Source organism: Domibacillus mangrovi (genome assembly GCF_001906925.1).
Classification (GTDB): domain Bacteria; phylum Bacillota; class Bacilli; order Bacillales; family Domibacillaceae; genus Domibacillus; species Domibacillus mangrovi.
The window spans coordinates 57,672-115,342 of sequence record NZ_MRWQ01000008.1 but is presented as its reverse complement, the minus strand read 5'-3'; the positions used below and the strand labels follow the sequence as shown (position 1 = coordinate 115,342).

47 protein-coding genes and 1 pseudogene (2 of these 48 cut by a window edge) are annotated in these 57,671 nt (G+C 43.4%); 45 read left to right on the top strand and 3 right to left on the bottom strand.

Going from position 1 to position 57,671, the window contains the following annotated elements; genetic code table 11:
- The 6 genes from BLL40_RS10545 to BLL40_RS10520 all read left to right on the top strand — a co-directional run.
- A protein-coding gene (locus BLL40_RS10545) for a PepSY-associated TM helix domain-containing protein (protein ID WP_073711863.1) crosses the window boundary here: on the top strand, nucleotides 1–557 show its end. 829 nt of this gene lie to the left of the window's left edge; only the last 557 of its 1,386 coding nucleotides appear in the window; its start codon lies off the left edge, out of view; its stop codon occupies nucleotides 555–557.
- Nucleotides 558–575: 18 nt separating this feature from the next.
- Nucleotides 576–1,055, top strand: a complete 480-nt coding sequence (locus tag BLL40_RS10540; protein WP_083566489.1) for a FixH family protein — start codon at nucleotides 576–578, stop codon at nucleotides 1,053–1,055.
- Between the two features lie 322 nt (nucleotides 1,056–1,377).
- Entirely contained in the window at nucleotides 1,378–3,471 is a 2,094-nt protein-coding gene (locus BLL40_RS10535) for a methyl-accepting chemotaxis protein (RefSeq protein WP_073711862.1), read from the top strand.
- 550 nt (nucleotides 3,472–4,021) lie between these two features.
- Complete coding sequence (locus BLL40_RS10530; protein WP_073711861.1) at nucleotides 4,022–6,115, top strand: methyl-accepting chemotaxis protein; 2,094 nt, start codon at nucleotides 4,022–4,024, stop codon at nucleotides 6,113–6,115.
- A gap of 517 nt (nucleotides 6,116–6,632) precedes the next feature.
- On the top strand, nucleotides 6,633–8,723 hold the full coding sequence (locus BLL40_RS10525) for a methyl-accepting chemotaxis protein (protein WP_073711860.1): 2,091 nt from the start codon (nucleotides 6,633–6,635) through the stop codon (nucleotides 8,721–8,723).
- A 166-nt stretch (nucleotides 8,724–8,889) separates the two neighbouring features.
- On the top strand, nucleotides 8,890–10,980 hold the full coding sequence (locus BLL40_RS10520; RefSeq protein WP_073711859.1) for a methyl-accepting chemotaxis protein: 2,091 nt from the start codon (nucleotides 8,890–8,892) through the stop codon (nucleotides 10,978–10,980).
- A gap of 131 nt (nucleotides 10,981–11,111) precedes the next feature.
- Here BLL40_RS10520 and BLL40_RS10515 read toward each other — a convergent pair whose 3' ends face one another.
- On the bottom strand, nucleotides 11,112–11,582 hold the full coding sequence (locus BLL40_RS10515) for a low molecular weight protein-tyrosine-phosphatase (RefSeq protein ID WP_073711858.1): 471 nt from the start codon (nucleotides 11,580–11,582) through the stop codon (nucleotides 11,112–11,114).
- 152 nt (nucleotides 11,583–11,734) lie between these two features.
- On the opposite strand from BLL40_RS10515, the gene fdhF reads away from it, so the two are divergent.
- From fdhF to BLL40_RS10490, 5 genes and pseudogenes are all read left to right on the top strand, one after another.
- On the top strand, nucleotides 11,735–14,692 hold the full coding sequence (gene fdhF / locus BLL40_RS10510; protein WP_073711857.1) for a formate dehydrogenase subunit alpha: 2,958 nt from the start codon (nucleotides 11,735–11,737) through the stop codon (nucleotides 14,690–14,692).
- Nucleotides 14,685–15,191 (top strand): annotated as a pseudogene (locus BLL40_RS10505) (helical membrane plugin domain-containing protein); the annotation flags it as partial. The gene fdhF and the pseudogene BLL40_RS10505, both read left to right, overlap by 8 nt.
- 237 nt (nucleotides 15,192–15,428) lie before the next feature.
- Nucleotides 15,429–17,561: a DNA helicase RecQ gene (recQ, locus tag BLL40_RS10500; protein WP_073711855.1), complete on the top strand. Its 2,133-nt coding sequence runs from the start codon at nucleotides 15,429–15,431 to the stop codon at nucleotides 17,559–17,561.
- 20 nt (nucleotides 17,562–17,581) lie between these two features.
- Nucleotides 17,582–18,520, top strand: coding sequence for a PD-(D/E)XK nuclease family protein (locus tag BLL40_RS10495; RefSeq protein WP_073711854.1), 939 nt, complete (start codon nucleotides 17,582–17,584; stop codon nucleotides 18,518–18,520).
- Between the two features lie 76 nt (nucleotides 18,521–18,596).
- Nucleotides 18,597–19,097 carry a TspO/MBR family protein gene (locus BLL40_RS10490; RefSeq protein WP_073711853.1) on the top strand — a complete coding sequence of 167 codons (501 nt, stop codon included), beginning with the start codon at nucleotides 18,597–18,599 and terminating at the stop codon, nucleotides 19,095–19,097.
- A 55-nt stretch (nucleotides 19,098–19,152) separates the two neighbouring features.
- Here the strand turns inward: BLL40_RS10490 and BLL40_RS10485 are convergent, their stop codons facing one another.
- Nucleotides 19,153–21,255 (bottom strand): choice-of-anchor I family protein, encoded by a 2,103-nt coding sequence (locus BLL40_RS10485; protein WP_245797941.1) that lies wholly within the window; start codon nucleotides 21,253–21,255, stop codon nucleotides 19,153–19,155.
- A 175-nt stretch (nucleotides 21,256–21,430) separates the two neighbouring features.
- On the opposite strand from BLL40_RS10485, the gene flaG reads away from it, so the two are divergent.
- The 28 genes from flaG to BLL40_RS10345 all read left to right on the top strand — a co-directional run bounded on the left by flaG (nucleotide 21,431) and on the right by BLL40_RS10345 (nucleotide 52,170).
- Complete coding sequence (gene flaG, locus BLL40_RS10480; protein WP_245797934.1) at nucleotides 21,431–21,787, top strand: flagellar protein FlaG; 357 nt, start codon at nucleotides 21,431–21,433, stop codon at nucleotides 21,785–21,787.
- A gap of 14 nt (nucleotides 21,788–21,801) precedes the next feature.
- Nucleotides 21,802–23,619 (top strand): flagellar filament capping protein FliD, encoded by a 1,818-nt coding sequence (gene fliD, locus BLL40_RS10475; protein WP_073711850.1) that lies wholly within the window; start codon nucleotides 21,802–21,804, stop codon nucleotides 23,617–23,619.
- Nucleotides 23,620–23,651: 32 nt separating this feature from the next.
- Nucleotides 23,652–24,047, top strand: a complete 396-nt coding sequence (gene fliS, locus BLL40_RS10470; RefSeq protein WP_073711979.1) for a flagellar export chaperone FliS — start codon at nucleotides 23,652–23,654, stop codon at nucleotides 24,045–24,047.
- A complete protein-coding gene (gene fliT, locus BLL40_RS10465) occupies nucleotides 24,047–24,391 on the top strand; it encodes a flagellar protein FliT (protein WP_073711849.1) in 345 nt (114 codons plus the stop codon). Before fliS ends, fliT begins: the two co-directional genes overlap by 1 nt.
- Before the next feature lie 36 nt (nucleotides 24,392–24,427).
- Nucleotides 24,428–24,688 carry a flagellar protein FliS gene (locus BLL40_RS10460; protein WP_143180118.1) on the top strand — a complete coding sequence of 87 codons (261 nt, stop codon included), beginning with the start codon at nucleotides 24,428–24,430 and terminating at the stop codon, nucleotides 24,686–24,688.
- A 124-nt stretch (nucleotides 24,689–24,812) separates the two neighbouring features.
- Complete coding sequence (gene hpf, locus BLL40_RS10455) at nucleotides 24,813–25,361, top strand: ribosome hibernation-promoting factor, HPF/YfiA family (protein ID WP_073711847.1); 549 nt, start codon at nucleotides 24,813–24,815, stop codon at nucleotides 25,359–25,361.
- Between the two features lie 100 nt (nucleotides 25,362–25,461).
- Entirely contained in the window at nucleotides 25,462–26,523 is a 1,062-nt protein-coding gene (locus BLL40_RS10450) for an SEC-C metal-binding domain-containing protein (protein WP_073711846.1), read from the top strand.
- A 243-nt stretch (nucleotides 26,524–26,766) separates the two neighbouring features.
- Nucleotides 26,767–29,277, top strand: a complete 2,511-nt coding sequence (secA, locus tag BLL40_RS10445) for a preprotein translocase subunit SecA (protein ID WP_073711845.1) — start codon at nucleotides 26,767–26,769, stop codon at nucleotides 29,275–29,277.
- Nucleotides 29,278–29,373: 96 nt separating this feature from the next.
- Nucleotides 29,374–30,472, top strand: a protein-coding gene (gene prfB / locus BLL40_RS10440) for a peptide chain release factor 2 (RefSeq protein WP_143180117.1) whose coding sequence is annotated in 2 segments (ribosomal slippage) — nucleotides 29,374–29,445 and nucleotides 29,447–30,472 — 1,098 coding nt in all. Because the reading frame shifts where the segments join, the coding sequence is not laid out codon by codon here.
- A gap of 168 nt (nucleotides 30,473–30,640) precedes the next feature.
- Nucleotides 30,641–31,039, top strand: a complete 399-nt coding sequence (gene cccB, locus BLL40_RS10435) for a cytochrome c551 (RefSeq protein ID WP_073711978.1) — start codon at nucleotides 30,641–30,643, stop codon at nucleotides 31,037–31,039.
- A gap of 107 nt (nucleotides 31,040–31,146) precedes the next feature.
- Nucleotides 31,147–32,679 (top strand): spore germination protein, encoded by a 1,533-nt coding sequence (locus tag BLL40_RS10430; protein WP_073711844.1) that lies wholly within the window; start codon nucleotides 31,147–31,149, stop codon nucleotides 32,677–32,679.
- Complete coding sequence (locus tag BLL40_RS10425; protein WP_073711977.1) at nucleotides 32,676–33,764, top strand: GerAB/ArcD/ProY family transporter; 1,089 nt, start codon at nucleotides 32,676–32,678, stop codon at nucleotides 33,762–33,764. The genes BLL40_RS10430 and BLL40_RS10425 overlap by 4 nt, the downstream gene beginning before the upstream one ends.
- Nucleotides 33,761–34,858 carry a Ger(x)C family spore germination protein gene (locus BLL40_RS10420; protein WP_073711843.1) on the top strand — a complete coding sequence of 366 codons (1,098 nt, stop codon included), beginning with the start codon at nucleotides 33,761–33,763 and terminating at the stop codon, nucleotides 34,856–34,858. The genes BLL40_RS10425 and BLL40_RS10420 overlap by 4 nt, the downstream gene beginning before the upstream one ends.
- A 236-nt stretch (nucleotides 34,859–35,094) precedes the next feature.
- Nucleotides 35,095–35,781 (top strand): cell division ATP-binding protein FtsE, encoded by a 687-nt coding sequence (gene ftsE, locus BLL40_RS10415; protein ID WP_073711842.1) that lies wholly within the window; start codon nucleotides 35,095–35,097, stop codon nucleotides 35,779–35,781.
- Nucleotides 35,771–36,655 carry a permease-like cell division protein FtsX gene (gene ftsX / locus BLL40_RS10410; RefSeq protein WP_073711841.1) on the top strand — a complete coding sequence of 295 codons (885 nt, stop codon included), beginning with the start codon at nucleotides 35,771–35,773 and terminating at the stop codon, nucleotides 36,653–36,655. The genes ftsE and ftsX overlap by 11 nt, the downstream gene beginning before the upstream one ends.
- A gap of 35 nt (nucleotides 36,656–36,690) precedes the next feature.
- Nucleotides 36,691–38,025, top strand: a complete 1,335-nt coding sequence (locus BLL40_RS10405) for a murein hydrolase activator EnvC family protein (RefSeq protein WP_073711840.1) — start codon at nucleotides 36,691–36,693, stop codon at nucleotides 38,023–38,025.
- Nucleotides 38,026–38,378: 353 nt separating this feature from the next.
- On the top strand, nucleotides 38,379–39,818 hold the full coding sequence (locus tag BLL40_RS10400; protein ID WP_073711976.1) for an FMN-binding glutamate synthase family protein: 1,440 nt from the start codon (nucleotides 38,379–38,381) through the stop codon (nucleotides 39,816–39,818).
- Nucleotides 39,819–39,899: 81 nt separating this feature from the next.
- The gene (locus BLL40_RS10395) at nucleotides 39,900–40,007 is read left to right on the top strand and encodes a YjcZ family sporulation protein (protein WP_073711839.1); all 108 of its coding nucleotides are present in this window, start codon (nucleotides 39,900–39,902) and stop codon (nucleotides 40,005–40,007) included.
- A gap of 110 nt (nucleotides 40,008–40,117) precedes the next feature.
- Nucleotides 40,118–40,687, top strand: coding sequence for a hypothetical protein (locus BLL40_RS10390; RefSeq protein WP_143180116.1), 570 nt, complete (start codon nucleotides 40,118–40,120; stop codon nucleotides 40,685–40,687).
- A complete protein-coding gene (locus tag BLL40_RS10385) occupies nucleotides 40,684–41,226 on the top strand; it encodes a redoxin domain-containing protein (RefSeq protein ID WP_073711837.1) in 543 nt (180 codons plus the stop codon). Before BLL40_RS10390 ends, BLL40_RS10385 begins: the two co-directional genes overlap by 4 nt.
- A 348-nt stretch (nucleotides 41,227–41,574) precedes the next feature.
- Nucleotides 41,575–42,705: a trans-sulfuration enzyme family protein gene (locus BLL40_RS10380; RefSeq protein ID WP_073711836.1), complete on the top strand. Its 1,131-nt coding sequence runs from the start codon at nucleotides 41,575–41,577 to the stop codon at nucleotides 42,703–42,705.
- Nucleotides 42,706–42,793: 88 nt separating this feature from the next.
- Nucleotides 42,794–43,987 carry a PDZ domain-containing protein gene (locus tag BLL40_RS10375; protein ID WP_073711835.1) on the top strand — a complete coding sequence of 398 codons (1,194 nt, stop codon included), beginning with the start codon at nucleotides 42,794–42,796 and terminating at the stop codon, nucleotides 43,985–43,987.
- A gap of 136 nt (nucleotides 43,988–44,123) precedes the next feature.
- On the top strand, nucleotides 44,124–44,762 hold the full coding sequence (locus tag BLL40_RS10370; protein ID WP_073711834.1) for a YfbR-like 5'-deoxynucleotidase: 639 nt from the start codon (nucleotides 44,124–44,126) through the stop codon (nucleotides 44,760–44,762).
- Nucleotides 44,763–44,826: 64 nt separating this feature from the next.
- The gene (locus BLL40_RS10365; RefSeq protein WP_073711833.1) at nucleotides 44,827–45,063 is read left to right on the top strand and encodes a CsbA family protein; all 237 of its coding nucleotides are present in this window, start codon (nucleotides 44,827–44,829) and stop codon (nucleotides 45,061–45,063) included.
- Nucleotides 45,064–45,425: 362 nt separating this feature from the next.
- Nucleotides 45,426–47,402 (top strand): excinuclease ABC subunit UvrB, encoded by a 1,977-nt coding sequence (gene uvrB / locus BLL40_RS10360; RefSeq protein ID WP_073711832.1) that lies wholly within the window; start codon nucleotides 45,426–45,428, stop codon nucleotides 47,400–47,402.
- 12 nt (nucleotides 47,403–47,414) lie between these two features.
- Nucleotides 47,415–50,267, top strand: coding sequence for an excinuclease ABC subunit UvrA (gene uvrA, locus BLL40_RS10355; protein WP_073711831.1), 2,853 nt, complete (start codon nucleotides 47,415–47,417; stop codon nucleotides 50,265–50,267).
- Between the two features lie 350 nt (nucleotides 50,268–50,617).
- Complete coding sequence (locus tag BLL40_RS10350; RefSeq protein ID WP_073711830.1) at nucleotides 50,618–51,796, top strand: DUF4097 family beta strand repeat-containing protein; 1,179 nt, start codon at nucleotides 50,618–50,620, stop codon at nucleotides 51,794–51,796.
- A gap of 26 nt (nucleotides 51,797–51,822) precedes the next feature.
- A complete protein-coding gene (locus BLL40_RS10345) occupies nucleotides 51,823–52,170 on the top strand; it encodes a phage holin family protein (protein ID WP_073711829.1) in 348 nt (115 codons plus the stop codon).
- 45 nt (nucleotides 52,171–52,215) lie between these two features.
- On the opposite strand, the gene BLL40_RS10340 is transcribed toward BLL40_RS10345, so the two are convergent.
- On the bottom strand, nucleotides 52,216–52,773 hold the full coding sequence (locus BLL40_RS10340) for an N-acetylmuramoyl-L-alanine amidase family protein (RefSeq protein WP_073711828.1): 558 nt from the start codon (nucleotides 52,771–52,773) through the stop codon (nucleotides 52,216–52,218).
- Between the two features lie 130 nt (nucleotides 52,774–52,903).
- Between BLL40_RS10340 and hprK the strand changes: the two genes are divergently transcribed.
- The 6 genes from hprK to BLL40_RS10310 form a co-directional block, all read left to right on the top strand.
- Nucleotides 52,904–53,842 carry an HPr(Ser) kinase/phosphatase gene (gene hprK, locus BLL40_RS10335; protein WP_073711827.1) on the top strand — a complete coding sequence of 313 codons (939 nt, stop codon included), beginning with the start codon at nucleotides 52,904–52,906 and terminating at the stop codon, nucleotides 53,840–53,842.
- An 11-nt stretch (nucleotides 53,843–53,853) separates the two neighbouring features.
- Entirely contained in the window at nucleotides 53,854–54,681 is an 828-nt protein-coding gene (gene lgt / locus BLL40_RS10330) for a prolipoprotein diacylglyceryl transferase (RefSeq protein WP_073711826.1), read from the top strand.
- 23 nt (nucleotides 54,682–54,704) lie between these two features.
- The gene (locus BLL40_RS10325) at nucleotides 54,705–55,619 is read left to right on the top strand and encodes a nucleoside recognition domain-containing protein (RefSeq protein ID WP_073711975.1); all 915 of its coding nucleotides are present in this window, start codon (nucleotides 54,705–54,707) and stop codon (nucleotides 55,617–55,619) included.
- A complete protein-coding gene (gene ppaX / locus BLL40_RS10320; protein WP_073711825.1) occupies nucleotides 55,616–56,272 on the top strand; it encodes a pyrophosphatase PpaX in 657 nt (218 codons plus the stop codon). Before BLL40_RS10325 ends, ppaX begins: the two co-directional genes overlap by 4 nt.
- On the top strand, nucleotides 56,269–56,763 hold the full coding sequence (locus BLL40_RS10315) for an acyltransferase (RefSeq protein WP_073711824.1): 495 nt from the start codon (nucleotides 56,269–56,271) through the stop codon (nucleotides 56,761–56,763). The genes ppaX and BLL40_RS10315 overlap by 4 nt, the downstream gene beginning before the upstream one ends.
- 84 nt (nucleotides 56,764–56,847) lie before the next feature.
- Nucleotides 56,848–57,671, top strand: partial view of a DUF4003 family protein gene (locus BLL40_RS10310; RefSeq protein WP_073711823.1) — the 5' portion only. 91 nt of this gene lie beyond the right edge of the window; 824 of the gene's 915 nt are visible here — the first part of the coding sequence; the start codon lies at nucleotides 56,848–56,850; the stop codon falls past the right edge of the window.

Genomic DNA, 57,671 nt, shown 5'->3' with positions numbered 1-57,671 from the left:
TACCGGTTCCTTCTTCAACGGTAGGTGAATATGTTCCTTTAACGCTGGAAGAAGTGACTCACATAGCAAGTAATGAAAACATTCAAAAGCCGTATACGATATCGATGCCAGAAGGGGAAAAAGGAGTCTACACGATTTCACATTCCGCAACGCCTCAAAACTTAGCCACGATACATGCGGATCAATACAGTGGAGCTATTTTGAGCGATGTTCGCTTTAATGATTTTGGTTTTGGTGCAAAAATGGTTGAGGGTGGAATCGCTCTTCATGAGGGCCGGCTGTTCGGTTTAGCCAATCAAATTATCGGTCTTATCGTTTGTTTAGGCCTCATTGGTGTCGTGATTAGTTCATTCATCATGTGGCGTAAACGAAAACCAGAAGGGAAATTAGGAGCACCTGCCAAATCAAAAGATAAAAAGATTACTAGAACAGTATTCTTTATTATGTTAGCGATGGGCATCATTATGCCACTGGTAGGAATTTCGATTATTGTTGTCTTTTTATTAGATCGTTTCGTTCTACCGAAAATAAAACCATTAAAAGCGTGGATCAATTAAGATAGCGGGGGACATACGTTGAATAAAATCATTTCAAGCATGGCACTGATCTGCGTATTGCTCTTTCTTTCAGCATGTACGGCAAGTAGCGATCAATCCAGTCAGACGACTTCTGCTCCTAAAGCAGTAGAAGTCGAGATTGTTTTGCCAGAAGAGATCGCTTTAAATGAAGAAAGTACACTAAAGGTTCGATTAACGCAAGATCAAGAAAACATAGAAGATGCAGAAGATGTTCAATTTGAAATATGGAAAGCAAGCAGCCGAGAAGAAAATGAGCTGATTGAAGCGAAGCACGAAAAAGAGGGCATCTACAGTGTCAAAAAAATGTTTCAAGAAGATGGGATCTATTATGTTCAAACCCACGTGACAGCGCGTAACATGCATGTCATGCCGAAGAAACAATTTATTGTAGGGACTGTTTCGGAAGAGGAACTAAACGCGATTAAGGAAGAACCTCAACCTCAAGGGGAAAGCCAGGGTCATAGTCATCACCATTAAATGATGAAGGGGACTATGATTAGGATCCATACAAAGACACAATGAAAAACGTGCGTTTTAAAAGTGTGTAATCGTGGCTTAAACTAAAAAGGCGTCCTGTCGTTCGAAATTGAACGACAGGACGCCTTTTTTTCTATGATTTATTTTCGTCAAAAGATCTCTTTTCGGAAAATCGTCATCCATAACTAACTAGAAAGAAGCATGATCAAATAAGTATATTAAAATATTTTTAAGAAAAATCAGAAAAAAATGTTGATTTTGAATTGTTGTTAAATTCCAATAGTGGTAGTATAAAAGTCTGTGTATAAAGGGGTGGGTGTAGATGAAAAAGACGAGAAGTATTGCATCGAAATTATCGATGCTTATGATTAGTTTGTTTTTAATTTTGTTTACCGTGTACGCGCTGGTGACGAATGTCATGCTGTACAACAAAAGTGTGGATGATGCTGAAGCTTTTGCCGTAAAAAACACGGAGTTGTCAGCTGCAAAAATAGGGGACCATTTTGATGAGACGACCGAATTGTTGCAGACGATGAAAACGACGATGGAGTCCATGCAGACAGATGGGAAATTAACAGCGGCATCTGCACTTCGTATTTTGCAAGCGAATTTTGCGGAAAATGATTATTTATTCAGTATGGGACTCATTCTTGAAAACGGAACGGTGCCGATTGAGCCAGATGTGGATAAAGCGCTTATTGATCAGGAAAAGCGTTTTATGCCCTATGTATATAAAGGGGAAAGTGACGTTGAGATTGAAAGGGTAACCGGGTATGACGACGGAAGTGACTGGAGCTCGATTCCGAAAAATGAACATCGGGCTGTATTAACTGAGGCGTATGAGTATGAGGTGAACGGTGAAATGGTGAATTTGTCGACTATATCCATGCCGTTACTTTCTCGAGATGGAACCCTTTTAGGTGTAATCGCAGCAGACTTTTCGCTTGATTTTATGGAAGATCTTGTTGAAAGTGGTGCGCCGAAAGATGGGTATGCCCGGATTATTTCAGATCAAGGCGCGATTGTGGTGGACAGTATGGACAAGATTCAGATTGGGAAAAATATTGATGAATCAAAGGACTGGAGCCGAATTAAACGGGTCATTGACGAGGGAAAAGAAGTGACATTATATGAAGATTCTCGAATTTTAGGAGAAAGCTCGTTTAATGTGTTCGCACCGGTGTGGGTAAATGGTATTGAGGAGGAATGGACTGTACAGACGGCGGTCCCAAAATCAAGCATTCTCGCCGCATTTAAACAGACGATTGTCGTGACGGTTATTGCGGCGATCGTGATGATTGTGATGATGGCTGTGGCAACGCTCTGGTTTATTCATCGCCAGCTGAAGCCGCTTCAGTTTTTACGGTCATCGATTGAAACAGCCGCAACGGGTGACTTAACTCAAAACGTGAAAGCTCGCCATATTCAAAATGATGAAATTGGTGCAGTGGCAATTGCGTTTAACGACATGTTGAATAAAGTGAGCGGTGTCATTCAAACGGTACGTGATTCAACGTTGAATTTGAATCGGTCTTCAAATGATGTGCATCTTGTTTTTGAAGAAGTCGTCGCGTCCAACCAGGAAGTGACGGCGGCGGTGGAGGAAATTGCACAGGGGGCGTCGACTCAGTCAGAGGACACGGAGGACACGAGCAATCAGATTGCCGGGTTGTCGGAGCGGATTGATGTGTTGTCTGTGTTATCAGATGATATGAATGAGTTGTCCCATCAAGCAAGTGAATCTACGCAGCAAGGCATGTCCGAAGTGTCGTTGCTTCGCGAGCGTAACGCGGCGGCGAATGAGATGAACATACGTGTAAAAGATCAGATGCAAGGGCTATCTGCGAAGATTTCTGACATTGAAACGGTCATCGAATCGATTCACGGGATTACAGCGCAGACGAATTTACTCGCTTTGAATGCGTCAATTGAAGCAGCACGTGCAGGTGAGCATGGCCGAGGGTTTGCAGTTGTAGCGGCAGAAGTTCGGAAGCTGGCCGAGCAGTCGCGCGAGGAGACGGATGTGATCCAAAAGACCGTGCAGGATATTTTGACGGCATCGAAGCAAACGTCTACGGTCATTGACGAGAATCTGGTGCTGATGGATGGACAAAATGAGTCGGTGTCGAATACGGAGTCGGCGTTTGTGAAACAGGCTGAAATTGCGGAACGTATTGGACATTCAGTCGATGAGCTTACATCAAAGCTACAGGAAATGGTTGGACAGAAAGAGCGGGCGATGCTGTCGATTCAAAATGTATCGGCGATATCGGAAGAAACAGCTGCATCGGCCGAGGAGGTAAGCGCATCCGCTATCGGACAGCAAGTCGAACTGGAGCGTGTCGCAAAGGCAACAGAGGAAATGAATGAAATTGCGAGAAAGCTAAAAGAAGGGGTTGACCAGTTTACAGTGTAAGCTAAACCATCTTGGCTAAAATAGAGTACCTTCTTTATACAAAAGACGAGCGATGATCCGAAAGCTTAAGATCATTACTCGTCTTTTTCATTATCTAAACGAGCTAGATATCCTTATACAGCGTCAAGGCTAACAATCGAAGCTTCGATGAGTTGAATGTTTTATCCCGTATTAACGGGCAGTAAGACCCCCGCTTCAAGCCGTTGAAAAGAAAAGGAGGATAAGCGGGGGATCAACTGCCCGTAAAAGCCCGATTGGTTCGGGCCGGCCGAAGCCGGTCACTCAGGTATTGCCGCAGGACGCGGCGCTCTTTACCTGAGTTCCTTTTTATTCAGTGGGGCTAAGAGGAAGGCAGACTAAGAACGTCACGTCCTGTGACAACGTCTGCATGATTCACATCGTGTGAACCTAACCCCCACTGAATGAAGTTTCACTTTATGCACTATAAAAAATAATATTTATAATATACAGAAAATAATGTAAATTTAGAATTGTTGTTAAACAGTGATAATGGTAGTATAAGAGAATAGGTACGAAGGGGTGGATTTAGATGGGAAAGACAAAAAGTATTGCAAAAAAGTTATCAATCCTTATAATTGGTCTATTTTTACTATTGTTTGCGGTGTATGCAGCTGTGACAAATATAATGCTATATAACAAAAGCATTGACGATGCGGAATCGTATGCGATAAAAAATACACAGCTGTCGGCCGCAAAGATTAGTGACCGTTTTGATGAAACGGCAGAAATGCTGCGAACGATGAAGATGATGGTGGAGTCGATGCAAGCGGATGAACAATTAACAGCGGCATCAGCACTCCATACGTTGCAGACGGCTTTTGCGGGAAATGAGTATTTATTTGGTCTAGGGATCGTTCTTGAAAGCGGAACAGTACCGATTGAGCCGAATGTGGATAAGACACTTGTTGATTCAAGAAAGCGTTTTCTTCCTTATCTGTACAAAGGGGAAAGTGAAGTTGAGATTGAAGGATTGAAAGGGTACGGCAAAGAAGGGGATTGGAACTTGATTCCTATAAACGAACAGCGAGCTGTATTGACCGAAGCGTATGAATATGAGTTAGACGGTAAAATGATCAATCTGGTGTCTACTTCAATGCCGCTGACTACTTCAGATGGATCGTTTTTAGGAGTCATTGTAGCAGATTTTTCAATTGAGTTTATGGAAAAACTTGTTGAGAGCGGGGCACCGGAAAGAGGTTTTAGCCGCATTATTTCAGATCAAGGCTTTATTATGGCAGACAGTATTGATAAGAATCAGGTGGGGACGAGTATTGATGAAACAATAGACTGGGACCGCATTAAACCGATCATTGATGAAGGGAAAGAGTCGACGCTTTATATCGATTCACAGACTATAGGTGAAAGTTCGTATAGTGTATTTGCGCCTGTGCTGGTGAATGGTATTGAGGAGAAATGGTCCGTGCAAACATCGGTCCCGAAATCCAGCATTCTCGCCGCGTTTAAAAAGACGATTGTCGTAACGGTTATTGCGGCGATTGTGATGATTGTGATGATGGCTGTGGCAACACTCTGGTTTATTCATCGCCAGTTGAAGCCGCTTCAGTTTTTACGATCATCGATTGAAACAGCGGCAACGGGTGACTTAACAGAAAAAGTAGATACGAAGCATCTTCAGAACGATGAAATTGGGGCAGTCGCCTATGCTTTTAACGACATGCTTGGAAAAGTGAGCGGTGTCATTCAAACAGTGCGTGATTCGACGTTGAATTTGAATCGGTCTTCAAATGATGTGCATCACGTATTTGAAGAAGTCGTCGCGTCGAACCAGGAAGTGGCGGCGGCAGTGGAGGAAATTGCACAGGGAGCTTCGAAACAGTCAGAAGATACGGAGGACACGGGGAATCAGATCGCCGGGTTGTCGGAGCGGATTGATGTATTGTCCGTGTTATCAGGTGATATGAATGAGTTGTCGCAGCAAGCAAGTGAGTCTACGCAGCAAGGTATGTCACAGGTGTCATTGCTTCGCGAGCGTAATGTGGCGGCGAATGATATGAACATACGTGTAAAAGATCAGATGCAAGGGCTGTCTGCAAAGATTTCCGACATTGAAACGGTGATCGAAGCGATTCACGGGATTACAGCACAGACGAATTTATTAGCTTTGAATGCATCGATTGAAGCGGCGCGTGCAGGTGAGCATGGCCGAGGGTTTGCGGTTGTAGCGGCAGAAGTCCGGAAGCTGGCCGAGCAGTCGCGTATGGAGACCGATGTCATTCAAAAGACCGTACAGGATATTTTACACGCATCGAAGCAAACGTCTACGGTCATTGACGAGAACATGGTGCTGATGGATGGACAAAATGAGTCGGTATCCAATACGGAGTCGGCGTTTGTGAAACAGGCTGAAATTGCGGAACGTATTGGACATTCAGTCGATGAGCTTACATCAAAGCTACAGGAAATGGTTGGACAGAAAGAGCAGGCGATGCTGTCGATTCAAAATGTATCGGCGATATCTGAAGAAACAGCTGCATCGGCTGAGGAGGTAAGCGCATCTGCAACTGGACAGCATGTCGAACTGGAGCGTGTCGCAAAAGCGACAGAGGAAATGAATGAAATTGCGAGAGAGCTAAAAGAAATAGTTGACCGATTTAAAGTATAAGTTTAATAATTTTATCCCGCATTAACGGGCAGTAAGACCCCCGCTTCAAGACTTCGAAAAGACAATAAGGATAAGCAGGGGATCAACTGCCCGTAAAAGCCCGATTGGTTCGGGCCGGCTGAAGCCGGTCACTCACGTATTGCCGCAGGACGCGTCGCTCTTTACCTGAGTTCCTGTTTATTCAGTGGGGCTAAGAGGAAGGTAGACTAAGAACGTCACGTCCTGTGACAACGTCTGCATGATTCCCATCCTGTGAACCTAACCCCCACTGAATGAAGTTTCACTTTATTGTCAAAAAATAAATTAAGTTGCAAAACAGGGCTATTTTATTCAGGTATTTACTGATTAAAATAACTCTGTTTGACGTCTATAAGAAAAATGTAAAGTAATGTGAAATGATGAAGAAAAGAAAATAGGGTGATATCAAAATTATTTTTAGAAGAATATTTAAAATATTCACTTTAATTATAGTGGATAATGGTAGTATAAAAGGATGGGTACGAAGGGGTGGATTAAGATGAGAAAGACAAAAAGTATTGCAAGGAAGTTATCAATTCTTATTATCGGTCTATTTTTACTATTGTTTGCGGTGTATGCGGCTGTGACAAATGTCATGCTGTACAATAAAAGTATGGATGACGCAGAATCATATGCGATTAAAAATACGCAATTATCGGCTGCAAAGATTGGTGACCGTTTTGATGAAACGGCAGAAATGCTTCGAACAATGAAAATGATGATGGAGTCGATGCAAGGAGATGGGAAGTTAACAGCGGCATCTGTACTCCATACGTTGCAGACGACATTTGCAGGAAATGAGCAATTATTCGGTATAGGGATCGTTCTTGAAAGTGGAACAGTGCCGATTGAAACGAATTTGGATAAAGCACTTATTGACCGAGAAAAGAGGTTTATTCCTTATGTGTATAAAGGAGAAAGTGGTATTGAGGTCGAAGGGCTGAAAGGTTATGACAAAGCTGATTGGCACCTGATTCCAATAAACGAACAGCGGGCTGTACTGACTGAAGCGTATGAGTATGAGTTGGACGGTAAAATGATCAACATGTCATCCATTGCTATGCCGCTAACCGCTTCAAATGGCACGTTTTTAGGTGTTATTGTAGCGGACTTTTCAATTGAATTTATGGGAGAAATGGCAAAAGGCGGTGCACCGGATAAAGGATTTATGCGGATTATCTCGGATGAAGGTGTTATTGCGGCTGACAGTATAGATGAGAAATGGGTTGGGACGAATATTGATGGAACAATCGATTGGGGCCGCATTAAACCAGTTATTGGTGGAGGAAAAGAGTCGACGCTTTATGTAGATTCACAGGTTTTAGGTGAAAGTTCGTTCAATGTCTTGGCACCGGTGCTAGTAGACGGTATTGAGGAGAAATGGTCCGTGCAAACATCGATCCCGAAATCAAGCATTCTGGCCGCGTTTAAAAAGACGATTGTCGTAACGGTTATTGCGGCGATTGTGATGATTGTGATGATGGCTGCAGCAACACTCTGGTTTATTCATCGCCAGTTGAAGCCGCTCCAGTTTTTACGGTCGTCGATTGAAACAGCCGCAACGGGTGACTTAACAGAAAAAGTAGACACGAAGCATCTTCAAAACGATGAAATTGGGGCAGTCGCCTATGCCTTTAACGACATGTTAGATAAAGTAAGCAGTGTCATTCGAACGGTGCGTGATTCGACATTGAATTTGAATCGGTCTTCAAATGATGTGCATCACGTATTTGAAGAAGTCGTCGCATCAAACCAGGAAGTGACGGCGGCGGTGGAGGAAATTGCACAGGGGGCGTCGACTCAGTCAGAGGACACGGAGGACACGAGCAATCAGATTGCCGGGTTGTCGGAGCGGATTGATGTGTTGTCTGTATTATCGGGTGAGATGAATGAGTTGTCCCATCAAGCAAGTGAATCTACGGAGCAAGGCATGTCCGAAGTGTCATTGCTTCGTGAGCGTAACGCGGCGGCGAATGAGATGAACATACGTGTAAAAGATCAGATGCAAGGGCTATCTGGGAAGATTTCTGACATTGAAACGGTCATCGAATCGATTCATGGGATTACAGCGCAGACGAATTTACTCGCTTTGAATGCGTCAATTGAAGCAGCACGTGCAGGTGAGCATGGCCGAGGGTTTGCAGTTGTAGCGGCCGAAGTGCAGAAGCTGGCCGAGCAGTCGCGTATGGAGACCGATGTGATCCAAAAGACCGTGCAGGATATTTTGACGGCATCGAAGCAAACGTCTACGGTCATTGACGAGAATCTGGTGCTGATGGATGGACAAAATGAGTCGGTGTCGAATACGGAGTCGGCGTTTGTAAAGCAGGCTGAAATTGCGGAACAAATTGGCGAATCAGTCAATGAGCTGATATTGAAGCTACAGGAAATGGTCGGGCAGAAAGAGCAGGCGATGCTGTCGATTCAAAACGTATCGGCAATATCGGAAGAGACAGCCGCATCAGCCGAGGAGGTAAGCGCATCCGCCATCGGACAGCAAGTCGAACTGGAGCGTGTCGCAAAAGCAACAGAGGAAATGAATGAAATTGCGAGAAAGCTAAAAGAAGTAGTTGATCGATTTAAAATATAAGTTGAATGATTCCATGTGATTGTCGTTGCAAAACGAGGCTATTTTATTCAGGTATTCACTGAGTGAAATAGCCTTGCTTTTTTATTTTTTACAATATTTAAAATAAACACTTAGTTATGATGAGAAATGATAGTATAAAAGTATGTGTATGAAAGGGTGAATTTAAATGGAAAAGAAGAAAAGTATTGCAAAGAAGCTATCATTCCTTATTATCGGTCTATTTTTACTATTGTTTGTGGTGTATGCGGCTGTAACAAATGTAATGCTTTATAACAAAAGTATGGACGATGCAGAATCATATGCGGTTAAAAATACGCAATTATCGGCCGCAAAAATTGGTGACCGTTTTGATGAAACGGCAGAGATGATACGGGCGATGAAAGTAATGATGGAATCGATGCAGGCAGACGGAAAGTTAACAGCGGCATCTGCGCTCCACGTTTTGCAGGCAAACTTTGCAGAAAATGAATATTTATATGGCCTTGGGATCGCTTTTGAAAACGGCACAGTACCTATTGAGCCGAATGTGGATAAGACACTTATCGACCGGGAAAAGCGATTTATTCCTTATGTGTATAATGGGAAAGATGATATTGAGGCCGAAAGCTTGAAAGGATATGACGAAGCAGACTGGAGTATGATTCCAAAAAAGGAAAAGCGGGCAGTATTGACCGAAGTATATAAGTATGAGGCGGGTGATAAAACGATCAACATGTCGTCCGTAGGCATACCGCTTATTGCTTCAGACGGAACGTTTTTAGGTGTCATTGTAGCGGACCTTTCGCTTGATTTTATGGATGAACTTGTTGAAAGTGGTGCGCCGAAAGATGGATATGCCCGGATTATTTCAGATCAAGGCACGATTGTGGCGGACAGTCTGGATAAGAATCAGGTAGGAAGAAATATTGATGAAACAAGGGATTGGGCCCCCATTAAATCGCTCATTGATGAAGGAAAAGAATCGACATTGTATGAAGATTCACAGGTTTTAGGTGGAAGCTCGTTTAATGTGTTCGCACCGGTGTGGATAAATGGTATTGAGGAGGAATGGACTGTACAGACGGCGGTTCCTAAATCAAGTATTCTGGCCGCGTTTAAACAGACGATTGTCGTGACGGTTATTGCGGCGATTGTGATGATTGTGATGATGGCTGCAGCAACGTTCTGGTTTATTCATCGCCAGCTGAAGCCGCTTCAATTTTTACGGTCATCGATTGAAACAGCGGCAATGGGTGACTTAACAGAAAAAGTAGACACGAAGCACCTTCAGAACGATGAAATTGGGGCAGTCGCCTATGCCTTTAACGATATGCTGGATAAAGTGAGCGGTGTCATTCAAATGGTACGTGATTCGACGTTGAATTTAACTCGGTCTTCGAATGATGTGCAGCACGTTTTTGAAGAAGTCGTTGCGTCCAACCAAGAAGTGACGGCGGCGGTGGATGAAATTGCACAGGGTGCGTCGACTCAGTCGGAGGATACAGAAGATACGGGGAATCAAATGGCTGGCTTGTCAGACCGGATTGATTCGTTGTCTGTATTGTCTAGTGAGATGAATGAACTGTCGAAGCAGGCAGGAGATTCGACGACTCAAGGCTTGTCGCAAGTTGCATTGCTTCGTGAGCATAATGTGGCCGCGAATGCGATGAATGTGCGTGTGAAAGATCAAATGCAAGGCTTGTCGTCGAATATTAGTGCAATTGAGACGGTCATTGAGTCCATTAATGGCATTACGGCGCAGACGAATTTACTGGCATTGAATGCGTCGATTGAAGCGGCGCGTGCAGGTGAGCATGGCCGAGGGTTTGCGGTTGTAGCGGCAGAAGTCCGGAAGCTGGCCGAGCAGTCGCGGAAAGAGACAGAGATCATTCAAAAGACGGTGCAGGATATTTTACATGCATCGAAGCAGACGTCTACGGTCATTGATGAGAATATGGTGCTGATGGATGGACAAAATGAATCGGTGTCCAATACGGAGTCATCGTTTGCGAAGCAGGCTGAAATTGCGGAACGCATTGGACATTCAGTCGAGGAGCTGACATTGAAGCTACAGGAAATGGTCGGACAGAAAGAGCAGGCGATGCTGTCGATTCAAAATGTATCGGCAATATCTGAAGAGACAGCGGCTTCCGCTGAGCAGGTGAGTGCGTCAGCCGCTGATCAGCAAGTCGAGCTTGAGCGCGTTGCCAAAGCGACGGATGAAATGAATCAAATTGTTGGTGAGTTAAAAGAAGCTGTTGATCGGTTTAAAGTGTAAAACGAAGAGGCAGTCCCTCATTCCATTATTCATTGAATGAGGGGCTAATTTAGACTATTTTAAAAGTATGCTAGGTTCAATATAAAAAGGGCTATCCGGTCAGAGAAAATCTGAATGGGATAGCCCTTTTCTTATGTAGTCAAGTTATGTTCTGCACGAATTTTCTCAAGTAATGCTTGGCAGCCGTCTGTGACAAGGTCATATGTTTCTTGGAAATCACCTGTGTGATACGGATCGGGTACATCTTTTTTATGATCCGTTAAATCAAGCATTCGAATGATTTTCGGATGATCCAGCTGGCCAGTCATATTGTAAATGTTACGAATGTTGCTTTCGTCCATACCGACGATGTAGTCGAACTGGTCGAAGTCCTCTTTCGTTAACTGCCGGCCAGCTAGTCCTGTTGCAGACACGTTGTATTCTTTTAAAATGGCAAGCGTACCTTTATGGGGCGGCGAGCCAATGTGCCATGAACTTGTAGCAGCAGAGTCAACCGTAATGGTATCATTCAAGTTTTCTTTTTCGATTAAGTCACGAAATAAAGCTTCTGCCATCGGTGAACGGCAAATGTTTCCAAGGCAGACGAACAGTACGTTAATCACTTTTTGTCAGCTCCTTTTTAAGATTAAGTATACCATGATTAGATAAAGATGCATCCATTCGTCTGCTGTTGCAACCAGTTTGAAAGATTTAAAAGAAGGGAATCGTGAACAAAAAACAGAATTTTCTTAAAAATGGGAAGGGGGACAACATTTTGTCACAAAGCGTACGAGTCACTATTAATGGGGAAGAAGTAAGCATGCAAAATGATCAAACAGTTTTACACGCATTAATGGATCGTTCGCTCACTATTCCGAGCGTTTGCTATCATCCTAGCCTTGGACCGATTGAGACATGTGATACGTGTATTGTACAAGTGAATGGCGAATTTGTCCGCTCCTGTTCCACGGTCATTCAAGAAGGAGATGTGATTGATACTGTTTCACCTGAAGTAAAAGAAGCACAGCTTATTGGCATAGATCGTATTCTTCACAATCATGAGCTTTATTGCACCGTTTGTGACTACAACAATGGCGGATGCGAAATCCACAACACGGTAAAAGAAATGAAGATCAATCATCAGAGTGTTCCTTTTGCTTCGAAGCCGTATGGAATAGACGATTCCAATCCATTTTACCGGTATGATCCCGATCAATGTATTTTATGCGGACGATGTGTAGAAGCTTGCCAGGATGTGCAGGTGACTGAAACGCTTTCAATCGATTGGAACTTAAAAAAGCCGCGTGTTATTTGGGATAAAAACACGACGATTAATGAATCATCATGCGTATCGTGTGGCCACTGCTCTACAGTCTGTCCGTGTAATGCGATGTTGGAAAAAGGAATGGAAGGAGAAGCGGGCTTTTTAACAGGGATTGCGAAAACAACGCTTCGTCCCATGATCGAGCTGACGAAAAATGTGGAAACAGGTTACGGATCGATCTTAGCCATTTCGGATATGGAAGCAGCAATGCGGGAAGAAACGATAAAGAAAACAAAAACGGTCTGTACATACTGTGGTGTCGGCTGCAGTTTTGATGTATGGACGAAGGACCGGAAAATTTTAAAGGTCGAGCCGCAAATTGAAGCGCCGGCAAACGGCATTTCAACATGTGTTAAAGGGAAATTCGGCTGGGATTACGTCAACAGCGAGGAAAGGTTGACGAAGCCGCTCATTCGTGAAGGCGACGCGTTCCGTGAAGCGGAGTGGGAAGAAGCGCTTGAACTGATTGCAAGTAAATTTACAGAAGCGAAGCAAACGCATGGGCCGGATTCAATGGCGTTTATTAGCTCTTCGAAATGTACAAATGAAGAATCCTATTTAATGCAGAAACTGGCTCGTGGCGTAATTAGTACAAATAATGTGGACAATTGTTCACGTTACTGCCAGTCACCGGCGACGATGGGTCTTTTTAGAACGGTCGGCTATGGCGGCGATTCGGGTTCGATTACGGATATTGAGCAGTCAGAACTCGTTTTGATTATCGGTTCGAATACGTCCGAATCACATCCTGTCTTGGCGACGAGAGTAAAACGGTCGCATAAGCTAAAAGGACAGAAATTAATTGTCGCCGATTTGCGCAAGCATGAAATGGCTGATCGCTCGGACCTTTTTATTCAGCCTAAGACAGGGACTGATTTGATCTGGTTATCTGCTGTAACAAAATACATGGTCGATCAAGGATGGGAAGATGAACGCTTTTTAAAAAATCGTGTAAATGGACTAGAGAAATATAAAAAGAGTTTAGAGCCGTTTACGATGGACTATGCGGCTCGCGTGACAGGAGTTAAAAAAGAGGCTCTTATTCAAATTGCGGAGCACATTCATAACGCTAAAACGACGTGTGTGTTATGGGCAATGGGTGTTACACAGCATATGGGCGGAAGTGACACGAGCACAGCGATCTCTAATATGCTCTTAATGACAGGGAATTACGGGAAACCAGGTGCAGGAAGTTACCCGCTCCGTGGTCACAATAATGTGCAGGGAGCAAGTGATTTTGGCAGCATGCCAGATCGTTTTCCAGGTTATGAAAGAGTAGCAGATGACAACGTGCGTTTAAAATATGAAAAAAGCTGGGGCGTTAACATTCCGTCTGAACCTGGATTAAACAATCATGAAATGGTTGCAGGCATTCATGACGGAAAAGTGAAAATGATGTACTTAAAAGGGGAAGACATGGGTCTTGTTGATTCGAATATAAACGACGTCCATTCAGCATTTGAAAAACTGGATTTCTTCGTTGTTCAAGATATCTTTTTATCCAAAACGGCTGAATTTGCCGATGTTGTTTTGCCGGCGAGTCCAAGTCTTGAAAAAGAGGGAACATTTACGAATACAGAACGCCGGATTCAGCGTTTATACCAGGTATTGGAGCCGCTTGGGGAATCAAAACCAGATTGGGAAATTATTCGGGACATTGCGAACCGTCTCGGTGCAGACTGGCAATATGATCATCCGGGAGACATTATGGCGGAAGCGGCAAGTCTATCTCCACTTTATGCAGGTGTTTCGTATGAACGATTAGAAGGATATAAAAGTTTGCAGTGGCCTGTCACGAAAGATGGTACGGACTCACCGCTTCTTTTTATCGACGAGTTTCCGTTTCCAGACGGAAAAGCACAGTTATTTCCGGTGGAATGGACGAAACCACTTGAATTTGCTGAAGAATACGATCTTCATGTTAACAATGGCCGGCTGCTTGAACATTTTCATGAAGGCAATATGACTTATAAATCAAAGGGTATTACGTCTAAAACGCCAGAAGTGTTTCTTGAAGTGTCACCCGAGCTTGCGGATGAACGTGGACTTGAAGATGGGACACTTGTGCGGCTTACTTCTCCTTATGGCAGTGTGAAAGTGAAGTGCCTCGTAACAGACCGGGTTAAAGGGAAAGAAGTATACTTGCCGATGAATGATTCAGGAGAGGGAGCTATTAATTATTTGACGGGCAGTCATGCGGATAAAGAGACGGATACACCTGCATACAAAGAAATTAGCGCGACGATGGACATTTTAAAAGAAAAAGGGGAAAGCCCGTTGCCGCGCATGAATTACAGAAATGGAAATCCGCAGCCGCAAATCGGTGTGCACGTAGAGAAAAAATGGGCGCGTTCGGATTACGTCTTCCCTGGTGATATAGTGAAAGAAAGGGGGACAATACATGGCTAAGCCGATAACGAATATCCAGCGTATCGAATTAACGGAAGAAGAAAAGCGGAGACAGGACTTGTTAGAAATTGAACAGATGCTTGCGGAGAACAAAGAAGTCATCAAAGAATTCTTTAGTATTGTCAATAAGATGAGTGACCGAAATATGTTGAATATAGTCAACAGTCTGTTCGGACAAGGTGACCGTGTACTCGATATAGTTGTGAAGGCGGCAGACAAGCCCGAAACGGCCAATACGATTAAAAATCTCCTTCTCATGCTTGGAATGCTTGGAACGTTAAATGTCCAACAGCTAGAACCGGTTATGTTAAAAGTAAATAACGGAATTGCCCGCATGGCACAAGCAGATAAAGAAGAGGATGACGGGTATGTATCTATGGTTCGCTCACTTGCAAAGCCGGAAGTGAAACGAGCCATTCATTTGTTGCTCGCGTTTTTGAAAGGAATGGGCGAAAACAAGAAAGAGCTTGAACGAACGACACAGTTGCCGGAAGATCAGGCCGGAACGATCATGCAAGCTGAAGAAATAGATAGGCAGCTGGCATCCATTCATGAGCAAAAACAGCCAAGACGATCGAAAGGGTGGATGGTTGCAGCGGCAGGTGTGTCAGTGATTGGAATCGCGATGTCCGGCAAACTAAAAAAATAATTTCTCTAATACACACTAATTTTTTAGAGCAGCCCCTTCCCACGTCACTATGCTACAATGAAAGAAAACGAGCAAAGGAGTATCGGAATGATTCAGCGTGCACGTGAATTTTTGCAGTCACATTTCGGATATGATTCGTTCCGGAGTGGGCAGGAGCAAGCAATTGGCCAAGTATTGAGCGGTGAGAATACGATTTGTGTCATGCCGACGGGCGGTGGGAAGTCGATCTGTTATCAAATTCCGGCGCTCGTGCTGCAGGGAACAACGATTGTCGTCTCGCCGCTCATTTCATTAATGAAAGATCAGGTCGACACGCTCCTTGAAGCGGGCATTCAGGCTGCCTATATTAATAGTTCGCTTAGCAATGCAGCGTTTCGGGAAACGATGAACGCAGCACGCAATGGAGAGTATAAGCTTCTTTATATTGCGCCGGAGCGTCTTGAGTCGCAGTCATTTGTCGAACAATTAAAACAGTTGCAGATTCCGCTCATTGCTGTTGATGAAGCACATTGTATTTCACAGTGGGGACACGATTTTCGTCCGAGCTATCGGCATATTCAGCGGATGGCGGACATGCTGCCGGGTAACCCGGTTGTGCTGGCGCTAACAGCAACAGCGACACCAAACGTGCGCGAAGATATTTGCCGGCTTCTTTCTATAGATGAAGAAAATACAGTCATTACTGGATTTGAACGAAAAAATTTATCGTTTTCGGTCATCCAAGGCCAGGACCGGAATAGCTTTTTAAAAGAGTATTTGAAGAAAAATGAAAAAGAAGCGGGCATTATTTATGCGGCGACACGTAAAACGGTTGATCAGTTGTACGAACGGTTGAAAAAAAACGGTGTAGACGTGGCGCGCTATCATGCAGGCATGAGTGATGTCGAGCGCAATGCTGAGCAGGAGCGGTTTTTAACAGATGAAGTAGCCGTCATGGTTGCAACAAATGCGTTTGGAATGGGAATTGATAAGTCGAATATTCGCTATGTCATCCATTATCAGCTACCGAAAAACATGGAAAGTTATTATCAGGAAGCAGGCCGTGCCGGACGTGACGGACTGGATAGTGAATGTGTTGTGCTCTATTCATCTCAGGATGTGCAGACGCAGCGCTTTTTAATTGACCAGACACTTGAGCGAGATCGTATTCCGCAAGAACTTGATAAATTGCAGCTTATGGTCGACTATTGCCACACGGAAAAGTGTTTGCAGCAGTTCATCGTCGCTTATTTCGGTGAAGAATACCCTAAACCGTGCGGACGCTGCGGCAACTGCACCGATTCACGTGAAAGTGTCGATACGACGAAAGAAGCGCAAATGGTGTTGTCTTGCGTTATCCGGATGGGACAGCGCTTCGGTAAAGCGATAACCGCACAAGTACTGACTGGATCAAAAAACAAAAAAATACAGGACTTTGGCTTTGAACAGCTGTCTACATACGGTATTTTGAAACATCAAAGTGCGAAAGATGTCACGAATTTCATCGAGTTTCTCATTTCACAGGAGCTGATCGGGGTCGAACAAAAACAGTATCCGACTATTTTTGTTACAGAAAATGGGAAAAACGTACTTCTCGGAAAAGAAACGGTGAAACGAAAAGAAGCCGTTCGAACGAAGAAAATTGCAAGAGAAGATCCACTCTTTGAAGAACTACGCTCATTGCGAAAAGAGCTGGCTGACGAAGCAGGTGTACCGCCGTTTGTTATTTTTTCGGATAAAACATTGCAAGATATGTGTGCAAAAATGCCACAAACAGAAGAAGAATTTCTCTTAGTCAGCGGTGTCGGCCAAAGTAAACTTGAGAAGTATGGCGATTCCTTTTTACGTGCGATTCAAACATTTTCTGCCGATCATCCGGAGCGTGAAAGAGATGTGAAAGCGACGTATGTAACGAAAGCTCTGAAGAAAAAGACAGTGAACGGTTCTCATCTGGAAACGTTTGATTTGCATCAAAGTGGATTGACAGCTGATGAAATTGCTGTTGACCGAGAGCTAACTGTGAGTACGGTTGAAAATCATTTAATTCAGTGCATGAATGAAGGGCTTGCGGTCGATTTGAATTTAATTGTGCCAGAGCAATACAGGGAACCCCTTGAAAAAGCGATCGAAGAAGCGGGTGCAGAGCGGCTGAAGCCGATTAAAGAGCTCGTGCCGGATGACGTGACGTACGGGATGATTAAAGTATTTTTAGAAATGAGAAAAGTGGGATATGGCCGCTAAGTCGGATGGAGGGATGCGATATGACGTTTGAAGTGCGTGAGTTTCCAGAGTTTTCGTGGTCATTTTCTCGTCATAAAACGATGTTGACGTGTGCCCGCAAATATGGATATGAGTATTATATGGGCCATAACGGCTGGCTATATGATGTGGAAGAATCAGTGAAACACGCGTATCGGCTGAAGAAATTGACAAATTTGCCGATGGCGTTCGGACAGATTGTGCATGAGCTGGCAGAAAGAGCAGTGAAGCTGTTTTTAAAACATGGACATGTCATGACGCAAGTGGATTTGATTGAAGAAGGGCGTGCGATGCTTAATCGGGCGTATATTGATTCGCGAGACCGTAAACAGCTTTGGATGCAAAAGCCGGCCCGTTATAAAATGCTGTATGACATGTATTATGAAGGAGAATTAAACAGGATGGAGGCAGAAGAGTATCGGGGCCGTCTCCCCATCGTGTTCGCTAATTTGCTAGCAAGCCGCTCCTTTCAAGATATAACAAAACGTCCGCAGACGATGCAGTTTCAACAAGCAGAGGAATTTCGGTTCATGACGATTGACGGCGTGAAGATTTTCGTCGTGATGGATTTATTGTACCGTGATATTGAAGCAGACAAGTGGGTTATTGTCGATTGGAAAACAGGGAAAGAAACAGAAGACGACCGAAGCCAGCTTGCGTTGTATGCATATTATATAATGCAAAAATACAATGCGGGAATTGATGAAATTGAGATTCGAAATGAATATGTGCTAACCGGTGTGCATCGTGTGTATCAATTGACAGAAACAGATATTGAACGAATGCTTTCCAAAATGAAGCAAAGTGTCCATATAATGCGCCGCTATCAGCTTGATATGATTTCAAACGAACCGGTCGATCTTGATGAATTTCCCCGGACGAAATACGAGCAGCGATGTGAAAAATGCAATCATAAAGAAATTTGTCTGGCACAGCCGTGAAGCTGTGTCTTTTCTTGTTTCAAAACGGCGAATCAAGGCAACATAAAGAGTATGACGCTTTGAGGAGGTTTTGAACGTGGAATTAGTGAAAGTAAACGGTGCTGTTAATGTGAAAAAGCTTATGGTGAGCGTTTTAGTACCGGTTGTTGGCGGTTCGATTATTGGGGCAATTGCCAATCAACGTACGCGTGAAGAGTACCGGGAATTGAAGAAACCGTCATTTTCACCCCCGGGTTGGGTGTTTCCCATCGTGTGGACGGGCCTTTATAAAGCGATGGGTATCGCCGAGTATCGGGCTTCGGCAAAAGCAAAGAATCAGGAAGAGAAGAAAAAAGCGCTCATTCCGTATGAAATTCAACTCGGTTTAAACTTTCTATGGTCGTTTTTGTTTTTCAAATGGGGGCTCCGCGGTACGGCGTTTATAGAAATGGCAGTGATGTTCGGTATAATCACGTGGACAACGTATGAGTTTTATCAAATAGATCCGCTCGCGGGTCATTTAATGGTGCCCTATATAATGTGGGTAACGTTTGCGCTCGGGTTGAATTATTCCATTTGGAAGTGGAATGATGATTAAACGGTCAAAGATACAAGCAAGCCCCTTTTCTGAATTCGGAAAAGGGGCTTGCTTGTTAGTTTACCGCAGATTGAATTTCTTTAAATGCCCAATGATCCGCTTCGACATCTTTAAACGTTGCGTTGTTAGCTGAACTGGTTTCGCGATTGAATACTTTGTGTAATACTTTCACCGCTTCAGCACGCGTTACAGTTCGGTCGGGACGGAATTCACCGTTGCCATAGCCGTTCATGAAACCGGCTGAGCTGACAGATTGGATGGCATTTGATGCCCAGTAAGAATCTTTTACATCGCTGTATTTTACTATTTCTTCGTCTGCGCTGCAGTAAGAAGAAATGGCTGCATTTTCACACGTATTTGTCATATATCGGTCCACAATGGCAGCGAACTGAGCACGTGTCAATGAGTGAGTCGGACCAAAATGGCCGTTAGAATAGCCGCTCAATAATCCTTCATCTGTGATGGCTGCAATGGAATCCGCGAAACGGCTTCCAGCTGGGACGTCTTTAAAAGGGGAACCTGTTCCTTTCACATCAAGGTTGTCTGCCATCATTGCAGACAATTCGCCGCGCGTTACTTTTTGATCAGGACGGAATGTGCCGTCGTTAAAGCCTTGAACATATCCTTTTTTACCGATGGAATTTGTGCCTCGGTATTCAAGGGCTGAAACCGTTCCGCTCACTTCATTCGCTACGAGCAGCACTGGCTTTTTCGTCGGGCTGTTTTCAGCTGAAATAAAATCAAAGCCTTCTGGTGCGACATCGCCAGCTATTTTATCGTTAAAGTCACGCGTGTTTGTATAATTTAAAAATACCGGATTTTCAGGATTGGAAATATCGTACGTCATGACGCCGCCAATTCGTTCTAAGCCAATCATCGCAACGAGTTTTCCGTCAATCATGCCTGTTTTAATTTCTTCTGGCTCCGGTCCTTTTTTTGCACTTCGCTTGTCCATTACATCGTCGTCATTTGACCAGTTAAAGTATTTAGGAAGACGCTCTGCTGTAATCTTTTCAAAGTCGCTGCCGCTGTCAAACACTTGCTCCAACGTGTCCGCTTTCCAGATTGAGAATGAACGGCCGCCCAGTGTATAAATGGCCTCGGTGCCAAGGTCTGTCAACACTTCAAGTTTGTCATATGCAGTCGAGTTTTTCATGCTGCTATCTGCAAGATTTTCTTTCCAGTCTTTAAAATCAGCGACGTTCACAAATTCTTCCCACTCCGTCGCATCGCCTTCATTGGCCGTCAGTAAATAATCTTCGCCATCAATCGTTACGGCAGAAATAGCATCGGGCATGTATACGCCGAGAACAGGGAGCGTTTCGATATGAATCTTGCCATCACGTGCAGCATCAAGAGCATTTGCTTCTTTTGAATGGTCTTTATATCCTAATGAACGGACAGATTCAATAGAAGCGGCCGTAAAGTTAACAGCAGCTACTGCGTTATTTTCTTGAAGAGTGACGTAAGCCGTTGTGCCATCACCGGACAGCGCGATATATTCCGGCTCTAGATCCGTTGCAGCTGTGCCTGTGCGAATGTGTACGTCATCGGCGATAACAGATTCATCAGTAAATTTGACGTTTTTCACAGTGTCTGTCGTTGTATCAACGATCGTGATGGAACCTTCTGGGTCCACACCATTTTTAAGACCCATACGCGGTTCTCCTTCGTTCGCGCTTAAAAGATAGTGACCGTCAGCTGAATACGTCAGCATGTCTGGCTGAACGCCCGTTTCATATGTATGAAGCAAATTTCCATTAAGATCCATCACGATCATAACGCCGTTTTTCGAGTAGTCTTCATGCTGGACAGCAGCAGCGATATGATCGCCGTGAATGGAGATACTTGTCACATCCCCATATGTAAATGTATCTGAGTTGACGAGTGATGGAATATGAATCTCTTTCTTTTTGGCCAATGTGCCTTTTTCCAGTGAGACAATATCAATCTTTTGATTTTTCCCATTGATCACGTAAAAAGAGTTGCTTTTAGCATGATATTTGACGATTTCTGCGACGCCGCCATCTTCATCGGCAGCTGCAGATGTGTAAGAAGCGATTTTTTTAACATTCACGGAGTCGCTGTAAGCAGCTCCTGCCGTTATAGGTGCAAGTAGTGCTGCGGTTAATACTGCGGGTGCGGTCCATTTCATCATTTTTTTCAATGTGTTGTGCCTCCCTTTTTTCTTTTTAGCATAGTGCATTTATTTAGCACCAGTATGAAGATAGTGTTAATACTGTGTAAAATCGGATTAACTCTTAATTTATTGTAAAGAAACGAAGAGATATGTCGATATAAGAAGGAGAAGAATGCACGGCAGGGGTGAATAAATGATGGTTGAACGAGTGGGAGAAAGTGTTTCGCAGACGGTCATGAACGTGAGTCTGGGGAAAGAAGGGATAAAATTGGACCTGCCCGTGCAGCAAGTGACAGAGAAAGTAGCAGAGCAGACTGTTCCTTTGAAGGAAGAAGAGCTTGCGAAGTTTGCGGAACAGGTCAACACGTTTTTACAGCCGACGCGGACGCATGTTCAATTTGAATATCATGATGATTTGAAAGAATATTATGTGGTCGTTGTAGATGATGATTCGAGAGAAGTCGTGCGGGAAATTCCGCCGAAAAAGATGCTCGATATGTATGCTGCGATGACTGAATTTATCGGATTACTCGTCGATAAAAAGGTATAAGGGGGACGATTACAATGGTTATCCGTATTGGTGGACTGGCAAGCGGGATGGACATTGATTCCATCGTTAAAAACTTAATGACAGCGGAGCGTATGCCGCTTGATAAATTAAAACAAAAGAAACAAGTGCTAGAATGGCAGCGTGACGACTACCGTAAGATGAACACACTTCTGCTCGATTTCCGGACAGAACTGACACAGATGAAGCTGACAACAAAATACCGGGCGCGTACGACGACATCATCAGATGAATCAAAAGTGACAGCCACAGCTACGAGTGCGGCATCACAGGCGTCTTATTCGATTTCAGAAGTAAAAGCTCTTGCAAAAGCGGAAAACTGGGTGACGGAATCGATCGGAATTGATGGCACACAATCACTTGAGAGTCAATTTGGAGACCTACCTACAGATTTCACATGGTCAACAGGAACTGTGAGGAGTAAATCGTTGACTGCTGACGGTGATGCTACCCTAAGTTTAGATGTTACACCTGAAACAATTAAAGCCGATGATGCGGCTAAAATGACAGTGAAAGTAAACGGCGTCTCTTATGGTGTAATCAAAAATACTGACGATTGGGATACAGACTTAGAGACAAAGCAAGTGAAAATTGATGAGCATGGGAATTTGACATTTGAAGAAAACATTGCTTCAGGTGCAACTGTAAAAGTAGATTACATCTCGAATTCGACCGATAAATATGCGGATTTTTCAATTACGACTCAAACGTCAAAGGGTCCAGTGACAGAAAAATTTCTTGTTCAATCAACTGAAACATTAAATCAGCTTGTAAATAAAGTAAACAGTTCTAATGCAGGCGTATCAATGTTTTATGATACAGCTACGAAAAAAATATCTTTAATGCAAAAAGAAACGGGTAAATTCGGGTCGGACAGCAGTAACATTAAGGTAACGGGTGCTTTTGCAGAGAAATCGTTAAAGCTTGATGTTTCAACAGCGAATCCGAATGATCCGGATGCTCCTAAATTCACAAGAGGGTCAGATGCTGAATTCACTATCAATGGTCTTACAACAACCCGTTCATCCAACACGTTCGACATGAACGGCGTCTCGATTACATTGAAAAAAACGTTTGATGCTAGTGAAGGGGCGGCAACTCTTTCTATCAACAACAACGGCAACGCGGTCTATGACAACATTAAATCTTTCGTCGATAAATACAACACGTTAATCGGCGCGATCAGTTCTAAAACATCAGAAGAAAAGTATCGTTCTTACACGCCGCTGACAGATGATCAGCGTGAATCGTTGAGTGATAAGCAGCAGGAGCAGTGGGAAGAGAAAGCGAAGAGCGGTTTGCTTCGCCGGGATACGATTTTGACCAGTGTGCTGACGAATATGCGCGGTAATTTCTCGCAGCCTGTGTCAAATAGCACGACCGATCCGCTATTCAAGCAGTTAGCGTCGATTGGCATTACAACGACAGCAAACTACCTTGAGGGCGGGAAATTAGAAATTAATGAAGCGAAGTTGAAAGAAGCGATTAATAACAATCCTGATGCAGTTGAAGCGTTGTTCCGTGGCGGCGGCGATTCGGCGGTGATTGGCGAACAGGGTATTGCCCATCGCTTGTATAATACAGTCAACGCAACGATGGATAAATTGAAAGAACGGGCTGGCAACACGTTTTCGACGAATCAGCAATTTGCGCTTGGCCGTCAGCTAACAAACATCGATAGCAGTATTACACGGTTTGAAAGCCGTTTGACTCAAGTAGAAGATCGATATTGGAAACAATTTACGGCAATGGAAAAAGCGATTCAACAAGCAAATTCACAATCAAACTATTTAATGCAACAATTTAGTATGTAATTTTCATATAAAAGGAGTCGTTACAATTGGCGATGAACCCACAACAGGCATATGCAAACAACTCGGTTACAACAGCTTCTCCGGGTGAACTGACATTGATGCTTTATAATGGCTGCATTAAATTTATCCGCCTTGCGGAACGGGCGATGGCAGACAAGAATATTGAACAAAAAAACGTAAACATCCAGAAAGCACAGGCCATTGTACGTGAGTTGAGTATTACGCTTAAAACAGACACAGATGTGGCGAAAAATATGCTTGCACTCTATGAATATTTGTACACGCGTCTCGTGGAAGCGAACGTTCAAAATGATCCGGCTATTTTGCAAGAAGTGGAAGGGTTTGTGACTGAGTTTCGCGATACATGGAAGCAAGCTATTCAAGAAAACCGTCGCATTCAGCAAGTTGGTGCGGGCGGGCGTGTGTAATGACGCCGGTTCATGACTGTCACAAAATGACGAGGCGGCTGCTTGATTTATTGGAAGCGGTCGAAAGTAATCGTGACAGGCAAATTGAAGAGACAGAAGGGCTGCTTGATCAGCGTGCGGCCCTCCTCCCTTCGATAAAACCACCTTTCACGGCAGAAGAGCAAGTGCTCGGGCGTGAAATGATCCAGATGAATAAAGAGATTGAAGCGAGGCTTAACCGATTAAATAATGCGGTGAAAGATGATTTAAAAGAAGTCAGCATGAAAAAGCAGTCAATGAATAAATACTCGAATCCGTATGAGGCACTTCAGACAGATGGTGTTTTTTACGATAAGCGCAATTAATAATCCGGTGCTGTATAAGCCCGGATTTTTCTGATCATGAAAGACAATCTCTTTTTTAAAAGGTCTTCGAGCACATTGGCATTGGTTAGTTCATGTTTAATTGAAGTAGGCACAGCAATGTGTACTGGAGATCGTTCTTTTTTAAATGAGAAGACAAAAGAAGGGCAGTCCGTATCGATTGTGTATCGACGTATCAATACGATGCTTGTTGAAGCGAATGTAAAGAGTGACCCGGTTCTTCTTGATGAGGCAGAAAGATTGGTGTCGTCTTTATATGAAGCATGGCGGGATAGCTGAAATTCACGGTAAAATAGTTTGAAAATTCGACAAATTATTTTAGGGAATAAGAAGGATTATGAAGGGTATACAAAGAATAGTAAGAGTATAGTAAGTCAGCAATTAGTTGAAGGAGGAGTTCTGCATGAAGAACTATAACATTCGTGGTGAAAATATTGAAGTGACTCCGGCTATCCGTGAGTATGTGGAAAAGAAAATCAGCAAGCTGGAGCGTTATTTCACCGAAACTCCTAATGCGAATGTGCATGTAAATTTGAAAGTATTCAACGATAAAAATGCAAAAGTGGAAGTAACGATTCCGATGAAAGACCTTGTTCTTCGCGCTGAGGAGCGCAATCAAGACTTATACGCAGCAGTTGATTTGATTATTGATAAACTGGAGCGTCAAATCCGCAAACATAAAACGAAAGTAAACCGTAAGTTCCGCGAAAAAGGCGAGCCGCAAGATTATTTTGCCATACTTTCAGACAACACGCCTGTTGAGGAGCAAGATGATCTTGAAGTTGTCCGCACAAAACAGTTCGAATTGAAACCGATGGATGAGGAGGAAGCCGTTTTGCAAATGAATTTGCTCGGTCACAACTTCTTCATTTATACAGATGCTGAATCTGATAGTACAAACATCGTATACAAACGAAAAGACGGCAAATACGGCTTAATTGAAACAACGTAAAGAAAGTGAAAGAAGTTCGCTGTTATAGCGGGCTTCTTTTTTATGGGGGCTATTCGTGGTATGATTAGTTTCGTGATTTTGCATGAGGGGGAAATGATGAATGTCAATTGGACGAAATGATCTATGCCTATGTGGCAGCGGAAAGAAATATAAAAAATGCTGTGGAAAAATAGAAGGAGCGGCAATACTGACTGTATTAGTAGAAGAGTGCAGCAATGTACAGCGTGAACTGATTGATTATGCGATGGAAAAACATTCAGTGATGCTGAAAAAACAATTCCAGCCGCTTCTAGAGGAATACGAGACACTGCGTAAAAATGAGCAGGTGTTTCTCGTGACATTTGAAATTTGGGCCATTTTGACACAAGTATTGAAAGGGAACGAAACCATTTTAACGGAGTTTGTGAAGCGACGTGTTCCGTCTATTACACGGAAACGGACAGCAGAAATTGTGGCATCATGGACCGATTATCGCTTTATGGCAGGTATCATTGAATCATGTGAAGGGAATATGTATCACGTTCGTGATCTATTAACGGATGAAATGTACACCGTTCGTGCGCTTAAAAGTGTGTCACTTGAAGGAGCATTTGTAACGGGTGCGCTTTTGCCGCATGAATCTGACTATACGTTTTTTATGACCGATTTTCATTTTGAACCTGCACGTGTCGGTGCGATGACGAAAGCCGTTCAGGAATTATACGAAACTTCTCCATATGGTGATACACAGTCGTTCTTTAAAAACATGTTTATGACGGTGATGGATCGACTATTTACCTTATATGAAGAACAGCAAAATGTGGTGGATGTAAGCGCGTTAACGTGGTTGAAAGATGCCCATCGTGCGACTGCTGAACATATTGTTGAATCGTTTGAACAGGAAAAAATTGAGCAGCCGATTGTACAAATGGCGGTATTGCTCTGGAATTATTACTGCAGCAAAGAAGATCCAACTGTCCGTAAACCAGAAGTCTTTACAGCAGCACTTCTGTCATTGATGCAGTCGTACAGTATTCTAGATCAGGAAGATTCGAAAGCGGCTATTGCCAGCCGATATTCGATTTCCGCTTCGACACTATCGAAACGTTTGAAAGAAATGGAAGCTGTGCTTCAAGAAAAGCTAAAACCTGAGGCAGAAGCAGATCAGGCGAAGCAACAGTAGACCATATAAGTGTACGCGTCCTTTTAGAAGTGGTAAGATAAAGTGAAACTTCCATCAGTAGGGGGGGTATCCTCACTGATGGTTAGTTGAACCAATCGGGCCTTTATGGACAGTTAATCCCCCGCATATCTTCTTCGATTCCTCAAAGTCTTGAAGGGGGGGGTTTTACTGCCCGTTAATCTGCGATAAATAGGAAAATTGTAAAGGTTTTACCCTGTTGAACCTGAAAAGGAGCGTTTATAAATGGGTTTATTAAATAAAGTATTTGATGCGAATAAAAAAGAAGTAAAAAAACTCGAAAAAATGGCAGGCAAAGTAGAAGCGCTCGCTGATGATGTAGCGGCGCTTTCGGATATTGAGTTAAAAGAAAAAACAGTTGAATTTAAAGAGCGCTACCAAAAAGGTGAGTCACTCGATCATATGCTGTCAGAAGCTTTTGCTGTTGTGCGGGAAGCGGCGAAGCGTGTGCTGGGGCTTTATCCATATAAAGTACAGTTAATGGGTGGGATCGCCCTTCATGAAGGTAACATTTCTGAGATGAAAACGGGTGAAGGGAAGACATTGACGGCGACAATGCCAGTGTATTTAAATGCGCTTTCTGGTAAAGGCGTCCACGTTATTACGGTCAATGAATACTTGGCGTCCCGTGATGCAGAAGAGATGGGGCATCTGTATGAATTTCTCGGTTTGACGGTTGGTTTAAATTTAAACAGCTTGTCAAAAGAGCAGAAAAAAGAAGCGTACGCGGCAGACATTACGTACGGAACGAACAATGAGTTCGGTTTCGATTATTTGCGTGATAATATGGTGCTGTATAAGGAACATAAAGTACAGCGTCCGCTTCACTTTTCCGTTATTGATGAAGTCGATTCCATTCTCGTTGATGAAGCGCGGACACCACTTATCATTTCTGGTCAGGCCGCGAAGTCAGCACAGCTGTACATTCATGCTTTTTCATTCGTTCGCACGTTGAAAGAAGACGAAGATTTTACGGTTGATATTAAAACGAAAAGTGTCCTTTTAACAGAAGATGGGATGACGAAAGCGGAGAAAGCATTTGGTATTGAAAATTTATTTGATTTAAAACATGTTGGACTTAATCATCATATTGTGCAAGCGTTAAAAGCACGTGTAACGATGCATCGCGATGTTGACTATGTTGTGCAGGATGGCGAGGTCGTTATTGTAGACCAATTCACCGGCCGTTTAATGAAAGGACGCCGCTATTCTGATGGGCTTCATCAGGCGATTGAAGCAAAGGAAGGCGTCGACATTCAAAATGAAAGCATGACAATGGCGACGATTACGTTCCAAAACTATTTCCGTATGTATGAAAAGCTATCCGGTATGACGGGTACGGCGAAAACGGAAGAAGAAGAATTCCGAAACATTTATAATATGCGTGTTGTGGCAATTCCCACGAACCGTGATATTGTCCGTGATGATCGCGCAGACTTAATTTATGCGTCAATGAATGGGAAATTTATGGCGGTTGTAGAAGATATTTATGAACGATATCAATTAAAGCAGCCTGTTCTTGTCGGAACTGTGGCGATTGAAACGTCTGAATTGATTTCAGCTCATTTGAAGAAAAAAGGTGTTCCGCATAATGTGTTGAATGCAAAAAATCATGAAAGTGAAGCGGAAATTATTTTAAATGCAGGTCAGCCCGGTGCCGTGACGATTGCAACGAATATGGCTGGACGTGGAACGGATATTAAGCTAGGTGAAGGTGTAAAAGAACTCGGAGGCCTGGCTGTCATTGGTACAGAACGCCATGAATCTCGCCGGATTGATAATCAGCTGCGCGGTCGTTCAGGTCGTCAAGGAGACCCGGGTGTGACACAATTTTATTTGTCGATGGAAGATGAATTAATGCGCCGCTTTGGTTCGGATAACATGAAGTCGATGATGGAAAGGCTAGGCATGGATGATTCACAGCCGATTCAAAGTAAAATGGTGTCACGTGCGGTTGAATCTGCTCAAAAACGTGTGGAGGGCAACAACTTTGATGCCAGAAAACGTCTTCTTGAGTACGATGATGTACTTCGTCAGCAACGCGAAATTATTTACAAACAGCGCGATGATGTGTTGGAGTCAGAAAACTTGCGCGCGATTATGGAAGAAATGGTCACAAAAGAAATTGGTTCAACCATTGCTGCGCATGCGAATGACGGAGATGAAGCAGAATCATTTGATGTATCGGGCATTAAAGATACTGTAAATGCGAACTTGCTTGAAGAAGATGCGCTTACAGAAGAAGAACTGCGTGGAAAAGATTTGGATGCGATCAGCGGTATCATTTGGGATAAAGTTGCAGCACGCTACGATGCGCGTGAAGAGCAGCTTGGTTTCCAGCAAATGCGCGAGTTTGAAAAAGTCGTTCTTCTTCGTGCAGTTGATTCCAAGTGGATTAACCATATCGATGCGATGGATCAGCTTCGGCAGGGGATTCATTTGCGGGCATATGGACAAATCGATCCGCTCCGTGAATATCAAAATGAAGGCTTTGCCATGTTTGAAGCGATGATTGAAGCCATTAACGCAGAAGCGTCGAAATACGTCATGAAAGCCGAAATCCGCAGTAATCTCGAGCGCCAAGAAGTCGCGAAAGGCCAAGCAGTTAATCCGAAAGAAGATGAGGGCGTAAAAAAGAAAAAACCACTGCGCAAAGCACCAGAGATTGGCCGGAATGAACCGTGCCCGTGCGGAAGCGGCAAGAAATATAAAAACTGCCATGGGCTGCAAGAATAATCAGTCTATTCGCACAGATTAAATTAGATTCATGCAAATCGAAATCGTTTTGCGTACTCAGACCGATCAAACAAAAAATTAACAGAGGTGTATCATATGGAATTATTTGAAATTCGTAATGAGCTAGACAATTCAGCCGGAAAACTGGCGGACTTCAGGGGGTCTCTTTGACTTAGAAAACAAAGAGGCAAGAATAGCGGAATTGGAAGAGCGTATGACTGATCCAGAATTCTGGAATGACCAGCAAGGCGCTCAAACCGTTATTAATGAATTAAACGGGTTGAAAGACCTCGTCGTGGAATATAAAGATATGGTGGAAACACATGAAAACTTGGAAATGACCCATGAGTTATTAAAAGAAGAAAACGATGAAGACTTGCACAAGGAACTTTCTAGTGAAATGAAAGAATTTATGAAGCGTTTGGCCGATTATGAGCTTCAAATTCTTCTCAGCGAACCGCATGATAAAAACAATGCTATCTTGGAGCTTCATTCAGGGGCAGGCGGAACGGAGTCGCAGGACTGGGCGTCCATGTTGCTGCGCATGTATACACGCTGGGCAGAAAAACAGGGCTTTAAAGTGGAAACACTCGATTACTTGCCAGGTGACGAGGCCGGCGTCAAAAGTGTCACCCTTCTTATAAAAGGTCATAACGCGTACGGTTATTTGAAAGCGGAAAAAGGGGTTCACCGCCTCGTTCGTATTTCGCCATTTGATTCATCAGGCCGACGCCATACGTCTTTTTCATCATGTGAAGTCATGCCAGAATTTAACGACGAAATCGAAATCGATATTCGTACAGAAGATTTGAAAATCGATACGTACCGTGCGAGCGGCGCGGGTGGTCAGCATATTAATACGACGGACTCCGCTGTTCGGATTACTCATATTCCAACAAACGTTGTCGTGACGTGTCAAACAGAGCGTTCACAAATTAAAAACCGTGACCGTGCGATGAATATGCTAAAAGCGAAGTTGTATCAGCGCAGACTAGATGAACAGGCAGCAGAACTGTTAGAAATTCGCGGTGAACAAAAAGAAATTGGCTGGGGCAGTCAGATTCGTTCGTACGTCTTCCATCCTTATTCAATGGTAAAAGACCACCGTACAAATGAAGAAACAGGAAACATTCAAGCAGTAATGGATGGCGATTTGGACGCATTCATCAACGCATACCTTCGTTCACGTATATAAAAGGTCTAGACGCTGTCTTTCCGGATAGTACTTGTTTCAATAATGGTTTTAAAAAAGAGAAATCGTACCAGTTTTGTCATTTTAGCAAATGTTTTAAATCGGATGAAATTGGTATACTAATAAAAGCACGACAAACCATTTTCGAAGAGGGGGCTTTTTAGAATGGAATTGAAAAAATCATTGCTTGCGCTTATTCTCGGTTCATCCGTAGCACTTGCGGCATGCGGCGGCGGAAATGACGCAGCAAAAGACACAGAAAAGGCCGTTGATGAAGTGGAACAAAACACGGAAAATGCCGTTGATGAAACAGAGCAAAAGACAGAAAACGGTGTTGGTGAAACAACTACATCAGCAGCCGGCGAAGAAGTGTACAAGCAAAGTTGCCTAAGCTGTCACGGCGGTAACCTTGAAGGTGGATTTGGGCCAGCGCTTGACAAAGTGGGTGCAAAGTACAGCAAAGATGAGATCTTAGACATTATTCATAATGGTAAAGGTCAAATGCCTGCGAACGTCGCTGAAGGTGCAGATGCAGAAGCTGTTGCCTCATGGCTGGCAGAGAAAAAATAATGAATCAAAAAAGGACCATCTCAAACGGATTCCAATTGAGATGGCCTTTTTTTATGTATAAAAAGCGCCTCCCTTGCCATCCTATGGAAAAGGGAGTGTGATCAAATATGGCAGTTTGGCGAAGCGGTGAGGACAGTCTATTTTCTCTGTCAGCGACCGCAAATACGAAGCATCAAAATAGTGATGGCGGCCCGTTTTCCCTTTCAGCGGCTGAAAACACGAAGCAGCTTACCGCTCTGCTCGGTCAATCGGGAGATTTAAAAGAGCGGTCCTTTTTATTTAAGAATGCGGAAGGAAAGCTTTTGTATTTGGAAACGATTGTCGATTCCATACGGATTGAAGAAAGTATTCTTCGTCCTCTTTCAGAAACAGACATGCAAAAGGCAGAAGAAGCGCTGACGGTTTCAGAACGACAGGAAATGGCGGATTCAGAGAAAGCACTGACTGCTTTATTACAGGGGAAAGTGCTCCTTTTCTTTGAAGGACGCTCTATTTGCATCGCGTGTGGAGTGGAGAGATTTTCTACGCGCAGCATTATGGAGCCGATGAATGAAAAAGTAGTCCGTGGCGCCCATGATGGCTTCGTTGAAAGTTTAAACACGAATATTGCGTTAATAAGAGAGCGGATGAAAAGTCCGGGACTGATGATTGAATATGTCCAACTGGGCGAGAAAACAAATACACGTGTCGCGATTATTTACGAAAAAGAAATCGCCAATCCCGAGCTCGTCGAAGAGATGAAGCGGCGTGTAAATAGCATTGATATTGATATGATGTTTGACCCTGGATTTTTGGAAGATATGGTCGAAGATACAACGTTGTCTCCATTGCCACAAGTATTGCAGACGGAGCGTCCGGACCGGGCGATCGCCAATATGATGGACGGAAGAATTTTATTGTTTGGAGATGGAAGCCCGACGTGTATCATCATGCCGGTGACTTTTTTTGCGCTGTATCAGTCTCCAGATGATTACAATGACCGTACCTTCCCGGGCTCTTTTTACAGGCTTCTCCGATTTTTCTCTTTTTTCATTGCGATCTTGCTGCCGGGTTTTTATATAGCAATTGTCGGCTTTCACTACGAAGTGTTGCCGCCCGATCTGATTTTGAAAATGCAAGGGGGCGTTCAGACGATTCCGTTTCCGCCGATTATTGAAGTACTGGCGATGGAAGTAGCAATTGAGATCATACGGGAAGCCGGTATTAGACTTCCAACGCCCATCGGACAGACCATTGGGATCGTTGGTGGTCTCGTCATCGGTGATGCTGTTGTCAGCGCAGGGTTTGTCTCCCGTACAACCGTTATTGTTGTGGCGCTCACGGCGATTGCCTCCTTTGTCGCGCCGTCAACAGAAATGAGTACAGCCACTCGGCTCATTCGTTTCCCATTAATGATCACCGCTTCATTATTCGGCTTTTACGGGCTTATGTTTGGACTTATGTTCCTTTTTATTCACTTATGTAAGCTGGAATCACTCGGCAGACCCTATTTTGCGCCAATGGCTCCGTTTAATCTGAAAAACGTGCTACAGGATACGTTTATCAAACAGCCTGCTTGGAAGATGAACACACGGCCGTTGGACAGTCGTCCACTTAAAGAAGTTGCGGAGTCTGATTCAAGAGAGTGGAAGAAAAAATGAAATCACCTGCCACGATTTCACCTTTTCAACTGTTTTTCGTTCTGTTGCAAGCGCAAATAGGCATCGGCCTTTTAACAATACCTTACACGGCTCAAGTGGGAGCAGGAAAAGATGGCTGGATTTCCATTTTGCTTATGGGCCTGTTTGTACAAGGAGGCATTGCAGTAGCCTGGCTGCTTTCATCGCGCTTTCCAGGACTCACCTTGTATGAGTTTGCTCCGCTTCTTGTCGGGAAAATCATAGGTACCGTGCTGACGCTTTTGTATACGCTTTTCTTTTTCAGCATTGTTGCCCATCAGCTATCTCTTTTTCTTTCCATATCATCAAACTGGGCTTATCCACGAACACCGCATATTATCTATGCGGTGCTGAGTGTCGCAGTGACGGTGTACCTCGTAAAAGAAAATTTGAGGATTATGGCACGGTTTCTTGTCCTTGTATCTTTTTTACTATTAAGTATACCATTCGCGATCCTTCCGATCATTAACCATTTTGAGATACACTATTTGCTGCCCGTCGCTTCAAATGGAGTGGGGGCGATTATGAAAGGCAGTGAAAAACTAGTTCTGGCCTTTTCTGGATTCGAATTATTCATGTGGCTGTACCCTTTTACGGAAGGGTCAACAAAAGCCAAATGGAAAGCGGCTGCCGGGGCAAGTGCGGCATCCACAGTGCTTTATTCGTTCGTCACTTTTGCTTCCTATGCTATTTTCAGTCCGAAAGAAATAAAAGTCGTTCCGGAGCCGGTTTTATATATATTGAAAGAAGTCGAACTGATTGTCATTGAACGGATTGATCTTCTCTTTCTGACGATATGGGCTGTGTTTGTTTTGACAACGTTGATGATTTATTTATATATGGCATCGACGGGGCTGACGCACCTTTTGAAGGCAAAGGAGCACCGGAAACCGCTTTATGTGCTGGCTGTTCTCGTGATTCCATTGGCGATTGCAACTGAAAATCGGGAGACACTGGCGGGGATCGGGGATAAACTCAATAGCGTGTCCATCGTCCTTCTCTTTTTCATCCCGATCGTGTTGCTGATTGTCGCATTAATCCGAAAAAAACGGGAGGAATCGGTGTGAAAAAATGGATAGGACTGGGGCTTTCCTGCCTGCTACTGACAGGCTGTTGGGATGAACGTCAGCTAAAAGATCAAAATATCATCCTTGGCGCAGCGATTGATGCGCCTTCTAAGGAAGAAATAACGTTGACAATTGCTCTTCCACAACCAGGCAACGAGTCACAGCCGACCACGACAAAACAGATTGTATCGGCAACGGGACGAACGGTTCAAGAGAGTATATCTAAAATAGATCATAAAATAGGAAGCGGTTTACAAATGGGTAAAATGCAAGTTTTGCTTATTAGTAAAGAATCCGTTCAGCATGATATTTATCCGCTGCTGGATACCCTCTATCGGAATGCGGTAAGCTCGCTGAATGCAAAAATAATCATTACGGAAGGGGAGGCAGAACCATTTTTTAGAAATGAACTAGAAGGAGAGCCGCTGTACAGTCACTATTACAATAGCTTGATTAGAAGTGCCGAAGCTTTGACAATCGTGCCCAAGACGAATTTACAGCTGTTCGCTTCACCGCTATTTGATAAAAATGACGGTGAAGCGGCGATGGCCCCGCTCCTCGCGTTTAATAAAGAAGAGAAGACGGCGGAAGTAAAAGGAACAGCCCTTTTTGATGATAAGCATATGACGGGTGAATTGTCTGTAGCAGAAACGACCATGTTGCTTTTAATGAAAGACGAAAAGGAGAAAGAGGCTGCGCTGACATATCCAGTGGAAAAGGATAAGAGTATGACGATCCGGGTTGAAGAAATAAAGCGGAAAATGAAGATCCACGTGCCGAAGGACGGACCGGCAACGGTTGATTTATCGTATCAATTGCGTTACCGTACGATAGATTACCCGCCAGATCATTTAGGGGATAAAAAAGAGGTAAAAGAAGTGGATAAAAAACTGTCTGGGGAAATAAAAAAGTCGATGGAAAAAACGATGGATAAAATACAAGAAGCGCATTCCGACGTATTGGGCATCGGGCTCCGTGTACATGCGAAGGATCCAGACCGGTTTAAACAATTAAACTGGGATACCGCCTATCCGGAACTGAACGTCAAGATTAACGTGAAAGCAGAGCTTATCGAAAGTGGGATTACATTCTAATTTTGCACAGGTCATTCATCTCTGAAAAGAAAGGTGCGGGAAGAAATAAAATAAAGAATCCATTAAAAAACGTCCATCCGGGCGTTTTTTTTGTTGAAATAAAACGAAATGTGTTACAGCGTGAAATGAATCTGTAACACATTCTTTTCATTATGACAATTGAAAGAATGCTATAATGTTTTCGGAGTCGAAAACAGGATAAATGTGTCGGCTAAATAAAGAAACAAGGTGATTCAATGATCGAGATGCAACATGTGACAAAAAAATATCCGAACGGGGTCACGGCACTCTCAGGTGTTGATGTCAAAATTAAACAAGGCGAGTTTGTTTATATCGTCGGTCCAAGCGGTGCCGGGAAATCGACGTTTATTAAATTGATTTATCGTGAAGAAAAGCCGTCAGAAGGACGAGTCATGGTTGGCGGTATTAATACAGCTACACTTAGACAGCGTTCCATTCCAACATTGCGCCGCCAAGTCGGTGTAGTCTTTCAAGATTTCAAACTGCTGCCGCTCTTAAATGTGTATGAAAATGTGGCATTTGCACTTGAAGTGATTGAAGAGGAGCCAGCGGTTATTTACAAACGGGTCATGGAAGTGCTTGAACTTATTGGATTGAAACATAAAGCGCGCATGCTGCCGGCGGAATTATCCGGCGGAGAACAGCAACGCATCGCGATAGCCCGGTCGATCGTGAACCATCCAAAAGTCGTGATTGCGGATGAACCGACAGGGAATCTTGATCCGGATACATCGTGGGATATTATGCGCTTATTTGAAACAATTAACGAACAAGGCACGACAATTGTAATGGCCACGCATAATAAGGAAATTGTCAACACGATTCGACGGCGTGTGATTGCGATCGAAAACGGACGGATTGCCCGTGATGAACAGCGGGGTGATTACGGCTATGAAGCCTAGAACATTCCGTCGTCATTTTAGAGAAAGCTTTAAAAATTTACGCCGTAACGGCTGGATGACATTTGCAGCGGTTTCAGCGGTGACTGTTACATTGCTTTTGACCGGTGTTTTTCTTGTTATTATGCTGAATTTAAACAAAGTCGCGACAGATATTGAAAATGATGTAGAAGTACGTGTTCATATTAAACTGATCGCTGAAGAAGCGGACAAAGAGCAGCTCAAAATGCAAATAGAGTCTATACCAGAAGTAGAAAGTGTCGACTATTCTTCAAAAGAAGAAGAGCTGCAAAACATTATTCAAGACATGGGCAGTGATTTTTCTTTATTTGAACAGAGTAACCCGCTTTACGACGTATTCATTGTGAAAACAGCGCGCCCGCAAGATACACCGGATACTGCCCGGAAAATAGAACAGTTTGAATATACAGAAACGGCTGTCTACGGTGAAGAAAAAGTAGAGAATTTGTTTAGCTTTATGAAAACAGCACGCAACACAGGGGCTGTACTCGTAGCAGGGCTGTTGTTCACAGCGATGTTTTTAATATCAAATACTATTAAAATAACGATTTTTGCCCGCCGGAAAGAGATTGAAATTATGAAACTTGTAGGCGCAACGAACGGGTTTATTCGCTGGCCATTTTTACTAGAAGGGTTATGGATTGGTCTGCTCGGTTCGCTCATTCCGATTACAGCCATTGCCGTAGGTTATTATTATGCAGAACAGGCCCTTTCTGCCCGTCTGTCTGCTCATTTTATTGAATTTATCGGCTACTTGCCACTCGTACTGCCGGTAACAGGTTTGCTATTCATCATTGCCATTTTTATTGGCATATGGGGCAGCTTCATTTCAGTTAGACGATTTTTAAATGTATGAGAGTAGTAGATACAGGAACGAGAGGGGAAAAGAAGTTGAAAAGACGTTCTTATATGACGCTTATGATTGCGGCGTCGCTTGGATTCAGCCTCACAGGGGAGGCATTTGCCGCGAATCTTTCTGATCTTGAACAACGCAAGCAGGAGATTCAGTCACAAAAATCCGGATTAGAAAGCAATATTAGTGAGAAAGAACAACAAATTTCAAAACTTCAGCAGCAGCAAGATCAAGTAACAGTAGAAATTCGTAAACTGGATAAAGCGATTTCTGAAACAGAATCGAAAATTCGGGCAAAAGAAACCGAAATTGCAGAAACGAAAACGGAAATCAAACGCCTTCGAGCTGAAATTGAAGAGTTGAAAATCCGTATTGCTGAGCGGACAGTCGTATTAGAAGATCGTGCGCGTTCCATTCAGCAAAGCGGCGGTTCTGCTAGTTACATAGATGTCTTGCTTGGCGCAGAAAGCTTCGGTGATTTCATCAACCGTGCTACTGCTGTAACAACACTGGTAAACGCAGATAAAAATATTTTAGAAGAGCAAGAGAATGATAAAAAACAGCTTGAAGAAAGCGAACAAAAGGTAAAAGAACAGCTCGCGAATTTAGAAATGATGCTAAAAGAACTTAAAGCGATGAACGCACAGCTTGCAGAAAAACGTACGGCGAAAAACAATGTGATGAAAGGACTTGTGGCTGATGAGCATGAGGCGCATCATACAAAGCTGAGTCTTGAAGAAGAGCAGTCATTGCTTCAATCACAGGAAGCATCGATTCAAGCAGCAATTCAGGCGGAACAAGCAAGAATCGCTGAACAAAATCGTCTTGCTGCAGAAGCGAAACAACGAGCAGCAAAAGAAGCGGCACAAAGAGCCTCTGCACGAAAAAAAGCCGCTCAATCCGTTGCTCAAACGCCAGCAGATTCTAGACCATCTACAGTAGAAACAGTTCATTCAACTGGTACATCGACTAATTCAGGCGGTATGTTTATGCGCCCGGCACAAGGAACTTTTACGTCCGGATTCGGCATGCGCGACCTTGGCGACCATAAAGGGATCGACATCGCCAACAGTGCCAGTGTCCCGATTGTGGCGGCGGCAGACGGTGTTGTTAGCCGCTCGTATTACTCCGATACATATGGAAATGCAATCTTTATTTCCCATTCTATAAATGGTCAAGTATACACGACTGTTTATGCTCATATGTCAGAACGCATTGTTCAGGGCGGCAGCGTTCAAAAAGGCCAGATTATCGGTTACATGGGGAATACTGGTCGATCATTCGGTCAGCATCTTCACTTTGAAATTCATAAAGGGCCATGGACGCTCGGAAAAGAAAACGCCATCGATCCAGCACAATATATTAGTCTTTAACTGTTTAAGGGGTTGTCTCAAAAAAAATTGAGACAACCCTTTTTTTTATCCCGCATTAACGGGTAGTAAGTCCCCGCTTCAAGACTTCGAAAGGGGGGATAAACTGCCCGTAAAAGCCTGAGTGGTTTGGGCCGGCTGAAGCCGGTCACTCACAGGTATTGCGGCAGAACGCAGACTAAGATCGTCACGTCCTGTGAACCTACCCCCCCACTGAATGAAGTTTCACTTTATATGCTCACACTTTATAACATAATTTTCTTCTTTGGGGGAATAATGAGAAGCGTGAACGGTTTAATTTATGAAATAGTAAAGAGGTGAATCGGTTGAACATCTTATATTATGTGGCTTTCGCGATGATTTCCATATTATTTATCCTTTGTTTATTCATGCTTTTTGGTTGGCGTTGGATCGCCAAACAAATGGTTAAAAAAATGGGGAAAATTGCTTTAACGGACAGCTATCAAGAAAATATTATGGAATTAATGCCTGGCATGCGTCATATGGGCGTTCAAAATGTACTTGAAAATAGCTTACGTGCAGAGACAGGAGATCTCCTTCACCGTCCAATGGGCTCTTCAAAAAAATGGCCACATTTTGATCCGATTACCTTTATCCCTGCACAGACGACACCGTTTCCAGTAGATGGTGAAGCAGAAGTAGATGTGAAAGTAACGATTGGGCCAAAAGCAAAAAAACCAATGGAAATAAACGTACCGTTTATGATTAGCGGGATGGCTTATGGGGTTGCACTTAGTGAAGAAGTGAGACTTGCTTTAGCTGAAGCAGCTAAAAATGTAGGGACAGCCATTAATTCTGGTGAAGGAGGGGTCTTGCCAGAAGAGCTAGACAAAGCAGGTAAGTATATTTTACAGTTTTCAAAAACAAAATGGTCAAAAGAAGAGGACCTTATTAAGCGAGCAGACATGATTGAGATTAAATTAGGACAGGGTGCGTTAGTTGGGATGGGTGGAAAAATCTCACCTAAAAATTTAACCGGCCGTGCTCGTGAAGTGATGGGTCTTAAGGAAAATGAGGATGCCGTCATTTTTGAACATTTTTATGAAAATCAAACATTAGAAGATCTTAAAGGACTTGTTGAGAAACTGCGGAACCTATCAGGCGGTGTGCCCATTGGTGTGAAAATGGGGGCGGGCGGTAAAATTGAAGAAGATATTGATCATGTATTAAGCATGGGTGTTGATTACATTGCGATTGATGGTGGACAAGCGGCTACAATGGGTGCCCCTCCCATTTTATCCGATGACTTTGGAATACCGACATTGCATGCGGTTGTCCGGGCGGTTAACCATCTAGAAAAGAGAAAAATGAAGGATCAAGTTAGTTTAATTGTCTCAGGTGGGATGTTGACACCTGGTCACTTTTTAAAAGTACTTGCGCTCGGTGCTGACGCTGTTTATTTAGGGTCTGTTATGTTATTTACCGTTTCACATAGTCAATCATTGAGTGCACTTCCATTTGAACCACCTACACAAGTTGTTTGGAATGAAGGGAAATTCAAGAACCAATTTAAAGCTGAAGATGGAGTAAAGGCAGCAGAAAAATTTTTAACATCATGTACGGAAGAAATACGAATTGCGTTAAGGGGAATGGGGAAACGTTCTTTAAAAGAACTGTCAAAAAAAGACTTGGTTTCCTATGATCAATTAACCGCAGAAATGATTGACATTCCATTTTCATTTAAACCTATTGAGAAGAGTGACAAACCTAATGTGAGAACAGACAATCAAAGAAGTGTAACGTTTGAGAAATTTAAAGTTAAAATAAAAGAATAGCTATTAGATAGGCCGTCCGCCCTGCCGATGATTTACTGCCTGCATACTCTGTAAGAGTAAAGAACAGGGGGGTGGATTAGCATGAGTGGACAAAAAGAAAATAATTTCGGCGGTGGCTACGCGTTGATCGTTGTTCTGTTCATCTTGCTTATTATCGTCGGCGCAGCGTACGTTGGTTGGGGTTACTAATATAGGAAAGCCGCTAGACAAGCGGCTTTTTTGCTGTGTATCGACAAGCGTATGAAATGATCAGAAATAGATCATATGATAATATAGTAGAAGAAGCAGAAGGAGACCATATGGAATATATTCAAATTGCTAATGTGACAATGCCTGTTCAACAGCCAGCTGTTATGATAGCCTTGTTTGGTGCTTGGCTGTACGTGCGTATTCAATACGGAAAATCGTTCGCGGACCGCTTTAGTAATACCGCTTTTTTATTCGTGATCGTTTGGAAATTCAGCATCATTCTTTTTCAATTCCCGCTCGTTTTACAAGCGCCGATGTCCATTCTCTATTTTAACGGAGGCACATACGGATTCTGGCTTGGACTTGCTATTGCCCTTTTATATATGTATATAAACAAAATGCCGTCTTTTAAAACGGCTGGAGCGTGGGCTGCAATCATTGTCTTGTATCCGCTTGCGTTGTCCGTAATGGCAGGCACGTGGACGATTTGGACTATCACGCAGGCAGCAGGAAGTATCCTCTTTTTCTTTGTAGCGAAAGAAGGACTGGAGCGTGCACTCACGCTGCTGTTATTTTGGCAGTTGCTCTTTTTATCAGCAGAAGGCGGTCTTTTTGGGATGGAATCATTCGTATACATAATCGTCACAGTATATTTCATTATTTGGAGGAAGAAAACATGAACAAAAAATGGTTTGGTGTCCTCTTGCTGGCGTTCTTAATCGGAATTACCGGGTTTAATTTGTACAGCGACCGGAAAGATGTCACGGAAATTAAAAACACTGGGATGGCTGTCAATGATGACGTAACAGGTATTGCGCAAGGCGAAAAAGCACCTGATTTCACCGTGAAAACGTTGGATGGCAAAGAAGTAAAACTATCTGACTACGAAGGGAAAAAAGTATTTTTAAATTTCTGGGCGACATGGTGCCCACCTTGTAAAGCGGAAATGCCGCATATGCAGTCTTATTATGAGAGGGAACCGGAAAACGTCGAAATACTCGCGATTAATTTAGAAGAAAGTAACAAGAAAATCAGTGAATTCGTGGATCAGTACGGATTAACGTTCCCAGTATTAATGGATGAAGACGGAATGGTAGCTGAAACATATGAAGTGTATACGATTCCCACAACGTATGTATTAAACGAAGATGGCACCGTTCACCAAAAAATTATCGGTCCGATGGATGAATCGATGATGAATGATTTAATGAAAGAGTAATCCGTCTATTATAGACGGATTTGTTTTTGTGCAAATTCAGGAATATAATAAAGTAAATCTTCCATCCGTGGGGTTTAAGCCCACAGGACGTGGGTCATGCAGAAGTTGTTATAGAAAGTGAAGGTCTTAGTTTGCGATCTGCTCATCCCCACTGAATAAACAGGAACTCAGGTAAATGGCGCCGCGTCCTGCGGCAATACCTGAGTGACCGGCTTCAGCCGGCCCGAACCAATCGGGCTTTTACGGGCAGTTGATCCCCTGCTTATCCTTCTTTTCTTTTCGAAGTCTTGAAGTGGGGGTCTTACTGCCCGTTAATCTGCAATAAATAAGGGAAAAGGAGTGAGGGAGTTGGACTCATTTAATACGAAAGCCATACATGGCAACAAACTGCCGGCATTCATTCAAAGTAAAGTAACACCTATTTATCAAACATCGGTGTTTTCATTCAATAGTTTAGAAGAGATGGAAGGCTATTATAGTGGCGATTCACCTTATTTATACACGCGTGTTGGCAACCCGAATTCAGATGAACTGGCAAATGTCACGGCTCGTCTTGAAGGAGCGCCTGCTGGGGCGGCCGCATCTTCTGGACTCGGTGCTATTATGGCTGCCGTGCTTGCGGTGGCGAAAAGCGGTGACCATCTCGTCGCAGCGCACGATGTATACGGCGGAACTTTTTATATGTTAAAAGAAGAATTGGCCCGCATGGGAATCGAAACATCCTTCGTTGACTTTGAAGATAAACAGGCGGTTGAAGCAGCCATTCGTCCGGAAACGGTCATTTTATATACAGAATCGGTCACGAATCCGTTTTTGCGTGTTGAAAATATAGAAGAGATGGCAGCAGTCGCGAAAAAACATGATCTTGTTTTTATTGTTGATAATACGTTTGCGACACCTTATCTCGTCCAGCCGTATGCGCTTGGTGCAGATCTTGTTGTTCATTCAGCGACAAAATACATTGGGGGGCATAGCGATGTATCAGCCGGCGTGTTATGTGGAAAAGAAGAATACGTCGAATTGGCCCGCAGCCGCATTGTAAACATCGGCTTAAATTTAAGCCCATTCGAATCATGGCTTGCATGCCGTGGAGCGAAAACACTCGGTCTCCGGATGGAGAGACAGTCAGCGAATGCACAAAAAGCGGCAGAATGGCTCACCTCACAGCCAAAAGTAAAAAAAGTGTTTTATCCAACGACCGTATCTGACAAAGGAAATGGCGCGATTATTACCATTCATCTTGCTGATGATGCGGATGAATCAGGCTTTTTTCGTTCACTCGGCTGGATTCAGCTCGTTCCATCACTTGCAGGGGTTGAAACGACCGTGTCATGGCCGTTTGGTACGTCTCATCGTGCGTTGTCACTGGAAGAAAAGAAGGCAGTCGGTGTATCCGAAAAAACGGTTCGAATCTCGATCGGAATTGAAGAAGCAGCTGATATTATCGGCCAGCTTGAGAATGCACTGGCTGGTGCTTGACGAAAAAGTGTCTTGACAGTTCACGCTTGTCCAAGCTTTCTGGTACAATAAAGGAAAGAATTGTGTGCAACGTTTTGGAGGGACACTTATGGCTTTAGACTGGCTCTTACAATTGGCATCTGCTGCTTTAAAATTATTTATACATCCTATTTTTTATTTCTCATTCATTCTTGCATTTATCGTTGGGATGTTTCGTGTGACACGTGAACGAAAAGATTTCAGTACACGCATCTACGATATTTATCAGGAAATCCGGTTTATTTTGCCATCGAGCCTTGCGATCGGTGCTATATTATCCATGATCACGATAGCCGCCGGATTGGCATTGCCATCGGGACTGCTCAACTTTATAGCGGCGGTTTTAATTATCTTCAGCATCGGAGGCTTTTTTCTTCTGTCACCGGCATGGACGATGGGGGCTGCTTATGGCCTATTTGTTTTATCAGAATGGTTTGACTATCCGTTCATTCCATATGGCAACCTGCATTTACAAGCGATTTTAACTGTGCTTTCGATCGTTACCGCACTTCTTGTTATAGCGGAAGGCGTGCTGATACGGAAGCGAGGTCATCAAGGTACCTCACCGCGCATTGAAACGAGTAAACGCGGCTTAAAAACAGCTGTGCACCTTGCACGCCGTCTCTGGCTTGTCCCAGTCTTTTTACCGGTTCCATCAAGCAGACCACTCGAACCATTCATGGACTGGTGGCCAGTTATTGATACAGGTGCTGTCTCTTATAGTTTCGTCTTGTTTCCATTTTTGATCGGTTTTTCGATGACTGTAAGAAGTACATTGCCATCATTAGCTGTTAAATCGACTGGGAAAAGCATTATGATAGCCGGCGTGCTTACATTATTCATCGCTGCCTCCTCTTACTGGATTTGGCAGTTGTCTGCGGTCGCTGTTTTATTTGTAGTACTTGCCCGTCTCGCCATTATGCTCCGTCATTACAATTATGAAAAACACCGTCCTTACTTTTTTACGACACAGTCAAAAGGAGTCATTATAGCCGGCGTTCTGCCAGCATCTCCCGCTCAGAAAATGAGGCTTGACATTGGTGAAATCATAACGAAGGTAAATGGGGTGCAGGTTAGCAGTGAACCTGAATTTTATAAAGCGCTGCAAATAAATGGGGCGTACTGCAAACTTGAAGTGATCGGGACGAATGACCAGCTTCGCTTCGTACAAGGGTCGATTTATGCAAATGATCATCATGAACTTGGCTTAATTTTTGCCCCTGAAGAAAAAGAATATATGGATGACTCTATCTTTACTGAATAAACGTCCTCATGGCAGGGCGTTTTTTGGCGTCAAAAAATGAAATCTACCCATTTTCATCTACATAGAGCCGATTTTCTTTTTTTTGTGCCCATTTACCGGTACAATAGTCATAATATACTGAAAGGAAGCGAACAATATGGGTGTACATACATATTTTAAAAGTTTGTCAGATCTTGAACATTTGTACCGTTTACCAGGGAAATTTAAATTTCAGATGCATACGGTTGCTGCGCATTCCTTTAAAGTGACGAAAATCGCCCAATTTTTAGGTACGGTCGAGGAACTGGCCGGTGAGACAGTCAATTGGAGGTCACTTTATGAAAAGGCGCTGAACCATGATTATGCGGAGCTGTTTACAGGAGATATTAAAACACCGGTCAAATACGCGACAGCTGAATTGAAGGAATTGTTTTCACAGGTGGAAGAACAGATGGCACGTAAATTTATTGAAGAGGAATTTCCAGAAGAATTTCATGAAGCATATTTGAGACGATTGAGAGAAGGAAAAGATAGCTCGCTTGAAGGTCGTATTTTATCCGTTGCCGATAAAGTTGATTTGCTTTACGAAGCATACGGTGAAGTGTTAAAGCGTAACCCGGACCCGCTCTTTTTTGAAATTTATGAAGAAGCGTTGAATACAATTTTAAAATTCAACGAGCTGCATTGTGTAAAATATTTCGTTGACTACATTATGCCGGACATGCTTGCGGAAAAGTTTATGCCGCATAGTGAACTGCGTGATTTAACAGAACGTATTATTCAGCTTCGTAAGTAATCTAATCTTTTCACCTCTTCGTAAATGAGCTATGATAAAAGAAAACAATTTTAGGAGGACGCAGATGGTCGATAAGATGATCTTGGCGTTGTTGATGCCTGCTTTGCTTGTGGTCTTGTTTTCACGCGTGACATACAACCAGTTTGTCGGTCTTGTGCTGACGGTCGCGCTTATTGCTGCCTCTGCCTATAAAGGATATACCCATACGTGGGACCTCATTATTATTGATGCTGCTTCGCTGACAGCTGGTTTATGGCTGTCCAACCGGATGATGAAGCAGTTGAAATTAAAATTAAACTGACACCGAAAAATTTTTGGTGTTTTTTTTTATCCCGCATTAACGGGCAGTAAGATTCCCACTTTGAGAGTATGGAAAGAAAGAAGGCTTTGTTTGGGATCAACTGTCCGTAAAAGTCTGATCGGTTCGGGCCAGACTGAGCCTAGTCACTCATGGCCGCAGGATGTGGTGCACCTTACCTAGGTTTCCGGGGATAACGGAACGCAGACTAAAACCGTCACGTCCTGTGACAACGTCTGCATGACCCACATCCTGCGGGACTCCGAACTAGTGTGCGCTTTTTGCTGGCATATTTTGTTTCGTTCATGTTAAAATAGGAATTATATATAAACGAGAAGGTTAAAAGAATTAAGGGGGCCTGTGCGTTGGAGCATGAGTTTAAATTAGTATCAAAATATAAACCAGAAGGCGATCAACCGGCAGCGATTGCGGAACTCGTTGCCGGAATTGAGAGCGGAAAAAAACAGCAGACGCTGCTTGGCGCGACAGGTACGGGGAAAACTTTCACTATATCTAATGTTATTAAAGAAGTAAAGAAGCCGACACTCGTTATAGCACATAATAAAACGCTTGCTGGCCAGCTATACAGTGAGTTTAAAGAGTTTTTCCCAGATAACGCAGTTGAATATTTTGTTAGTTTTTATGACTATTATCAGCCGGAAGCGTATATGCCGCATACCGATACGTTTATTGAAAAAGATGCAACCGTGAACGATGAAATCAATGAATTGCGCCATTCCGCAACATCGTCTTTATTTGAACGTAAAGATGTGATCATTATCGCGTCCGTCTCGTGTATATACGGTCTCGGTTCTCCTGAAGAATACAGTGAATTGGGTATATCACTCCGGACAGGTATGGAAATCGGCCGCAATGAAATGCTAAGACGGTTTGTTGATATTCAATATGAAAGAAATGATATTGATTTTAAGCGAGGGACGTTCCGTGTGCGTGGCGATGTGGTGGAAATTTTACGTGCATCCCACGATAACTATTGCATCCGTATTGAATTTTTCGGTGATGAAATTGATCGAATAAGAGAAGTGGACCCGCTTACAGGCGAAATTCTCGGTGAACGTGATCACGTATTCATTTTTCCGGCATCTCACTTTGTTACTCGTGAAGAAAAGCTGAACAAGGCAATCAAAAGTATTGAGGAAGAACTGGAAGAACGGTTGACAGAGCTGCGTGCGGAAGAAAAATTGCTTGAAGCGCAAAGGCTTGAACAGCGGACGCGCTACGATCTCGAAATGATGCGGGAAATGGGTTTTTGCTCGGGAATTGAAAACTACTCGCGTCATTTAACGCTTCGGCCGCCTGGTTCAACGCCGTATACGCTGCTTGACTATTTTCCCGATGACTTTTTAATGGTTATCGATGAATCGCACGTGACATTGCCTCAAGTGCGCGGCATGTATAACGGTGACCAGGCACGGAAGCAGGTGCTTGTCGACCATGGTTTCCGTCTTCCATCTGCGAAAGACAACCGGCCGCTGACATTTACTGAATTTGAAGATCATATTCGCCAAGTTGTATACGTGTCGGCAACGCCGGGGCCGTATGAACTCGAACAAACACCAAACATGACTGAGCAAATTATTAGACCGACTGGACTGCTTGATCCAACGATTGAAATTCGGCCGATTGAAGGACAGATTGATGATTTACTCGGCGAAATTAATGACCGTGTGGCGAAAAATGAACGTGTGCTTGTCACAACATTGACGAAAAAGATGTCCGAAGATTTAACCGATTATTTAAAAGAGGTCGGTGTGAAAGTACAATATTTACATTCGGAAGTTAAAACGCTTGAGCGAATTGAAATTATTCGTGACTTGCGTATCGGGAAATATGATGTGCTTGTCGGCATTAATTTGCTAAGAGAAGGGCTAGATATTCCGGAAGTGTCCCTTGTGACCATTTTGGATGCAGATAAAGAAGGGTTTCTTCGTTCAGAGCGGTCCCTCATTCAAACGATGGGCCGTGCTGCCCGTAACGCGGAAGGGCATGTCATTATGTATGCGGACAAAATCACAGAATCAATGACAAAAGCAATAAATGAAACGAAACGCCGCCGTGAAATTCAAGAAGCATATAACGTGAAGCATAGTGTGACACCAACAACGATTCAAAAAGACATTCGCGACGGCATCCGTGTGACACAAGTAGCCGAAGATGGCGGCACGTATACATCAAAAATAACGGGGAAGAAAATGACAGCGAAAGAGCGCAATAAGCTGATGATAAGTCTTGAAACGGAAATGAAACAAGCAGCTAAAGCGCTTGATTTCGAGCGGGCTGCTGATCTTCGCGATGCATTGTTTGAATTGAAATCAGAATAGAGGTGAGTGTTCATGGCGATTGATCATATATCGGTAAAAGGGGCACGTGCCCATAATTTAAAAAACATTGATATAACGATTCCACGAGACAAGCTTGTCGTATTGACAGGACTATCTGGATCGGGGAAATCATCTCTTGCATTTGATACGATTTATGCAGAGGGACAGCGGCGCTATGTCGAGTCTCTATCTGCCTACGCTCGTCAGTTTTTAGGACAGATGGACAAACCGGATGTTGATTCAATTGAAGGATTATCACCGGCGATTTCGATTGATCAGAAGACAACGAGCCGCAACCCGCGCTCGACGGTCGGGACAGTAACAGAAATATATGATTACTTGCGTCTATTGTATGCAAGGGTTGGCCGTCCAGTTTGTCCGATTCACGGGATTGAAATTTCATCACAGACGATCGGACAGATGGTGGACCGCCTGATGGAACTTGAAGACCGGACGAAAATACAAGTGCTGGCACCGATTATTTCCGGACGAAAAGGAACGCATGCTAAAGTATTTGAAGATGTGAAACGACAAGGGTACGTACGTGTCCGCGTGAACGGGGATATGCGTGATCTTGAGGAAGAGATTGAGCTTGAGAAAAATAAAAAGCATTCGATCGAAGTTATTATTGATCGGATTGTCATAAAAGAAGGGATAGAGGCGCGTCTCGCTGATTCACTTGAAACGGCGCTTCGTCTCGGTGAAGGCAACGTGATTATTGATGTCATGGAAAAAGAAGAATTGCTGTTCAGTGAACATCACGCTTGCCCACACTGCGGTTTTTCAGTTGGCGAACTTGAACCGCGTATGTTCTCATTTAATAGCCCGTACGGTGCCTGTCCGACATGTGATGGCCTTGGTATGAAGAAAAAAGTCGATGTTGATCTCGTTATACCGAATCGAGAGCTGTCGCTTAATGAAAATGCCATCGCTCCGTGGGAACCGGTTAGTTCGCAGTATTATCCCCAGCTATTAAAAGCAGTGTGTCTACATTATGGTATTCATATGGATACGCCGGTGAACGAGTTGCCTGACGATCAATTAGATAAGCTGTTAAACGGTTCAGGGAAAGAGAAAATCCGCTTTCGTTACGAAAATGATTTCGGACAGATTCGAGACAATCAGATTGAATTTGAAGGTGTTTTACATAATATTGAACGCCGGTATAAAGAAACTAGTTCTGATTATATACGCGATCAAATGGAGAAATACATGGGCGAGTCAAGATGTCCGACATGTAAAGGGCACCGTCTAAAAAGAGAAAGTCTCGCTGTGAAAATGAATGGGTTAACGATTTCACAGGTGACCGATTTTTCCATTCAAGAAACAGCAGACTTTTTTAAAGGCATCGAATTAACAGAGAAAGAAATGCAAATTGCACGGCTCGTTTTACGGGAAATTGCTGAAAGGCTTGGCTTTTTAATTGACGTGGGGCTTGATTATTTAACATTAAGCCGTGCTGCCGGTACGTTATCAGGCGGTGAAGCGCAACGGATCCGATTAGCGACACAAATTGGTTCACGCTTAACAGGTGTGTTATACATTCTCGATGAGCCGTCAATTGGTCTCCATCAGCGCGATAATGACCGATTAATTCGTACGATGCAAAACATGCGTGACATCGGCAACACGCTGATTGTTGTGGAGCATGATGAAGATACGATGATGGCCGCCGACTATTTAATCGACATTGGACCTGGTGCAGGTGTGCACGGCGGCGAAGTGATTGCAGCGGGTACACCGGAAGAAGTCATGAAAAACGACAAGTCACTAACTGGGCGATATTTATCCGGTGACAAGTTTATTCCGCTTCCGGACGAGCGCCGCAAACCGGATGGCCGCTGGATTGAAGTGACTGGGGCGAAAGAAAATAATTTGAAAAATGTCAAAGCGAAATTCCCGCTTGGCTTATTTACAGCCGTTACCGGCGTATCTGGATCGGGGAAAAGTACACTCATCAATGAAATTTTGTACAAATCACTTGCACAGAAACTGAATAGAGCAAAAAGCCGTCCCGGTGCACATAAAGAAGTGAAAGGCATCGACCAGCTTGAAAAAGTAATTGATATTGATCAGTCGCCAATCGGTCGGACACCAAGGTCTAATCCGGCAACGTATACCGGTGTGTTTGATGATATTCGGGATGTATTTGCACAGACAAATGAAGCAAAAGTGCGCGGCTATAAAAAAGGCCGCTTTAGCTTTAATGTAAAAGGCGGGCGCTGTGAAGCGTGCCGCGGTGATGGAATCATCAAAATTGAAATGCACTTTTTGCCGGACGTCTACGTGCCATGCGAAGTATGCCAAGGCAAAAGGTATAACCGTGAAACACTTGAAGTAAAATATAAAGGAAAGAATATTTCGGATGTGCTCGAAATGACTGTTGATGATGCCCTCCTCTATTTTGAAAACATCCCGAAAATTAGTCGGAAGCTGCAGACGATTGTGGACGTTGGGCTAGGCTACATGACGCTAGGACAACCGGCCACCACACTTTCGGGCGGAGAAGCGCAGCGTGTGAAACTTGCATCGGAACTGCACCGCCGTTCAAATGGACGTTCTTTTTATATTCTGGATGAGCCGACGACTGGCCTTCATACAGACGATATTGCAAGGCTTCTTGACGTATTACAGCGGCTTGTTGAAAATGGCGATACGGTTCTTGTCATCGAGCATAATCTCGACGTCATTAAAGCAGCTGACTACGTAGTTGATCTCGGTCCTGAAGGCGGCGATAAAGGAGGAATCATTGTGGCATCCGGTACACCGGAAGACATAGCTGATACAAAAGAATCGTATACTGGTTACTATTTGAAGAAAATTTTAGAACGTGACCGGGAACGAATGACCGTACTATCAACATAAAGTGAAACTTCCATCTGTGGGGTTTTAGGCCCGCAGGACGTGGGTCTTGCAGACGTTGTTACAGGATGTGACGATCTTAGTCTGCACTCTGCTGCTATCCCCCACTGATGAAAGAGGAACTCAGGTAAAGAGCGCCGCGTCCTGCGGCAATACCTGAGTGACTAGGCTGAGCCTGGCCTGAACCAACCGGGCCTTTACGGGCAGTTATCCCTCACTCATTCTTTCATCAGTTTTTCTAAGTTCTGAAATGGGGGATTTACTGCCCGTTAATCTGCGATAAAATGAAACTTTTCGATTGATGATTACGTATATGGCGGTAATAGATAAACACAATGGAGGTTTCACAATTTATGAGTGAAGAAAAGCTTCGAATTTTAAAAATGTTGGAATCAGGCATTATTTCGGCGGATGAAGCAGTAAAATTGATTGAGGCAATGGAAAAAAGCAATGCGGCAACAGGTGCATCATCAAAATCAACTGAAAGCTCAAAAGGAATCGGCGGCTTTTTTGATGAATTAGAGAAAATCGGTCAAAAAATTACCGGACAACGTCCAAATACAGAGACGATTCATCAGTCAAAGGATAAATTATTTGAGTTTATGCAAACAGCCATGCAGCGTATAAAAGACGTTGAATTACCGTTCATTGGAAAAGGCACTGAATTTACACACGTATTTTATGAAGAAGCTGTCGCACCGAGCCATATGAAAATTGAAACAGCAAATGGAGCTGTCACGATTCGGGCATGGGAAGGACCAGGTGTGAAAGCAGAATGCCATGTGAAAGTATATGGAGCCAGCTCGGAGGAAGAAGCACACGAGTCGTTTTTGAAAAATAGTACTTTTTATGCACGTGAAGATAAATTATCGTTTTCTGTTGGCTTAAAACTAATGAAAACAGATGTAACGTTGCATGTTCCATCGAAAGCGTTAAAAGACATTTCGGTGAAACTGTTTAATGGTGCATTCGATATGCGCGACATTGATACTGAAAAGCTTGAAGTACGTGCGGCGAATGGCAAAATTGAACTGAAAAACGGGAAAATTAAGACGCTTGAAGCGGAGACAGGCAATGGCCCGATTCGTCTTGTTGACTGTGATGGCGAACGTGCCGAATTGAACTCATTTAATGGAGCGATTCATACAGTTGGTACATTCCGCTTTGCCGATTTGAAATCATTTAACGGAAACATTTTGTATGATACAAAATCGGATCTGGCAGAAGCCGTCAAAGCAGAATCAATGACGGGTAATATTGAATTGTACGTCCCTCAAGAATTGGCCGTAAAAGGCGAAATTCGCACGACCGCCGGCCGTCTGCAACTTCCGGAAACGGGAATGGCTAATGTGACGGAGAAAGATGAACGTATTCAAAAGTCATTGAAGTTCGAAAGTGACAACATGTTTGATGGACGCCAGCTTGTGATTGATGCAGAAACAAAAACAGGTTCTGTTACTTTGCGGACCTCTTCACTTTATCAAATAAAACCGCCGGCTAAATCAGATGATTCATTTGGTGAAGGGATTTAATTTTAAGAACTAAGGGAGTTTTCTACATGGGCTGGCTTAGTAGTGTGCTCATTAATGCGATACTGTTCGTGGCGCTTTCGGGATATTTTCCAGGGTTGTATGTGGACAGTTTTTTATCTGCGGTCATCACAAGTTTTGTTTTATCTATTTTGAACTTGCTTGTTCGACCGTTTCTCATTATTTTGACGCTGCCAATTACGATGCTGACGCTCGGGCTTTTCCTGTTCATTATTAACGCAGTCACCTTATTAATGACAGATGGTATTATGGGCTATGCATTTGAAATCGAAAGCTTTGGTCTTGCGATCATTGTTGCGATTGCTATGGCTGTCGTCAATGTCGTTCTGCAAATGACCATTTTACGAAAAAAATAAAAGCAGGAAGCCGGCGAGCTTCCTGCTTTTATTGTGTATTCTTGATCAAACTGAGTGAAATGCTAGAAAGCTGAGGCAAAAAACACGCTTAATTCCGTCTGCGATCGCCTGGGCACATGTTTGCCGATACTCACTGGCTTTTAACAATGTGGCTTCTTCCCGGTGGGTCATAAAGCCGGCTTCAATTAAAATCGCGGGCATGTTTGTTTTGCGCAATACGTAAAAATTAGATGCTTTGACACCGCGATCCCGTCTGACTGTAGCGGCTACCAGCTCATGTTGAACAGACTGTGCGATTTTCAGTGCAGCGGGAGGACGAGATGTGTACACATATGTTTCGATGCCGTGAGCGCTCGTCCATCCTTCACCGTATGCATTGGCATGGATCGAAACATATAGATCGGCTCGTGCTTCATTTGCTTTTTGCACTCGTTTTTCAAGTGGGATATCATAGCTGTCGTGATGCACAAATAAAGTGTCCGCGCTTATGTTTTCTTGCAAAAATAGTGCCGCTTCCCGGTTAAACTCATATTCACGCATGCCGTCGGGTGTCCTCTTACCTGGCGTATTCCATCCGTGCCCAGCATCAATGACTATTTTCATTTTCAAATCCTCCTTTCCCCGTCTACATACAGTGAAATTGTGAAAAACGAAACGGAAAGAATCGATTTTCTTAAAAACATGATACAATAATAGCAATTCGTTTTGTTTGAAGAAGGAGGGGAACCGAAAAATGGTAAAAGTGCGTACAGTGGATATTTTAAAAAAGTTTGATCTGGAATTAGTGAGCGGAGAAGATGGTCTTCACCGTCCAATAAAAATGAGTGATCTGTCACGCCCTGGTTTAGAGATCGCTGGTTTTTTTGATTATTATCCAGCGGACCGTATTCAGCTGATCGGCATGACGGAACTATCTTTTTTTCAGCGGCTTAGCTCAGGAGAAAAGAAGGAAAGAATGGATAAGTTATGTGACTATGAAACCCCGGCCATTATTATTTCTCGTAATTTAAGCGTACCGATTGAATTGATTGAAGCATCTGAAATGTTTTCTGTTCCAGTGATGCGGACCAAAATGACGACGACAAAGTTTACTAGTCACTTAACGAATTATTTAGAGTCGATGCTTGCACCAACAACAGCTATTCATGGTGTACTCGTGGATATTTATGGTGTTGGAGTACTTATTACTGGTCAAAGCGGTGTCGGGAAAAGTGAGACTGCACTTGAACTGATAAAACGGGGGCACCGTCTTATTGCCGATGATTGTGTGGAAATTCGTCAGGAAGATATTGATACATTGATTGGCCAATCCCCGGAACTGATTGAGCATTTACTGGAAATTCGCGGTCTTGGTATTATTAATGTGATGACATTGTTTGGCGCGGGAGCTGTTCTTTCGCATAAGCGTATTACGCTCAACGTGTACCTTGAACAGTGGCATCCGAAAAAACAATATGACCGTCTCGGTATTGAAGATGATAAGTTGAAAATTATTGATTCCGAAGTGACAAAAATAACATTGCCCGTTCGTCCTGGACGAAATTTGGCCGTTATTATTGAAGTAGCCGCGATGAACTTTCGTTTGAAGCGAATGGGTGTCAATGCAGCACAAGAATTTTCTGAAAAACTGGCAGGTGTTATTAGCGAAGCTGGCAGCGAGGAAGAGAACTAAGGAGTGAAAAGATGGACACATATCCGTTAAACCCCATTGCTGTTGATCTTGGCCCAATTCAAGTACACTGGTATGGCATTATTATTGGCATCGGCATCGCGCTTGGTTTTTATTTAGCATCAAAGGAAGCGGATCGACTTGGCCTTCAAAAAGACACATTTGCAGATTTATTAATATGGGCGATACCCATGGCTCTTATATCAGCTCGGCTTTATTATGTTTTGTTTCAATGGGAATACTACTCATCAAACCCGGGCGCCATTATTCAAATTTGGAACGGCGGCATTGCCATTCACGGGGCACTGATCGGGTCTGTTATTACGACGATTATTTTTGCTCGAAAGCGAAATATTTCATTTTGGAAAATTGTCGATATTGCGGCGCCGTCGATCATTCTTGGTCAAGCAATTGGCCGGTGGGGCAACTTTATGAATCAGGAAGCACATGGCGGTGAAGTGACAAGAAGTTTTCTTGAAAACATGCATTTGCCGGAATTTATTGTGAACCAAATGTACATTGATGGAGCTTACTATCATCCGACCTTTTTATATGAATCTGTTTGGAACATTATTGGTTTTGCGCTCCTCTTGCTTTTGCGAAAAGTGAACTTGAAACGCGGTGAACTCTTTTTAACATATGTGATCTGGTATTCAATCGGACGCTTTTTCATTGAGGGGCTGCGGACAGACAGCTTAATGCTGATGGACTTTTTACGTATTGCCCAAGTTCTCTCGCTTTCGTTAATTGTACTCGCAATAGCACTGTTCATTTACCGGCGCTTTACATACAATCTTCCACGTTATAACGATCCATCGAATGAAGGGAAGATTTCACCTTGAAACAAACGGTTTTAAAAGGAGTTATGACGGGACTCAGGACAACATGGACGCTTGGAAAAGTCATTTTTCCCATTACATTGATTGTGACCATTTTACAATTTACACCCGTTTTGCCATGGATTATTCAATTCATTAGTCCAGCTATGGGCATTTTCGGTTTATCGGGCGATGCGGCCATTCCGCTTGTGCTCGGCAATGTGCTTAATCTATATGCGGCTATTGGTGCGATTTTATCACTTGATTTAACGGTGAAAGAAGTTTTTATAGTAGCGATGATGCTGTCATTTTCACATAATTTATTTATTGAGTCGACGGTGGCGTTAAAAGTTGGCGTGAAAATATGGGTTGTATTGGCTGTTCGTCTTGGTCTGGCGTTTATAGCAGGTGTGCTCATTAATTTTGTCTGGCACGGCGGAAGTGAACGGGCTCAGTATGGCATGGTGCCAGCAGTAGAAAGTCAGCCAGACACATGGAATGCGATCATTCTTCTTGGAGTGGAGAAAGCAAGCTTCGGCGTCTTACAGCTAGCGATTATTGTCATTCCATTAATGATTATGATACAAATGGCGAAAGATTTAAAATGGCTTGATGCGTTTTCCAAGGCAATGGCGCCCGTCACACGTTTTCTTGGCATGAAAGAGAATACGTCGATGACACTTGCATCCGGCATGTTATTTGGACTCGCAATGGGATCAGCAGTTATGATTCAAGCGGTGGAAGAAGATGGCGTCAGCCGGAAAGATGTAACGATTGCGTTTATTTTTCTTGTTGCTTGCCATGCTGTGATAGAAGATACTCTTATTTTTATTCCACTTGGGATTCCGGTGCTGCCGCTCTTCTTCATCCGGATTGTGACGGCGGTTATGTTAACGCTTATCATCGCCCGGCTCTGGAATCGAGCTGAAGCTGTGCGGAGAAAGGAAGCTACTTATATATGAAAAATATTACAACGCTTTTGTTTGATTTAGATGGGACGTTAATTAACACAAATGAATTAATTGTGGAGTCGTTTTTACATACGCTCAATCATTATTATCCGGGACAGTACAAACGAGAAGATGTTTATCCGTTTATGGGTCCGCCGCTTATCGAAACATTTGAACAAATTGATAAAGAACGGACGATGGAAATGGTTGCACACTATCGGGAATTCAATTTGGGTCAGCATGATACACTCGTTACCGAATTTCAAGGTGTGTATGAAGCAATTCGCATTCTTCATGAAAACAACTACAAAATGGCGATTGTGTCAACAAAAATACGCGACACGATTATTCGGGGCTTGAAACTTGCCCAGCTCGATCCCTTTTTTGATGTGATCATTGGACTTGATGATGTAGAAAACCCAAAACCGCATCCAGAGCCCGTTGAAAAAGCGCTGGCTGCACTCGGATCAAAACCGGAAGAAGCAATCATGGTTGGTGATAATTACCATGATATTGAAGGCGGTCAAAATGCAGGTACGATGACAGCAGGTGTTGCCTGGTCGTTAAAAGGACGCGACTTTTTAAACGAGTACAACCCGGATTTTATGCTTGAGTCCATGGCAGATCTGCTTGAAATTTTGAAAGTCGGAGCAGAAAATAAATGAGACGAACGAAGCGGTACAGACTGGAAGGCGATAAAAATCCGCTGTTCCATATATACGAAACCGTTTCGTTTTGGAAAACGTTTAAAAACACAGTCGTGATTGAAATCAGCCGTTTTACGCCGACGGCTCGTTTGAAAAACGCGTTGTACCGCCGCTTGCTCAGGATGAATATTGGTGAAGGCAGCGCGCTTGCTTATAAAGTGGTGCCGGATATTATGTTTCCAGAGCACATTGTAATTGGCACTAACACGATTATAGGCTATAACACGACGATTCTTGCGCATGAATATTTAACGGATGAATACCGGATTGGTTCCGTTGTCATCGGTGACAATGTGATGATTGGTGCCAATTGCACCGTATTGCCTGGTATCGAAATTGGCGACGGGGCGATTGTGTCGGCGATGACACTTGTCAATCGCGATGTACCAGCTGGCGCGTTTGCTGGCGGGAATCCAATGGTGATTAAACCCGTTTCAACGAAAAGTTGAAACGGGTTTTTTCTTATATTCTTTCGAAACTTATGATGAGTGTATACCGTAAATAATAAGGGATAATAGAAAGGGGAGAGCGTTGTGGACGGGAAGTTGATGGAAGAAAATGTGTCCATCTTGCGCAAAACTGCAGGGAAATGGATGGATAAACGCCTTGTTTTACTAACGGCTGCACAATTCGCCGCAAGACATGAACAAATTGATGGACAAACATTCACGTCTTTATCCAATAAAATTAAAAAAACAGGTTCTATTTTTTCGCCGCTCAGAACGATTCATTTTCCAATGACAGGACTCCTCATGACAAAAGAGGGAGACCCGAATGAATTATTAGAAAAGCTGCTTATTTCTTATGAAACACTTCGATCAGCTGGCCTGCGGTCTTCGGTCTACACGTACATTGCTGCTTTTTTGGCAGAGGATTTGACGAGACCGGAACGAATAAAAGAGATTTTTGAGGAAATGAAACGATACCATCGTTTCTTGACGTCTTATGAAGATTATCCGGCGGCCGTTATGATGGCGAAGCGTCCAGAAAGCGCTGTGGAACTCGTTGATTCATCAGAAAAGTATTACCGTTATTTGAATGCAAAAGGTTTTTGGAAAGGGAATGACCTTCAGTTTTTGGCGAATATGCTTGTGATGGATGGCATGTTTCGCGACCAGTCGGCAGAAGCGGTCCTTCACGCAAAAAGGGAACTGGAAATACACGGGCTGAAGGTAAAAGCGATGCATTATCCGGCCATTGGTGTCATTGCGCTCTCAGGGAAAATAGACGAGGCCGTGCAGATTGCCGAGGAATTAATCGACATGAAATTATTCAAATGGTCGAAGGAAATGGCAATCACTGTGGCGGCGATCTTTGCTTCACAAGCATACATCGATACTTCAGCGGGACTTACAGC

Excerpts from the sequence above, each read along its gene's own strand:
- BLL40_RS10535 (WP_073711862.1), top strand. The coding sequence starts at position 1,378 with ATGAAAAAGACGAGAAGTATTGCATCGAAATTATCGATGCTTATGATT.
- BLL40_RS10530 (WP_073711861.1), top strand. The coding sequence starts at position 4,022 with ATGGGAAAGACAAAAAGTATTGCAAAAAAGTTATCAATCCTTATAATT.
- BLL40_RS10525 (WP_073711860.1), top strand. The coding sequence starts at position 6,633 with ATGAGAAAGACAAAAAGTATTGCAAGGAAGTTATCAATTCTTATTATC.
- BLL40_RS10520 (WP_073711859.1), top strand. The coding sequence starts at position 8,890 with ATGGAAAAGAAGAAAAGTATTGCAAAGAAGCTATCATTCCTTATTATC.
- recQ (WP_073711855.1), top strand. The coding sequence starts at position 15,429 with ATGATTCAGCGTGCACGTGAATTTTTGCAGTCACATTTCGGATATGAT.
- BLL40_RS10495 (WP_073711854.1), top strand. The coding sequence starts at position 17,582 with ATGACGTTTGAAGTGCGTGAGTTTCCAGAGTTTTCGTGGTCATTTTCT.
- BLL40_RS10485 (WP_245797941.1), bottom strand. The coding sequence starts at position 21,255 with ATGATGAAATGGACCGCACCCGCAGTATTAACCGCAGCACTACTTGCA.
- flaG (WP_245797934.1), top strand. The coding sequence starts at position 21,431 with ATGATGGTTGAACGAGTGGGAGAAAGTGTTTCGCAGACGGTCATGAAC.
- fliD (WP_073711850.1), top strand. The coding sequence starts at position 21,802 with ATGGTTATCCGTATTGGTGGACTGGCAAGCGGGATGGACATTGATTCC.
- fliS (WP_073711979.1), top strand. The coding sequence starts at position 23,652 with ATGAACCCACAACAGGCATATGCAAACAACTCGGTTACAACAGCTTCT.
- fliT (WP_073711849.1), top strand. The coding sequence starts at position 24,047 with ATGACGCCGGTTCATGACTGTCACAAAATGACGAGGCGGCTGCTTGAT.
- BLL40_RS10460 (WP_143180118.1), top strand. The coding sequence starts at position 24,428 with ATGAAAGACAATCTCTTTTTTAAAAGGTCTTCGAGCACATTGGCATTG.
- hpf (WP_073711847.1), top strand. The coding sequence starts at position 24,813 with ATGAAGAACTATAACATTCGTGGTGAAAATATTGAAGTGACTCCGGCT.
- BLL40_RS10450 (WP_073711846.1), top strand. The coding sequence starts at position 25,462 with ATGTCAATTGGACGAAATGATCTATGCCTATGTGGCAGCGGAAAGAAA.
- secA (WP_073711845.1), top strand. The coding sequence starts at position 26,767 with ATGGGTTTATTAAATAAAGTATTTGATGCGAATAAAAAAGAAGTAAAA.
- BLL40_RS10430 (WP_073711844.1), top strand. The coding sequence starts at position 31,147 with ATGGCAGTTTGGCGAAGCGGTGAGGACAGTCTATTTTCTCTGTCAGCG.
- BLL40_RS10425 (WP_073711977.1), top strand. The coding sequence starts at position 32,676 with ATGAAATCACCTGCCACGATTTCACCTTTTCAACTGTTTTTCGTTCTG.
- ftsE (WP_073711842.1), top strand. The coding sequence starts at position 35,095 with ATGATCGAGATGCAACATGTGACAAAAAAATATCCGAACGGGGTCACG.
- ftsX (WP_073711841.1), top strand. The coding sequence starts at position 35,771 with ATGAAGCCTAGAACATTCCGTCGTCATTTTAGAGAAAGCTTTAAAAAT.
- BLL40_RS10400 (WP_073711976.1), top strand. The coding sequence starts at position 38,379 with ATGATTTCCATATTATTTATCCTTTGTTTATTCATGCTTTTTGGTTGG.
- BLL40_RS10395 (WP_073711839.1), top strand. The coding sequence starts at position 39,900 with ATGAGTGGACAAAAAGAAAATAATTTCGGCGGTGGCTACGCGTTGATC.
- BLL40_RS10390 (WP_143180116.1), top strand. The coding sequence starts at position 40,118 with ATGGAATATATTCAAATTGCTAATGTGACAATGCCTGTTCAACAGCCA.
- BLL40_RS10385 (WP_073711837.1), top strand. The coding sequence starts at position 40,684 with ATGAACAAAAAATGGTTTGGTGTCCTCTTGCTGGCGTTCTTAATCGGA.
- BLL40_RS10375 (WP_073711835.1), top strand. The coding sequence starts at position 42,794 with ATGGCTTTAGACTGGCTCTTACAATTGGCATCTGCTGCTTTAAAATTA.
- BLL40_RS10370 (WP_073711834.1), top strand. The coding sequence starts at position 44,124 with ATGGGTGTACATACATATTTTAAAAGTTTGTCAGATCTTGAACATTTG.
- BLL40_RS10365 (WP_073711833.1), top strand. The coding sequence starts at position 44,827 with ATGGTCGATAAGATGATCTTGGCGTTGTTGATGCCTGCTTTGCTTGTG.
- uvrA (WP_073711831.1), top strand. The coding sequence starts at position 47,415 with ATGGCGATTGATCATATATCGGTAAAAGGGGCACGTGCCCATAATTTA.
- BLL40_RS10350 (WP_073711830.1), top strand. The coding sequence starts at position 50,618 with ATGAGTGAAGAAAAGCTTCGAATTTTAAAAATGTTGGAATCAGGCATT.
- BLL40_RS10345 (WP_073711829.1), top strand. The coding sequence starts at position 51,823 with ATGGGCTGGCTTAGTAGTGTGCTCATTAATGCGATACTGTTCGTGGCG.
- BLL40_RS10340 (WP_073711828.1), bottom strand. The coding sequence starts at position 52,773 with ATGAAAATAGTCATTGATGCTGGGCACGGATGGAATACGCCAGGTAAG.
- hprK (WP_073711827.1), top strand. The coding sequence starts at position 52,904 with ATGGTAAAAGTGCGTACAGTGGATATTTTAAAAAAGTTTGATCTGGAA.
- lgt (WP_073711826.1), top strand. The coding sequence starts at position 53,854 with ATGGACACATATCCGTTAAACCCCATTGCTGTTGATCTTGGCCCAATT.
- BLL40_RS10325 (WP_073711975.1), top strand. The coding sequence starts at position 54,705 with ATGACGGGACTCAGGACAACATGGACGCTTGGAAAAGTCATTTTTCCC.
- ppaX (WP_073711825.1), top strand. The coding sequence starts at position 55,616 with ATGAAAAATATTACAACGCTTTTGTTTGATTTAGATGGGACGTTAATT.
- BLL40_RS10315 (WP_073711824.1), top strand. The coding sequence starts at position 56,269 with ATGAGACGAACGAAGCGGTACAGACTGGAAGGCGATAAAAATCCGCTG.